At 48.0% G+C, this 57671-nt stretch carries 20 protein-coding genes and 2 pseudogenes (2 of these 22 cut by a window edge); 9 read left to right on the top strand and 13 right to left on the bottom strand.

All coding sequences use genetic code 11. From position 1 onward, the window contains the following. From ACOJUO_RS25350 to ACOJUO_RS25340, 3 genes are all read right to left on the bottom strand, one after another. Positions 1-69, bottom strand: partial view of a hypothetical protein gene (locus ACOJUO_RS25350; protein ID WP_422138573.1) — the 5' end (the start) only. The gene continues 2826 nt to the left of window position 1, outside the view; only the first 69 of its 2895 coding nucleotides appear in the window; it begins with the start codon at positions 67-69; its stop codon lies beyond the left edge, outside the window. 237 nt (positions 70-306) lie between these two features. Then, positions 307-549, bottom strand: coding sequence for a hypothetical protein (locus ACOJUO_RS25345; protein WP_422138572.1), 243 nt, complete (start codon positions 547-549; stop codon positions 307-309). Further along, positions 546-6482 carry a hypothetical protein gene (locus ACOJUO_RS25340; protein ID WP_422138571.1) on the bottom strand — a complete coding sequence of 1979 codons (5937 nt, stop codon included), beginning with the start codon at positions 6480-6482 and terminating at the stop codon, positions 546-548. Before ACOJUO_RS25340 ends, ACOJUO_RS25345 begins: the two co-directional genes overlap by 4 nt. 474 nt (positions 6483-6956) lie before the next feature. Here ACOJUO_RS25340 and ACOJUO_RS25335 point away from each other — a divergent pair, with 474 nt between their 5' ends. From ACOJUO_RS25335 to ACOJUO_RS25315, 5 genes are all read left to right on the top strand, one after another. Next, positions 6957-7082 (top strand): hypothetical protein, encoded by a 126-nt coding sequence (locus ACOJUO_RS25335; protein ID WP_422134652.1) that lies wholly within the window; start codon positions 6957-6959, stop codon positions 7080-7082. Further along, on the top strand, positions 7079-8263 hold the full coding sequence (locus ACOJUO_RS25330; RefSeq protein ID WP_422134651.1) for an AAA family ATPase: 1185 nt from the start codon (positions 7079-7081) through the stop codon (positions 8261-8263). Before ACOJUO_RS25335 ends, ACOJUO_RS25330 begins: the two co-directional genes overlap by 4 nt. After that, on the top strand, positions 8263-8829 hold the full coding sequence (locus tag ACOJUO_RS25325) for a DUF4276 family protein (protein WP_422138570.1): 567 nt from the start codon (positions 8263-8265) through the stop codon (positions 8827-8829). The genes ACOJUO_RS25330 and ACOJUO_RS25325 overlap by 1 nt, the downstream gene beginning before the upstream one ends. Positions 8830-9397: 568 nt before the next feature. Beyond that, on the top strand, positions 9398-9922 hold the full coding sequence (gene abiEi, locus ACOJUO_RS25320; protein ID WP_422134649.1) for a type IV toxin-antitoxin system AbiEi family antitoxin: 525 nt from the start codon (positions 9398-9400) through the stop codon (positions 9920-9922). A gap of 1 nt (position 9923) precedes the next feature. Further along, positions 9924-10814: a nucleotidyl transferase AbiEii/AbiGii toxin family protein gene (locus tag ACOJUO_RS25315; RefSeq protein WP_422138569.1), complete on the top strand. Its 891-nt coding sequence runs from the start codon at positions 9924-9926 to the stop codon at positions 10812-10814. A gap of 130 nt (positions 10815-10944) precedes the next feature. Here the strand turns inward: ACOJUO_RS25315 and ACOJUO_RS25310 are convergent. Continuing rightward, a pseudogene (locus tag ACOJUO_RS25310) lies at positions 10945-11208 on the bottom strand (IS1634 family transposase); the annotation flags it as partial. 163 nt (positions 11209-11371) lie between these two features. Between ACOJUO_RS25310 and ACOJUO_RS25305 the strand changes: the two are divergent. From ACOJUO_RS25305 to ACOJUO_RS25295, 3 genes and pseudogenes are all read left to right on the top strand, one after another. Next, entirely contained in the window at positions 11372-12379 is a 1008-nt protein-coding gene (locus ACOJUO_RS25305) for an AAA family ATPase (protein WP_422134647.1), read from the top strand. Positions 12380-12381: 2 nt separating this feature from the next. Further along, on the top strand, positions 12382-12888 hold the full coding sequence (locus ACOJUO_RS25300; RefSeq protein WP_422134646.1) for a hypothetical protein: 507 nt from the start codon (positions 12382-12384) through the stop codon (positions 12886-12888). Positions 12889-13573: 685 nt separating this feature from the next. Further along, a pseudogene (locus ACOJUO_RS25295) lies at positions 13574-13729 on the top strand (transposase family protein); the annotation flags it as partial. Between the two features lie 13 nt (positions 13730-13742). On the opposite strand, the gene ACOJUO_RS25290 reads toward ACOJUO_RS25295, so the two are convergent. The 5 genes from ACOJUO_RS25290 to ACOJUO_RS25270 all read right to left on the bottom strand — a co-directional run bounded on the left by ACOJUO_RS25290 (position 13743) and on the right by ACOJUO_RS25270 (position 36247). Beyond that, on the bottom strand, positions 13743-14948 hold the full coding sequence (locus tag ACOJUO_RS25290) for a hypothetical protein (protein WP_422138568.1): 1206 nt from the start codon (positions 14946-14948) through the stop codon (positions 13743-13745). Between the two features lie 141 nt (positions 14949-15089). Further along, the gene (locus tag ACOJUO_RS25285) at positions 15090-20759 is read right to left on the bottom strand and encodes a hypothetical protein (protein WP_422138567.1); all 5670 of its coding nucleotides are present in this window, start codon (positions 20757-20759) and stop codon (positions 15090-15092) included. Positions 20760-20856: 97 nt separating this feature from the next. Then, positions 20857-26685 carry a hypothetical protein gene (locus ACOJUO_RS25280; protein WP_422138566.1) on the bottom strand — a complete coding sequence of 1943 codons (5829 nt, stop codon included), beginning with the start codon at positions 26683-26685 and terminating at the stop codon, positions 20857-20859. Beyond that, positions 26682-31577, bottom strand: coding sequence for a hypothetical protein (locus ACOJUO_RS25275; RefSeq protein ID WP_422138565.1), 4896 nt, complete (start codon positions 31575-31577; stop codon positions 26682-26684). The genes ACOJUO_RS25280 and ACOJUO_RS25275 overlap by 4 nt, the downstream gene beginning before the upstream one ends. Positions 31578-31849: 272 nt before the next feature. After that, positions 31850-36247, bottom strand: coding sequence for a hypothetical protein (locus tag ACOJUO_RS25270; protein WP_422138564.1), 4398 nt, complete (start codon positions 36245-36247; stop codon positions 31850-31852). 68 nt (positions 36248-36315) lie between these two features. Here ACOJUO_RS25270 and ACOJUO_RS25265 point away from each other — a divergent pair, with 68 nt between their 5' ends. Further along, entirely contained in the window at positions 36316-36543 is a 228-nt protein-coding gene (locus tag ACOJUO_RS25265) for a hypothetical protein (protein WP_422138563.1), read from the top strand. A 66-nt stretch (positions 36544-36609) separates the two neighbouring features. Here the strand turns inward: ACOJUO_RS25265 and ACOJUO_RS25260 are convergent, their stop codons facing one another. The 4 genes from ACOJUO_RS25260 to ACOJUO_RS25245 all read right to left on the bottom strand — a co-directional run. Further along, positions 36610-42396 carry a hypothetical protein gene (locus tag ACOJUO_RS25260; protein WP_422138562.1) on the bottom strand — a complete coding sequence of 1929 codons (5787 nt, stop codon included), beginning with the start codon at positions 42394-42396 and terminating at the stop codon, positions 36610-36612. 71 nt (positions 42397-42467) lie between these two features. Further along, the gene (locus ACOJUO_RS25255; RefSeq protein ID WP_422138561.1) at positions 42468-48593 is read right to left on the bottom strand and encodes a hypothetical protein; all 6126 of its coding nucleotides are present in this window, start codon (positions 48591-48593) and stop codon (positions 42468-42470) included. Positions 48594-48914: 321 nt separating this feature from the next. Further along, entirely contained in the window at positions 48915-55166 is a 6252-nt protein-coding gene (locus ACOJUO_RS25250) for a hypothetical protein (RefSeq protein WP_422138560.1), read from the bottom strand. Positions 55167-55244: 78 nt separating this feature from the next. Beyond that, a protein-coding gene (locus ACOJUO_RS25245; protein ID WP_422138559.1) for a hypothetical protein crosses the window boundary here: on the bottom strand, positions 55245-57671 show its end. The gene runs 4416 nt beyond the window's last position; only the last 2427 of its 6843 coding nucleotides appear in the window; the start codon falls outside the window, past its right edge — the gene reads right to left on this strand; its stop codon occupies positions 55245-55247.

Genomic DNA, 57671 nt, shown 5'->3' with positions numbered 1-57671 from the left:
ACTAATGATGGAAGAACTGATTGCAACGGCCACTGCAAGACTTAATGCATTGGGGCGGGTATTTGTCATTCTACTACCTTATAGCTGAGTATTTTTATTACTGTGGCAAGTGATTTACACTGCAAGCGAGGGGACGGCTGTTAATCGCTCATGGCTGTTCCGGTAAGCTGTTGAGAGAATTTAGTTCACAGTGGCAAATCCGCTAGCTGTTAAGCGAATTTAATTCACGTGGCAAAGTTCAATGCCAGTGAAATTACAACTCGTTCCTACGCTCTGAGGGTGTCGCAAAACTTCAATAGCTCGTTCTCACGCTCTGAAGTCGTCATTCCCGCGAAGGCGGGAATCCAGCGCCAACGGTGGATCTCTGCCTTCTCGGGGATGACAAGGCCAGGGGGACACCGGGCAGTATGGTTCTGGTGGAGAGTCAGTGTGGATTCCCGCCTTCGCGGGAATGACGAGAGTGAAGCCGGGAATGACGAGAGTGAAGCCGGGAATGACGAGAGTGAAGCCGGGAATGACGAGAATGAAGCCGGCAATGACGGGAGTCAACGCGTTCCCACGCCGGAGAGAGTTTTGCGACACCCACGCTCTGCGTGGGAATGCATACCTCCCCCAACCGGTGCTGCTTTCACGGTTGCGGAAGGTTGCTCAGGCTCTGCAGTCCCCGACTCAAAGAAGGCACCCAGAGTGTAGGAATAAGGAATACTTTGTGTGTGGGAGAAAGACCATTTAGGCACATTTTCCCTGAAGTATTTCTCCCAGCTTTTCTCAGACAGTTCCATGGTGCGATCACGGCGTTCACGGAACTGCAGGTAATTTTCGTGCCGCGTCCAGCCGGGCACCGTGTTGTTTGCTTTAACACGTTTTGCATACTCTTCATCGGTTTCATTGAAGCCTTGAGGCAAAGCAATAGCCTTGGGTTTTGCGCACTTATTTTGCGTTTTTATCGCGCATCTCCAGCGCTTCACGTTGTCAAGACTACGACCCACAGGTCCACCCAGCCACTGAGTGAGCATCTTGTTGTCGTTCATAAAGAAGTCGAAAGTGAGACTCGACGCCAGGGCCAATCCGAAGGTTTGAGCATAGGTGAATCCGGATATAAGGCCGTGGGCGTATGCTCCCACAGTAGCTACCGGACCCAGCACCAGAGCGGCTGCGGCAGAGGCCAGCGTTTTTACTTTTTCGGGTGTTACCCTGTTTAGCAGCGGTACCTGAACCCCTTGTCCGGAACCCATGGATTTCACTATTTCGGGCACCAGACGGGAAAGGCTGCGATAGCTGTGTGGGTTGGCATTGTATTGTCTGGCAAACAGCATAGAGCCGGTTTGCAGCAGAATGACTGAAGAAGCGGCCTTGCCCAGGGGCATGGCCAGTCCGCCCACTTCAGAGATTTCTTCAATGCTGGTGTGGGAGGCATATTGCAGTCTTCGGTCAAGGTCAACGCCGTAATGTTCCAGCCAGTGCTGGAAAGGTGTGAGCATCCGGTGCAGGTAATCACCCCGGTGGGTCAGATCCAGAAGATAGAGGTACCACATGTTTGTCAGGGACAGCCTGGCAGCCTCCAGAGCGGTTCGGGTCACCAATAGAGGTTTGTAGCTGGAGAAGTACCAGGTGACAGCCTGTACCAGAGAGGCTGAAGGTTTGACCCAGTAATCAGTCAGCTGGTGCTCAAGGGCTGCAGCATGTGCCTGCATCAATGTATCATTGAGAGCCATGATCAGGTCTGATTCAGACAGGCCTGCGGCATTGGCATAAGGTGTCAGGGTATTCTGAACATGGGTCAGAAAGGCTGCCGTCCTGTGGCCATTGTCAAAGGCAATATCGTCAAGAACGTAGTTGGCGATAACAGCAGCTGCGTACTCTTTCATACCGGCAACCGACTCTTTCATACCTGCCGGGCCCGTTGCAGTGACGGTGACAGGAGTAAAGGCAATCTGCATAAATTCCTCAGCACCCTTGTCGGACAGCATCAGGATAACGGCATTCAAATGAGGCACATTGACGCCGTGTTTATAGCCAAGGAAGTGCTCAAATTCTTCCACTGTCTGATAACCATCGACACCTCTGACGGCCTTCATGTGGTTCTCAAGTTCAATCTTGCTGATCAGACCTTCACGTACCAGAGCTATGATCCTGTTACTACTGGCATAACGGTTAGCAAAGTATTCCGGGAAGCCTTCCTGGTCCTTTGCTTCATGCTCAACGAAGTGAATGGCTGTTTTGCCCATGCCGCTAATGACTTGGTCGTATTCTTGAGCCCCGTTTTGCAGCTCATCCCGGGCATCGTTCACCAGCCACTGAATTTTTGTCAGGACTATCGGAGGCTGAAATTCTAAAGGCTCAGGGTGAGCCGGAAAGTTATGGAGGGCCGGAAAGGTCTTTTTCAGGCTCCTGAAGACTTTCACAATCCGACTGGCCTGACCAACTGCCAGACCGTCTCCGACCAGTCCCTGCAGGTGAAAAGGCGCAAGTTCATCGTCAAAATTGAACGTCGTGAATTGGAGTTTTGGCTTATCGCTTTTCACTGCTAATTCTGTCAGACCTATGGCGGCTTCGAGCGCTTGTCTCTTGAGAGTGTGTTGCTGCATGAAGTCATGTATACGGGTCAGAACGTTTACCTGTCTGGGCGTAAACTGAAAGGAACCACCATCATTTTCCACGGCTTGCTCTGCAACCTTCAGTTCTTCCTTCATTCTTGCAATGTCTGCTTCCCTGGTTTTAATGTCACCTTCCAGGCGGGCCTGTTCCTGAGTCAGTTGTTGGATTTTGCCGCCGGTACCATCATGCCCGCCCAGTTCTACCTGCTGGTTTCTCAGGGCATTAACCCGTTGTTCACAGCTGTCAGTAAAGTCAGGTTTAAGACCCATGGCTTCTTCAATAGCGTCAAGAGCTGCCTTATGATAATCCGTCAGAACCTCTTGTGCTTTTGAAACGGCATCACTTTTTTGCTTCAGGGCTAAATCCAGGCGAGCTATTTCGTTCTCTTGTAAGGTTTTAGCCTTCTCATCAATATTTTCAGAATGGATCATCTCCTGTTTTTTAAGATCCAGGTGTTCTTGTGCATTCCTCTCTTCATGCCGTGCATAGGTCACTTCCATACTTTTTTTGTGGTGCTCATGCAGGAATTCCGTAATTTGAGTGTACTTTTTCCTGATGAGAGGCAGTTCCCCCAAGGTTTCATCGAATTGATCAGTTTCGTCCCCGCCAGAAGTCTGTGCATAGGCTCTAATGGTAATAGCGCTATCAGCCTCATCCCGTAAATCAAATATAACTGGTTTGCGAGCCAGACCTTTCAGTTTGCGATGAAGCTCTGTAAGCTCACTTTCAGCTTTTTGTAGTACCCGTCTGGCGACGGCTAGCTCACGATCAAGGACGAATCGGGGTTTAGGTCCCAGGCGGGCCATATGCTTGTCAAGCTCATTTTCAATAGCTGTGATATGCTCATTAACGTCAGGCTGGCCCGCATTGAGAAGTTCTTTTTCCAGCTGTCGGAGTTTTGTTTCAATCACACTGTTCTGGTTTTCGATAGAGGCATCTTCTTGATAATCCTCAATGTTAAGTTGATGAGCTATTTCATTGTTCCAGGCTCTTCTGGCAGCTTCATCGTCGTAGAGAGCGTCTGATTTTTCGATTAATTCCTGAATTTTGGTTCTCAGGATATCTTTCTGATCAGACAGGTCGTCATCCATGTCAAATGCTACATCCAGAACTTTTGCCAGTTTGACAGTGAAAGTCTTGCCTCTTTCTTTAACAGCAGAGCTTTTGCTCATGTCGATGTTCAGCTTGTCCTCTATGGCGGCAAGCAAACTTGTCTGTTTTTCTATGGTTTGCTTATCCAGGGACGAATCTTCGACTCTATATTCAAGAATTGCCCGAAGCTTGCTGAGATTGAGATCCCTCTCGTTCAGAGCTGTGCTGTCATCTTTCCAGAGGGTCTGACTTATCTGATCCAGCATAGCTTCTGAGACATCGTCGTCGTAAAGCAGGCTGCAAACCCGGGCAATTCTTGCTGCTTTGTCATTCTCTTCATTGAGTTTGATGTTGAGTATTTTTTCTACGGCTGGCAGCAGATCGGTCCCTTGTTCTCCGGCTGGCATATCCGGGTCAGGGTCTTCCAGTTTATAGTGCAGGTGAGCAAGAAGCCTGTTACGTTTGATATCTTTAGCGTCTGGATGAATTTTTCTTTCATGCATCCAGAGGATCATATCTATCCCATCCAGTATCTCATTCAGTACCTCATTTGAGAGATCAACCTTGTCAAGTATTATAAAAATTCTGGCGAGCCTTTTTTCTATGTCATCTTCTTTACTGACTTTCATATTGGGGGTTTCTTCCAAGGCTGTCAGTATGTCCAGGTCCTCTTGCTCTGTCAGCGGCGTGTCTTCTCTGATTCCTGTTGTTTTATCATTCTTGTCATTGACCTGGAGGTTGAGCTTTTCTTCTGCGACTTCCAGTATGTCCAGGGCCTTTTCTTCTGCCAGTTGTCTGTAGTCTCTGATGTACATCTGTAGGTTGTTTGAAATGTACTGGCGACGAAGATACACATCGTCACCTTGAGTAAGGCCCATCATCTCAAGGGCTTTTTCCACAGCTCTCAGTGTCTCAAGTACTTTCGGAACCGCTACAGAATCTTCCTCAGTCTGTCCTGCTGGTGGCTGGGTTTCGTCCCGGTTTTCAATATCAGGCTCTGTTGCCGGTTCGGCGTTGCGGGCCTTTATGACTTCTGCTCTGACATTAGCAACTTCTTGTTCCAGCTCCGGGATTCGTGCAACTTCCTCCCGAAGTTTCCGTATTTGTTTTTGTTGTTCTTCCATTGCATTAACAAGCTGATCAAGCTCCTTATCAGCCAGCTGCTTGAATTGAAGTGCTATGCGCTTTTGCCTTTCACTGGTAATGGCTTTCTCCGATGTGAGCTTTAACTGATTTCTAACCCGGGTGAGTTCGCTTTCATTTTGCAGCAGCTCTTGCAGCTTGTTTTCCCTCTCAATCAGTTGTCTGGCTATGTCGCTCAAGACTCTGGAAGCAAAAAGTTCTCCGTCGTGAGAAACATTGGTCTCTAATACATAGGCAGCGGGTAAAAGGTTCAGAAAATTTTGAACAAAATGCTGGTTAGTCAGAAGATCTCTAAGTGCGGGTTTGAAGCTGAAGTGTTTTGCGAGTTGATTATGCATCCAGGCTGGCGTAATGAGAGACGCAGCGACTCTGAAGTGTTCTATTGAAAAATTAAATTCATCTGCCTGATCTGCAGTAGCACTGGCCAATGCCTGCTGGAGAGTTTCATAGAATGCAAGCACAAGCGTCGCCACCTGATCTTCCAATGCAAACCTCATCGGTTGAGCTTTGTTTACTGTAATATGGTGCCGCGCAACTAACTTTTCCAGCAGTTCCATCTGCCTGCTTCGAATAACGTACTGGTAGTTTTTGAACTTGTCTTTTTTAATCTGTGTTGATAATTCAGGAACGGGGGTATTAGCATCAGCTTTATCCACGATGTCAAAGAGTCCTTCCACAAAAGCGATATCGGTTGGATTCTGCTTCTGGCCATGGAAAACAATAATCTCTCCCGAAGCCTCAGTCACTTGCAGTTTTGGATAACCTGCAGGTACAGGATAAGTCTGCGTGTCATCCCCAGTGTGTACTATATAGCCGACGGGTTTATGATATGAAAACAGCTTATTCAGTGCTTCCTGTTGCAGATCTTCACCCAGAACATGAACCTGGACATAGGCAGAGATAGCTGCTGCTAAAAGCACTTCATCATTGACAAAGAGCGATTGACCCAGACGTTGCAGTTCAGGAGGCTGATCGCCTGCAGCAATAAGACGCATGAAGGTGCGGCCGTTCACCTCAACTTCTCCTGCTTCAAGGGTGGCAAGGACAGCATAGTCATCAGCTTCGCCCAGGTTTCCTGCTCTTTCATTCGCCCCTTTCAGAACTGACGCCAGATGTTCGGGGCTGGCAACTTTCGTTAACGGTTCTAATATCCGGTCGTCGTCTAACCGAGCGCGCACAGCTGCAATGGTATCCTGATGGGTCATTTTGTCTCTGACCTCAATGACCAGTCGCTGCTCTGCAAGGTTATGGGTGAACTTGAAGATCCCTTCATTACCGACCTTGAGGACTTTGGTGTATTTCCGGGCAACATCATTCTTGTCTGTTTCAAACAGATCAACAGTGGAAACACCTCCGTCGATGCCCGAAAGAACGTCTGTGAATCCTTCAGAGGGAACGTCATAGCCAGCTCTGGCCTCAGTCTGGTCGGGGTAGGTGGTTGTGCAGGATTTGGGTATTGGCTGCAGGTCATCCCCCAAGGTTGGCTGAACCATGACCTCACTATGGGTAAACTCCGCATGTCCAGTGCCGGTAATATCGACAGATTTTGTCTGCAGCCTTCGCTCGGCCAATGCTTGTGAAGCAATAATAGAAGAACTGATTGCAACGGTTACGGCAAGGCTAAATACATTGGGGCGAGTGTTTGTCATTCTATTACCTCAGGGCAGAGTACTTCCACTACCGTATATAGTGATTGCCAAACCGGGCGAGGAAGCGACTTCTAATTAATCATGGCTGTTAATCGCTTGTTTGAGCAGCTTCAGGCTCTTTTACCAGAGAAACCTCTGTGGTCTCAGAAGGAAACGTTAAGCCTGGAACCATCACCGGTGTTTCATGGAGCACTGGTTCATTATTGCTGGTCATTACTTGTCGTGTAATTAATTCACCGGGGATTTCGCACTTGCCTCACTTCTGATCAGTTTCAGGCTGAGCGCCTGAGGCGGTCGTTAGAAAGCTTGATTGAGAGATACCTCTGTTATCATGAACAGAAGCTTTCTTATTATCGCCATGTTGCCACTTGTAGAAGGCTCCAAGAGTGTAGGAGTAAAGAATTCTTTCTGCATGGGAAAATGACCGTTCATGCCTATTTGTGAACTTAACTCGTTCCTGCGCTCTGCGTGGGAATGCATACCTCCCCTGAAAAACTGACTCTACCCGACACCACTCCAACCAAGGCAAACCCGCCAGAAAGTGATACTCTGGAAGGACAACGATCACAACAACAGCCACTGACGGAAGCCGCCGGATGAAGCTTGAGTCCCTGACAATCAAAAACTACAAGGTTTTTCAGCATGTGGAGCTGAAAAACCTGCCCGGCATGTGCGTGTTTGTCGGCGCCAATGGCAGCGGTAAAACCACCCTGTTTGATGTGTTTGGCTTTCTCAGGGATGCCCTGCACGGTAATGTCCGCACCGCCCTACAGAAAAGGGGCGGGTTTCGGGAAGTCGCCACCCGTGGTGGTATTGATCAGCCTATCGAGTTTACCCTGCAGTTCCGCTTGCCCATTGGCGGCGTTGATCGACTGGTGACTTATCTGTTGGAAATTCGACAGGACAGAGGTCGGCCTATTGTTGCCCGGGAGATACTCCGTTATAAGCGGGGCAGTCAGGGTTCACCGTTTCATTTCCTGGATTTCCGGGGAGGTCGCGGTTACGCCATTCTCAATGAAGAAGACTTTAATAAAGCCGATTCAGAGCTGGAACGGGAAGAGCAGACGCTGGATAGTCCGGATATTCTGGCCGTAAAAGGACTCGGGCAATTTCAGCGATTCCGGGCGGCCAATGCCTTTCGCCAGCTTATTGAAAACTGGCATGTCTCCGATTTTCATATCAGTGATGCCCGCCAGGCACGGGACGCTGGCTATGCAGAGCATTTATCGCCCCGAGGGGAAAATGCCGCGCTGGTGGCCCAGTACCTCTATGAGCAACACCCGGATATTTTCCAGCATGTACTGGATAAAATGAAACAGCGGGTGCCGGGAGTTGAAGATGTTCAGGCAGTAGAAACTGACGATGGGCGCATCGTCCTGAAATTTCAGGATGGCAGCTTTAAAGACCCGTTTGTGGCTCGTTATGTCTCCGATGGCACCATCAAGATGTTCGCTTATTTGCTGTTGCTGAACGACCCGTCGCCCCATCCATTGCTCTGTGTCGAGGAGCCGGAAAACCAGCTCTACCCTAGCCTGTTGGTGGAGCTGGCGGAAGAGTTTTGCAGTTATGCCGAACAGGGTGGCCAGGTAATGGTGTCTACCCATTCGCCGAACATGTTGAACAGCATCCAGCTGGACGAGATTTTCTGGTTAAAGAAGAGCAAAGGTGTCACCACCATTGAGCGTGCTGCGGATAATACGCTGATCAAAAGTCTGGTCGAAGGCGGGGATTTACCCGGTGCGCTCTGGAAACAAGGGCTGTTTGACGGAGTAAACCCCTGATGACGCAGTTGGTCTTTTTGCTGGAAGAGCCCTCTGCTCAAGTGTTGCTGAATACATTGTTACCCCGACTGTTACCACCGGAAGTGTCTTTTCGATGTATTCCCCATGAGGGCAAGCAGGATCTGGAAAAGTCCATACCCATCAAGCTGCGCCATTGGAACATCCCCAATAGCTGGTTTGTGGTGGTACGGGATAAAGATCAGGACGACTGTGAACGTCTGAAAGCACGGTTGCAAAAGTTATGCGAAGAAAACCATCGACCGGAGACACTGGTTCGCATTGCGATTCATGAATTGGAAAGCTGGTTTCTTGGGGATCTTGCTGCTGTTGGAACAGCGTTTAATAAGCCCCGACTGGCCGAAAAGCAGAATAGTCGTAAATTCCGCAACCCTGATGTTTTGGTCAATGCTCAGGAAGAGTTGAAAAAACTGATTACCGGTTATCAGAAAGTCTCTGGTGCCCGAGCCATTGCGCCCCACCTTAACCTTGCTAATAATCGGTCGGTCAGTTTTCAGCAGTTTGTCACCGGCGTTCACACGTATCTTGAACGCATCAATACAATGTAAATTGTTGTTTAACCGCCTCTCAACTCGTTCCCACGCTCTGAGGCCGTCGCAAAAGTGCTGCGCTTCGCTGATACTGCGTAAAAAGGTGACTCAAAATGCTCATTTACTCCCCGTAAACTGCGTTTTTTGCCACTTTTTGCCCTGTCTCAGTTTTGTCGTTACTTTTGCAACCCCCTTGCAGAGCGTGGGAACGAGTTGTTGGAGTTTTGCTGCGAACACACCTTGCCATACAGTGTCAGTAAAGCGTGGAGCCATGACCTATCAGGCAGCTTCGAGCCTGGGTCATAACTACTCGTGTTTGAAAAACTCAGGGACAGGAAGAAAGATCGTAGTTGAACTCGTCGATTAGTCGAATTTTATGGATGTCCTTATTTTTTTCCTTTTGGATGTCCTTATTTTTTGGATGTCCTTATTTTTTGTGGATGTCCTTATTTTTTGTGGATGTCCTTATTTTTTCCTTTATTTTTCTTATTTTTATTTACTTTATGGATGTCCTTATTTTTACTTTGACAAAATCAAATGTAGGTCTACAATAAATTACACTATAGGTAACAATGTGTAGACCTTTATGACCAAGAAAGATAGACTGGTTGCCGCACTATCAGAGTCAACCAAAGCGGGAGGTGGTATCAACACAGCGGCAGAGTTAGCCTATATGGTTGGCGAGAGACTCACTCCCGCGTTCACCAAGTTTCTCACTGTTTGTGCAAAAAAAGGCTTGATACGCAGGGTCGCCAAAGGCGTGTTTGAGAGCACGTTGACGCCTCCAGACCCAACGACTGCGATCTATAAGATAGCGAAAAAACTTCGCGCCAATGTCATAAGCTACATAAGCCTTGAGAGTCAACTTAGTCATACTGGGGACATCTCTCAAATACCCATGGGAAGGCTGACGATTGTGACGAAAGGCCGCAGCGGCACCTTCTCAACACCCTATGGCGTCATTGAATTCACTCACTCAAAAAAAACTATCAGAAATATTGCACCAAACCTGTATTTTGATGAATCTGTTGGCATGTACAGAGCACAATCCTCGCAAGCCATCAAAGACCTAAAGAACTGCAAAAGAAATACCCATATGCTGGAGAGCTAATGTGCTAAAGGAACAACTAAAAAGAATCGTGGAAGCAAATCCGGAATATGCAGCCATCACGCCAGTGATCGAGAAGGAAATTCTTCATCACGACATTGTGCACGTGCTGGTTAAGCAAGGGGCTATGCAGTCACTCACCTTCATAGGGGGCACATCACTCAGGATGTGCCATAACAGCTCCCGTTTGTCGGAAGATCTGGACTTTAATGGAGGGCTTGACTTCAAGCCCTCCGACTTTGACGGGCTGGAAACCGAAATCCAACAATTCATCCAGAACAAGTACGAGACCAACGTTTGGGTCAACAAGCCTGACCAAGATGAGCAGGGCGACACGTCGTCGTGGAAAATCAGCATAGAGAAGGAGGCCAACCGGCCTGATCTGCCAAGGCAGAAAATGCACATAGACATCTGCGCCATTCCCTCGTTTGACGCGAAAAAAAGACCCCTGATCAATCACTACAATATTGTGACGCCCACCGAAGGCCTGCTGGTACCGGTCCAGTCTCTCGAAGAGACGTTGGCGGACAAGTTTATTGCTCTGGCCTATCGGGCCAGACACATAAAACCTCGTGATGTCTGGGATATCGTTTGGATAAAACAAAAAGGAATTGATGTCTCTGCAGAGCTAGTCAATAAAAAACTGGAAGCAAGAGAAAAAAACAGGAAAGACTTCATGGAAATGCTCAGCAACCAAGTAACCAAAATATTAAAAGACGATGAGGTACGCATTAATTTCAATACTGAGATAAGTCGCTTTGTTCCTGAAAGCATAAAGCAGAGAACACTCGACAATCCGGAGTATTGGGATTACATCCAGAACGAGATCAAGTCCATGGCTAAGCTTCTTCTTGAGGGCGACGAGCCCCGTAACAAGTTTGACATGAGCCTTTGATATTACTGCTCATTAAAATACTCAATTCTTAATTCTGACAGTCATACCGGCCTTTTGAACATTGCTGGTTCTGTACTTCAACATCAGAAGTGAAACAGGACATCCATATAACCGCCTTTCACCACCCCTATCAGGAATAAATGGACTCGTAAAAAATACCCAAAATTTGAACGATCGTCCACTGCCTTTCCTTCAAGCCAATCACATGTTCCTCCTGATTATTGACCGTTAATACACTAAGCCCCTGGAAACAGAAAAATACCCATCTTGCTGTTGGGTTCTGGCAGGGCTTTTTTTTCTGGTCTGGAAATACACGACTTTGCTTTTTCAGTTCCTGCCTGATTCTGTGCTGGATAGCAGCATAGAGCATCAGGCACAGAGTCATCACCATTAACCCATACCTCCCCTGAAAAACTGACACCACCCGACACCACCCCAACCAAGGCAAACCCACCAGAAAGTGATATGCTCAATGCAGGAAGCGTTCCTGTAGAGGTGGTAGTCTACCTCAGTCTCAGGAGCCATTGCCTCTGCCGCCGCAAAAAGTGGATAACAAAATGATACAGGCGTTTGAGTTTAATAACCTCGGGCCGCTGGAAAAGGGCACCGCAGAAAACCTTGGTCAGATCAACCTGATTATCGGGCCTAACAGCTCTGGCAAAACCTGGCTGATGAAGGCGCTCTACGCCGCCGTGCGCACTCTGGAAGAAACCGGACGGGGCGATGATCGCCGCTCAGCATCCGAGGTATTGAGTGAAAAGCTCTACTGGACGTTTCAACCGGATAAACTTGGGGATATTGTCACCAAAGGGAAAAGCAAAAAACTTTCAGCCTCCGTAACCCTGAAAGACCTGCCGCCGATTACTTTCGGTTTTGGCCCGGACACAACCAAGCAAGTCGATGTAGAAATTTCAGAGCGTCGCAGTGCCAATTCAATTTTTTTGCCTCCCAAGGAAGTGCTGTCGCTGGATAAAATTATTTTCCAGTTGGCCTATCAGGATCGGGTGTTCGGCTTTGATAGCACCTACTCTGATCTGGTTGTCGCCTTGCAGAAACAGATGCCCGCCGACAAATCCAATTCAGCCCTCTCTCAAACCAGCCAGCAGCTTGAGTCAATGTTTGATGGCGATCGTATCGAGTATGATCGCCAGCGCAGTGAATGGTTTTACAAGCATAAAAAAGCTCGCTACTCCATCAATGCCACGGCTGAAGGCGTGAAGAAGATTGGTATTCTGGATACTTTAATCCGCAACGGATTCCTCACAGAAAATTCCATAATCTTTATCGACGAACCTGAGTCAGCATTGCACCCGACAGCCATTACCAAGCTGTTTAATATTATTGATGCCCTTGCCAGACTGGGCGTACAGTTTTTCATCGCCAGCCACTCCTATTTTGTGGTGAAAAAGCTTTACATCATGGCGCAGCGGGAAGAGATGGACATCCCGGTCATGATTTGCAACGATGGGCAGTGGCAGCAAACCTCTCTGAATGAGGGTATGCCGGATAACGAAATCATCAACGAATCCATCCGACTGTTTGAGCAGGAAATAGGGGTAGCCTGATCTTGGAGTTTACAGAATCCGGTTTGTCGTTCCATTTTGAGGATGACCGTTGTTACCGTATTGAGAACGCTCAGGGAGCCATTGGCGTTGGTGAAGGGATAAAAAAGGCCGAGTTTCTTTACATCGACGCTGGTAATAACTTATGGGTGTTGGAAGCAAAGACAACTATCGCCAATGAACGTAAAAGCAAAGAGGCGTTTGATGCTCAGTTGCAAGCAATTTATGAAAAACTCTATAACTCTTTGCAACTCTCTGTTTTGGGGCTGGCCGGACGTTATCAGCCGATCAATAAGGAACTGCCTGCAGAATTTAAAAGCTCTGATTGGTCGGGTTTGACCATTCAGCTTGTACTGGTTATTCCGGGCGTGCCACCGATGTTTTTACCCGGCCTTACTGATAAGCTTAGAAAGAAGTTTTCACCCTGGTTTTTAAAAGTCTGGAATATTAAGGAAGCCAATATTCAAGTTTTAAATCGGGATATCGCTCAAAGAAAAGCCCTCTGCCAATAATATTTCTTTCCATTTTTTCGGGGTGACTTGCCCCGTTCTTCTACGAACTTTCTTATGATGACCGGAGGTCAACTAGAACACCTCTGTTTAGCAAAATCGTCGTAAACCCTCGCCCAATCGAGGGTGTCGCAAAAGCCAAAATTCAAATCCAGTGTAGCGCGCCGCGAGGTTTGAGATTAGCTACGCTTTAATCTGAACACCTTAACAACCACCGTTCCCTTGATTTCTTTTACTTTTAATAAGTCTCAAATCACCCCGCTTGCACATTCATTCGTCTTTAGATATTGCCTTCACCTTAAACCCTTTAAAGAGCTATTAAACGGTGATTATTTATTGAAGTTTCGATACTTAATCGGGTAGCTAATCCAGACCGGGTGAGTTGATGTTCGGCTCGGGTGACGATCCAGTCTCCATTAGTATTGACCTTGATGCCGCTTAACGTTAATCGGGTCTCGGCGGTTATGTCGGTTCGCCCTGCCAATGAAAGGCTGCCGGTACCCTGGCCTCTTTTTAGTGACTTCAGTTTGGCCCTGGCGGCCTCTTTTGCTGCCTCGGGATCAGGGTGGAGTCCTTTGAGTGTGAATATCGGCTTGGCTTCCTGCTGGAAATGGCTATAAGGACATCCACCTATAGAGTAAAGTATACATCCATTGACTTATACAAAAAAGATTTGGATGTTCTTGAAATGAATGCATTTGATTTAATGAATAGGCTATCTGTCATTTACGACGCACGTCAGCAATAGAAAGTAGATCATAAACTTGCTGATATTCTGCTCTTAACCATCTGTGCGGTCATTGCAGGTTGTGAAGAAAATGAAGACTACGGCAATGAAAGACTGCAATTGTCCTACATCAAATCCTAAGATGATGAAAGAATACCCGGTTCCGCATCATTGCATCTTTTAACACCTTATCCCAACTGACTACTTCAGTGTAAAGATTAAGACTATCATGCCAACGGAAGTACCCCTGTCGATCTGGAAGGGGCTTGAAATCTTTTTCTTCTTCCAACCAGGTCTTCACCTTTTTGTTTAAGTCACAGATAACATAGCCATAGAACGGGGTATTGGTGTTAATCTTTATCTCCCTGCCCTGAGGCGTGGTGAACTCGCCATCACGTAGCTTGCGAACATAGCGAATAATTTGCTGCACAGGATCCTCCTTAGAAGATGGGTTGGCAAAATCATCTCGCTGTGGTCTCTTGAACTCGAATATAGTTACAGGATTGCTGGCTTCATTCTCACCTCGAAAAACCATTCGGTGATCAAATGCCAGAATATCTGGCCTGCCTGACTTTCCTTCCAAAGGGATATCAGAGGAGAGGTATTCGGTAAAATTGAGGCGTTCATCAATTAACCAAAGGTTATGATCTTCAAAAGGTGTTTGGTCACTGTCGCCTTTTCTGGGGAAAATAATGTCATGCACTACACCCTCAGAAGAGTACTTACCATCATCACCGGTTTGCAGGCTTTTTTCAAAAATGTCAATAACACTGCGACGCATGGAAATATAATGAGCCAGGTCATTTTTGCTGGTATCAGAGACCATTTGTACAATTTCTGAGGTCTTGTGCTTCAGATCTTCAGTTTTTTCACTTTCCAGGAGGTGTTTTACGGCTCCACGCGTCTTAACTTCTAATCGATATTTTTCGCTTTGAAGTTTTCCCTCGATTTGCTCATCGGTGGCATTGTATGCCAGGTCCGTAACATCAATCTTGCCCATCAAGCTTCGATGCCAGGGTGCTTGTTCTTCTACATAGTTTTTGATCCGCTGGGTTTTTTTCTCTCTCCGAGCCTGGACATCATTGCTCACTGCGCTAATCGCCAGTTCAGCGGCAGACACTTCAATCTCTGACTGGGCAATCCCAAAGTCTAAGTCACTGCCTTTCTTTTCCTTCTGAAAATCAAAACCACCACGCTCCAGGGAAACGTGTTGGTCAAGATACTCACCAGAAACATAGACTTTGATAATAAAGTTTCTGTCTGTTTTTTCCTTACCCACCGCTTTTTGATAGAACTCATCAATAAATTCTGGAATATAGTTGCGTAAAGAGTTCACTGTAACTTCGCGACGATGTGCAACCAGACTGACTTTACTGGTTTTTTCCCTTGGAGAGTAAAGGGACCCACAGGGCCTGAAAGCATGGGAACCAGAGTTTTGCGACACCCTCCATCATGAAGGCACTTCAGCTGAGTAATCTCACTTCTGCTCAGTTTCAGACTGAGAGCCTGAGTCAACAGTCAGAAAGCTTGGTTGAGAGATACCTCTGTTATCATGAACAGGAACTATCTGATCATAACCCTGTCGCCACTTGTAGAAGGCTCCCAGAGTGTAGGAGTAAGGAATACTTTCTGCGTGGGAAAATGACCATTCAGGCACATTTTCCCTGAAGTATTTCTCCCAGCTATTCTCGAATAGCTTCATGGTGTGATCCCGGCGTTCACGGAACTGCAGGTAATTTTCGTGTCGGGTCCAGCCGTGCGTACTGTTGCTTGCTTTAACACGGTTTGCATAGTCTTCATCGGTTTCAGTGAAGCGTTGAGGCGAAGCAACAGCGGTACGTTTCCCATATTCATCGTCTGTTTCGCCCATGCCTATCCAGCGATTAATTTTGTCCAGACTGCGACCCAAAGGTCCACCCAGCCATTGAGTGAGCATCTTGTTGTCGTTCATAAAGAAGTCGAAAGTAAGACTCGACGCCAGCGCGAATGCTAATGTTTGGGTATAGGTAAACCCTGATAAAAGGCTATGGACGTATGCACCGGCAGTGGTTACCGGACCCAGCACCAGACCGGCTGCGGCGGAGGCCAGCGTTTTCACTGTTTGTGGTGTCACCCTGTGCAGCAGCGGTACCTGAATCCCTTGTCGGGAACCCATGGATTTCACTATTTCCGGCACCAGACGGAAAATGCTGCGATACATTTGAGGGTTGGCGTTGTGCTGTCTGGCAAACAACATAGAGCCGGTTCTCAGCAGAATGACTGCAGAAGCGGCCTTGCCCAGTGGCATGGCCAGTCCGCCCAATTCAGAGATTTGTTCAATTCTGCTGTGGTAGGCATATTGGCTGGTTCGGTCAAGATCAGCACCGTAGCCTTGCAACCAGTGCTGGAAAGGTGTGAGCATTCTGTGCAAATAATCGCCCCTGTTGGTCAGGTCCAGAAGATAAAGAAACGACATGTTTGACAGGGACAGCCCGGCAGCCTGCCAGGCGCTACGATCTACCAGAAGCGGTTTGTAGCTGGAGTAGTACCAGGTGACAGCCTGTACCAGAAAGGCTGAAGGTTTGACCCAGTAATCCTTTAGCTGCTGCTCAACCGCTGCGGCATGGGCCTGCATCAATGTGTCATGGATAGCCTTGATCAGTTCTGATTCAGATATTCCAACAGCATTGGCATAAGGTGTCAGGGTATCCTGAACGTTGGCCAGGAATGCTGCTGTTCTACGGCCATTGTCAAAGGCAATATCGTCAAGCACATAATTGGCGATAACAGCAGCTGCGTACTCTTTCATGCCGGCAATCGACTCTTTCATACCTGCCGGGCCATTGGCAGTCAGGGTCTCAGGAGTCAAGACAGCCTGCATGAATTCCTCAGCACCCTTGTCGGATAGCATCTGTACAACCTTCCTGAACTCAGGCACCCTGATGCCGTGTTTATAATCAAGGAAGTGCTCAAATTCATCCACTGTCTGATAACCGTCGACCCCTCTGACGGCTTTCATGTAGTTCTCAAGTTCAACCTTACTGATCAGACCTTCACGCAGCAGAGCTATGATCCTGTTGCCACTGGCAGAACGGGCAGCGAAATATTCCGAGAAGCCTTTCAGGTCCTTTGGTTCATGCTCGACGAAGTGAAGGGCTGTTTTACCCATGCCGTAAATTTCGTCGTCGTATTCTTGTGCTCCGGTTTTTATCTCATTCCTGGCTCTGTGCACCAGAATTTGAACTTCTTCCAGGGCCGTCAGAGAACTCGTTTTCAGGCGCTTGAAGAGTTCAACAAGTCGACTGGCCTGAGCAAACGTCAGTTCGTCACCAATCAGTGCCTGCATGCGAATCGGTGCAAATTCGTTGTCAAAATCGAAACTTGTAAGACAGGGTATTGTGTTACCGCTTTTTACTGCTGATTCTGCCAGAGCAAACGCGGCTTCCAGAGCTTGTTTATTGAGAGCGTGCTGTTGCGCGAATGTCTGGATAGCGTCCCGAACTTCTGCCTGTTTCGGCGTGTACTGGAAGGGACCAGGATTATTTTCGACGGCTTTCCCGGCATTACTCAGGACTTCCTTCATTTTCTCAATGTCTGATTCCCTGGTTCTAATCTCACCTTCCAGACGGGCCTGTTCCCGGACCGTCAGCTTACGTTCAGCTTCTTCTAATACTCGTTTCGCGATGGCCAGCTCACGCTCAAGAACGTATCGGGGTTTAGGTCCCAGGCGCACTATTTGTCTGTCAAGCTCATTCTCAATGAGTGAGATACGTTCATTAACATCAGGCCGACCCCCTCTGAAAGCAGCTTCATTAAGCTGTATGAGTTTTTCTGTGATCAGACTGTTCTGTTCGTCAATAGAGGCATGAACTTCATAGTCTTCAATGTTGAGTTGATGAGCCATTTCATTGTTTCTGAGTCTTTTGACACTTTCATCTTCATAGTTTTCGTTTACCTTATCCATCAGTACAAAAGTTTTGATACATAGATCACGCCTGCGCTGAAACAGGCTGAGATCCTTTTCAAATTCTACCCCCAGATCATTGGCCAGCTTAGTGGTTAAAGCCATGCCTTTTTCCATAGCAGTAAAGCTTTTATAAGGGTCGATTTTTAGCTCTTCTTCTATAGTCATTAGATAAAATGCCTGTTTTACTTCGGCTCGCTTATCCGACTCTTCGACTTTAAAGGTAAGACGCTCACGAATATTGTCGAGTCTGACCCTGGCCACCATCTTCTCCGAAGCTGTGCCGCCATCTTCCCAAAGGACTTTATCCATCTGATCCAGCATGTATTCCGAAATCGCATCGCCAGCAAGTTTTATACGAACCAGGTCTAATCTTGCAGTTTTGTCATCACCTTCATTGATTTTGATGTTGAATAATTCTTCGAAGGTTTCCAGTATCTTCAGGGCCTCTTCCTCCGACCTTTGTCTGGCTTCTTTGATGTGGGTCTGCATAACATCAGAAATCGCCCGGCGTCGGAGATAGGCATCGTCCTCTACAGAGAAGAGATCCATCTTCAGGGCTCTTTCCACGGCTTTGAGTTTCTCAAGTACTTCAGGCATGGCTTTGGGGGGGGCGGGGGTTCTGATGTCATCCAGTTCTTTTTTCAGCTCTACAAGCTCGAAGAGCTTGGCATTGACTGTTGATTCCAGAAGGTCACGGCTTTCTGGTGTGTTGTCTGGACTCAGCTCTTTACCAAGTACCGCTGCCAGAGCATCTTTTCTGGCCCTGGTGTAAGAATTCTCTAAATATTGTTGATTGCTCAATTTCTGAGTTTTCTCAGCCAAAGACTCATGATTCTCGTACATGATGTCTTCGTAACTCTCCATTGTCTTAAGTTTTTGAAGCAGAAATTGTTCTTGGACAGCCATTGTCTTAATTCTTTGGAGCAAGCTTTTTTGCTGAAAGTCAATATCTGCATCGACATCAAAATCCTCAACATTTAAATGTACGGCAAAGGTTTTATATTGGTTTTTTATTGCAGCCACTGTGTTGGTGGCCAGAAGGTGCCGTTGCAACCGATCAAGAATGGCCTGGTGACGTGCTACCAGATCAGCTTCGTTATCTGGTGCCAGATTGAGCTGATTTTCAATGCGCGCCAGTTTCAGGTAGGCTGCGCCATCAGATGGGTCTGGCATTTGTTGCATATGCTGTTGAATGGTCTGATAGCGGGCATCCACATCGTTTTCATCCACCGGGATAATACCGAACTGGCCTTCAATGACGGCCAGTTCTGCAGTCAGAGTTTCCTGACTGGATCTTCCTGCTGCCACCCATTGTTTGATTTCATAAATTTTCATTCTGATGAGCCTGGCTTGTTCTTCTGGTGGCTGGGCATCATCCCAGTTATCAATACCAAGCTCTGCGGCCATTTGAGTGTTAACTGCGTTTGTGGCTTCTGACCTGATATTACGAACTTGTTTTTCCAGCTCCGGGATTCGTTGAACTTGCTGCAGAATTTTCAGTTCCTGATTTTCCAGATCTTCCAGCTCGATTTGAACCTTTGCAAGCTCCTCCTCAACTTCCCGATAGCGCCGCTGTGCTCTCAGTTTTTCCTTCTGACTGACATTCGCTCTCTGGGTTGTGCGCCGTAAGTTGTTATGAAGTTGGACGAGTTCCTCTTCTTCTGCCTGTAGCTCCTCCAGTTTTTCAAGCAGCTGTCTGGTCATATCTCTTATGACTTTGGCAGCAAACTTTTTGTCGTTTCCACGAGAACCGGTCTGCACCTGGTTGATATCGTTGATAACGGGTACAGAATTCTGAATATTCCTAGCAAAATGTGGGTTAATCAGAAGGTTTCTGAGTACAGGTTTGAAACCGAAGTGTTTTACCAGTTGAGTATGCACCCAGGGTGAGGTGATGACCGACGAAGCGACTCTTATGTGTTCCAGTGTGAATTCAAATTCACTGGCAAAAATCGTATGATCGGGAGTCGCACTGGCTAATGCCTGCTGGAGATATTCGTAGTAAACAAGCGCATGCATTGCCGGTTTGTCTTCGTTTGTGAGCGTCGTCGGCAGCTCAGCACCGTGTCGCGCAACAAACTCCTCCAGTATTGCCATCTGCATGCTTCGAATGGCGTACCGGTAGCTTTTGGCCTTATATTTTTTAACCTGTGTTACCAATGCGGCGGCGTGGGTATGACCCTCAACTTCATTCCATAGCTCATAGAGGTTTTCTACATAAACGATTTCATGGGGGTCCAGCTTCTGTCCATGGAAAACAATCATCTTCCCCGGAACTTCTGCGACTTCCAGCTTTGGATAACCCGCAGGCACAGGATAAACCTGCTTGTCATCCACGACATGTACAACGTAGCCGACGGGTTTGCTGTGTGCTAACAGTTTATTAAGAGCCTGCTGTTGTAACTCCTCTCCCAGGACATGAACCTGGATATAGGCAGAGGTGGCAGCTGCCAGGAGAACATCGTCATTGACAAATAGTGATTGACCCAGGCGCCGCAGTTCAGGGGGCTGATCTTTCGAAGCGATATGACGCATGAAGGTGCGCCCGTTCACTGCAACTTTTTCTACTTCAATGGTGGCAAGGGCAACATAGTGATCGCTGGTGCCGAGATTTCCTGTTCTGTCATAGACAGTATTCAGCAAATCATTGAGTCGAAAGGGGTTGGCGATTTTCGTTAAGGGCTCTAAAGATTGGGCGCCGTGAAGTGGCCAGGGAAATCCAGCACGAACCGCCTCAACGGAATCCTGATCGGTCATTCCGGCCCTGACTTCAATGACCAGTTCCTTTCCTTCAAGGTTATGGGTGAACCTGAAGACTCCCTCATCACCTACCTTCAGTACTTTGGTGTATTTCTGAGCCACGTCATTCTCGTCTGTTTCAAACAGATCAACAATGGACATGACGCCATCAACAAAAGAAAGAACTTGTGTAAAGCTTACAGCAGGAAGGACCTGGTTCTCCTTGTCTGCAGCCAGGGCAATGTAGGTGGTTGTACAGGATTTGGGTATTGGCTGCTGGTCAGGGTCTAAAGTTGGCCGAACCATGGCTTCACTATGGGTAAACTCCATATGTCCATTGACCAGAATATTGATAGATTTTGTCCGCAGCTTCCGATCGGCCAGTGTCTGTGTGGCAATGATCGAAGAGCTGATTACAATAGCTACTGCAAGGCTTAATGCCCTGGGGCGAGCATTCGTCATTCCAATACCTCAGAGGTCTGTGGGCTCAGAAGGAGAGGCTTGATTGCGGGGCATTTGTTTTTTCATGAACAGGCGCTTTCTCATTATCGCTCTTTTATCATTGGTAAAAGGCTCCAGGAGTGTAAGAGTATGGAATGCTTTCTGCGTGGGAAAACGACCATTTAGGTACATTTTCCTTAAAGTATTTCTCCCAGCCATTCTCAGACATCTTCATGGTGCGATCACGGCGTTCACGAAACTGTAGGTAATTTTCATGTAGAGTCCAGCCATACATCATGTTGCCTGCTTTAACACGGTTGGCATAGGCCTCATCGGTTTCATTGAAGCGTTGAGGCGTGGCAATAACCGTACGTTTCACATATTCATCCTGCGTTTCACCGATGCCTCGCCAGCGATTAATCCTGTCAAGAGTGCGGCCCATAGGACCACCCAGCCATTGAGTGAGCATCTTGTTGTCGTTCATAAAGAAGTCGAAAGTGAGACTCGACGCCAGGGCGAATCCGAAGGTTTGAGCATAGGTAAAACCGGATAAAAAACCATGGGCGTATGTTCCGAAGGTGGCTACCGGTCCCAGCACAAGACCGACCGTGGCAGAAGCCAGAGTTTTTACTTTTTGTGGTGTCACCTTATGCAGCACAGGTACCTGAACCCCTTTCCCGGAACCCATGGAATTGACTAGTTCGGGCACCAGACGGGAAATGCTGCGATACATCTGCGGGTTGGCGTTGTACTGTCGGGCAAACAACATGGAGCCGGTTTTCAGCAAAATGACGGAGGAAGCGGCTTTACCCAATGGCATGGCCAGCCCACCCACTTCAGAGATTGTTTCAATTTCGCTGTGATAGGCATATTGCCTGGTTCGGTCGAGATCAACACCGTAGTCTTCCAGCCAGTGCTGAAAAGGTATGAGCATTCTGTGCGCGTAATCCCCCCTGTTGGTCAGATCCAGAAGATAGAGGAACGCCATGTTTGACAGGGACAGCGCGGAAGCCTGCCCGGCGGTACGAGTCGCCAGTAGTGGTTTGTAGCTGGAGAAGTACCAGGTGACAGCCTGTACCAGAAAGGCCGAAGGTTTGACCCAGTAATCATTGAGCTGCTGTACGACCGCTGTGGCATGAGCCTGCATCAATGTGTCATGGACAGCTTTGATCAGTTCTGATTCAGAGAGTCCGGCAGCATTGGCGTAAGGTGTCAGGGTATCCTGAACATTGGCCAGAAACGCTGCCGTCCTGCGGCCATTGTCAAAGGCAATATCGTCAAGAACATAGTTGGCGATGACAGCAACTGCGTACTCTTTCATGTTGGCAACAGAAGCTTTTATACCCGCCGCGCCAGCCACCGTCACAGGGTTAAAGGCACTTTCCAGGAATTCATCAATCCCCCTGTCGGACAGCATACGGATGACCTTCCTGAACTTAGGCACCTTGACGCCGTGTTGGTAACCAAGGAAATGTTCAAATTCGTCCACTGTCTGATAACCGTCGGCGCCTTTGACGGCCTTTATGTAGTTCTCAAGTTCAATCTTGCTGATCACGCCTTCACGCAGCAGAGTTATGATCTTGTTACCACTGGCAGAATGGGTAGCGAAGTATTCCGAGAAATCTTTCGGTTTCCCTGGTGCATCTTTGACTAAGTGAATGGCTGTTTTGGCCATGTCGTTAATTTCGTTGTTGTATTGTTGAGACCCGGTTTTCATCTCTTTTCTGGCCCTGTTTGCCAGAGTCTGGACTTCTTCCAGAACATTCAAAGGCCAATCTGCAACAGGTTCGGAAGGGCATTCCGGGAAGTTTGTTTTCAAACTCGTGAAGAATTCCACAATTCGACTGGCCTGACCGAACGTCAGATCATCTCCAGCCAACGCCTGCAAGCGAATTGGCGCAAATTCATCGTCAAAATTGAGCTTTTTAAGGAGGTGTATTTTCTCAGGGTTTTTTGCTGCTAATTCTGCCAGACCCAATGCGGCTTGCAGAGCTTGTTTCTTGAGAGGGTGCTGTTCCATGAAGGTGTGCATATCGGTCAGAACTTTTAACTGCCCCGGCGTGTACTGGCAGTGACTACCCTCATTTTCGAGAGCTTTCTCTTTAGCCCCCAGGGCTTCCTCTGCAGCCACCAGGGCTTCCTTTAACCTCTCAATATCTGCTTGCCTGGTTTCAATCTCCTCTTCCAGGCGGGCCTGTTCCTGAGCCAGTTGTTGGATATAGCCGCCAGTACCATCATCACCGCCCAGCTCTGCCTGCCTGTTTCTCAGGGCATTAACCCGGTATTCATTGGTGTCAGTGGTGTCTGGTTTAAGACCGATGAGTCTTTCCATCGAGCCAAGACAGGCTTCATGAAGATCCGTCAGGTCCTCTTCTGCTTTTGCTACAGCCTTACTTTTCTGCTCCAGGGCTTTATTCAGCTGAACTATTTCTTTCTTGTATACGATTTCAGTCTTCTCATCGGTGTTTTCAAAACGCTTAATTTCCTCTTTCTTAAGTTCCAGATTCTCTCGTGCATTCCTCTCTTCAAGCAGTGCACTGGTCACCTGCCTGTTTTTCTTGTCGTGACGACGCAGGAATTGCCTGACTTGAATGTACTTTGCCTTGGCCAGAGGCAGTTCACCCAATGGTTCAGCAACTTTATCATCTTGGTCTTGATCATTATTATCTGGATTGCTCCGAAAGATAAAAAAGTAATCATCATCTTCCCGAAAACTTTCGACATCTCCTTTCATCTCGAGGTTCGTATTTGTTTTGGCTCCCAGTTGCTCAAGGATTTCATTCCGTGTCGCTTTACTGTACCTCCCCAGGAAATGCATGATGTCCTCAATTCGCCCAGCAGGTCTTTGTTCATCACCTGCAGCCAGGCCAAGGCCGGTCTGCAATTGTTTCATTGCCTTAGTTAAAAGCGTGTCGTCTTCATCGGAGATATGTTGGACGTCAGCACGGTTCCCCGCAAATAACACATTTTTGCCACGAATTTCATTCAGTTTGCGATGAACATCATTCAGCTCGCTTTCAGCTTCTTTTAATGCTTGACTGGCCATGGCCAGATCACGATCAAGGACGAATCGAGGCTTAGGTCCCAGGCGCGCCATTTGCCTGTCAAGCTCTTCATTAATGGCTGCGATACGCTCATGAACGTCGGGCTGATCTACTTTTAAAACGATTTCATGCAGATATTGGAGAGTTTCTTTAATGAGATTGGACTGAACATCCACAGCGGCATCGTCTTTATAGTTCCCAATGCCAAGGCGATGTGCAATCTCGTTATTTCTGGTTCTTATAATACCTTCGTTATCGTAGAGTTCGTCTAGCTGATAAATCAGTGCCTGAATTTTGGCTGCCATAACTTCCTTCTGTTCATTCAGGCTGGCATCTTTTTCAAATTCTATTTCTAGAGCATCGGCCAGTGTAGCAATGAAAGTCTGGCTTGCTTTTTTAGCAGCAACGTTTTTACTTGTGTCGATACCCAGCTCGTCTTCTAGAGTTTCAAGCATCCTTGTCTGTTGATGTGAGGCTCGATGACCGGCGCCTTCGATATAAAAGACAAGACGCTTACCAAGCCTCCGAATTTTATCTTTCCAGTATTCGTTCTCAGGTATGAAGTCTTCTTGCCTGAAGGCATGCTCTATATGATCCAGTTTTTTTTCGGTGATGTCATCGCTGACAAGTTTTGTAAGAATTCTGTGAAGTCGTTTTTCGTTGTGATCGCCTTCATTGACCTCGATCCCGAGGATTCCTTCGGCGTTTTTCAGTAACTCCAGTGCCTCTTCCTCTGTCCGCTGTCTGGCTTTTGTGATGAATGTCTGAATTTCTTCAGAAATGGCCTGACGACGACTGTACTCATCGTCTTCTCTATCGAGGACATCCATGTCCAGGGCTGCTTCCAGAGCACTCAGTTTATGAAGTACTTCAGGCTTTAATTCGGGGGGATTTTCCACACCTGCAAGTCTGTCGACCCCGCGCCTAGTGTCTTCTGACAGTACCTGACGGTCTTCTAACGTGTTGCGTTCACTCAGTGCAAGACTAAGAACCTCCCTCACGGAATCTTTCCTTAATTTGACGAAAGCTTCGTCCTCAGTGACTTGAGCATTCAGGGTCTGAATGCTCTGAATCAGGCGCTCTTGTTGAGCGTCAATATCTGCATTGCTATCAAAATCCTGAATGTTTAAATGTTCGGCAAGAGCTGCAAAGCGGGCTCTGATTTCAGCTGATTTTTCAGTCTCTGTGCTGGTGCTTTGTTGCCTCTCTGTCACCAGTGCCAGTTTCTCCGGGTCGGACAGGTCTGTCTGTTGTTGCCGATACTGTTGAATGGAGTGAGCGTTGGCAACCGCTCTGTGCATGTCGTTAATTTTCTCCAGGAGACGAATGGCTTGCTCATCCGGTGACCAGGTATCATCCCAGTCATCTATGCCAAGCAGTATTGCCATTTCAGAGTTGTAAACACTTCTGGCATCACGGACTAGTTGTTCCGGCTGGTCGTCGACCTCAGTCAGCTGTCGGTCCATGTTGTTGGCGGAACTGACGACAGTGGGTATATAGCTCAGCATCTTCTGAACAGAATGCTGATCAGTCAGAAGATCTCTGAGTACAGGTTTGAAGCTGAAGTATTTTAAGAGTTGGTCCTGCATCCAGGCTGGCGTGATCACTGACGAAGCAGCTTTGATGTGTTCCAGTGTGAACTCAAATTTATGTGTTTGATCCGGAGTCGCACTGCTCAATGCCTGCTGCAGAGATTCATAGTTGGCAAGCGCAAGCGCCGTCAATTTATCTTCCTGTGCAAGCGTCATTTGATCTTTGTTAACTCCGGCTTCGTGCCGTACAACAAACTCTTCCAGTACTGCCAACTGCCTGCTTCGAATGACGTATCGGTAGCTATTGACCTTATGTTCTTGAATCTCTGTTGTTACTTTATGAACGGGGTCATTACCCTCAGCTTCTTTCAGGAGGTTATTGAAGGTTTCTACAAAAGCGATATCGGTCGCGCTCTGTTTCTGACCATGGAAAACAATAACCTCTCCGGGGGCCTCGGTCACTTCGAGTTTTGGATAACCGGCAGGCACAGAGTAAGTCTGCATGTTATCCTCGACGTGTACTATATATCCGACGGGTTTATGGTATGACAGCAGCTTGTTGAGAGCTTCCTGTTGTAACTCTCCTGCCAGTACATGAACCTGTATATAGGCAGAGGTGGCCGCCGCCAGGAGAACCTCATCATTGACAAAGAGCGATTGTCCCAGACGCTCCGGTTCTGGAGGCCGTTCACCCCCCGAGATAAGCCGCATGAAGGTACGCCCACTGACATCAACCTTGTCTACTTCAATAGTGGCAAGGGCAACATAGTGATCACTCGAGCCGAGGTTTCCTGCCCTCTCATCAACGCTTTCCAGCACTGCTAACATCTGTGTGGGTCTGGCGATTTTCGTTAAAGGTTCCAGGGATTTCATGTCAGCCCATTGAGAAAGAACCATCTCAACAGAGTCCTGATCGGTCATTCCGCCTCTGACTTCAATGACCAGTTTCTTTTCTTCAAGGTTATGGCTGAACCTGAAGACTCCCTCATCTCCCACCTTGAGGACTTTGGTGTATTTCTGAGCAACGTCATTCTCGCCGGTTTCAAACAGATCAACACTGGAAACATGACAATCGAAATCAGAAAGAATGTCTGTAAAGCCTCCGGCAGGGCTGACATAGCCCACTCTGAGTCCAGAGAAATCAGGATCAGGGTAGGTAGTTGTAAAGGATTTAGGTATTGGCTGCTGGTTATCATCTAAAGTTGGCCGAACTATGACCTCACTTTGGGTAAACTCCACATGTCGGTCGCCCTGAATATCAACAGATTTTGTCTGCAACCTGCGGTCGGCCAGTGCCTGTGTAGCAATGATGGAAGAATTGATTGCAATCGCCATTGCGAGGCTTAATGCACTGGGGTAAGCATTTGTCATTCTACTACCTCTAACAAAGCATCCAAAGTGTAGGAGTAAGGAATACTTTCTGCATGGGAGAATGACCATTTCGGCACATTTTCCCTGAAGTATTTCTCCCAGCCATTGTCAAACGGCTTCATGGTGCGATCCCGGCGTTCTCGGAACTGCAAATAGTTTTCGTGTCGAGTCCAGCCATGCATCGTGTTGTTTGCTTTAACACGGTTTGCATATTCTTCATCGGTTTCATTGAAGCGTTGAGGCGTGGCAATAGCCGAACGTTTCACATATTCATCGTCGGTTTCGCCGATGCCTCGCCAGCGATTTATCCTGTCAATACTCCGGCCCAGAGGTCCGCCCAGCCATTGAGTGAGCATCTTGTTGTCGTTCATAAAGAAGTCGAAAGTAAGACTCGATGCCAGTGCGAATCCGAATGTTTGAGCATAGGTAAACCCGGATACAAGGCCGTGAACGTATGCTCCGATAGTGGCTACTGGACCGAGCACCAGACCGGCTGTAGCAGAGGCCAGTTGTTTTACTTTTTGCGGTGTCAGCCTGTGCACCAGTGGCACCTGAACCCCTTGCCCGGAACCCATGGATTTCACTGTTTCGGGTACCAGGCGGGAAATGCTGCGATATCTGTAAGGATTGGCGTTGCGCTGTCTGGCAAAGAGCATGGAGCCGGTTCTTAGCAGAATGACTGAGGAAGCGGCTTTAGCCAATGGCATGGCCAGTCCGCCCACTTCAGAGACTTGTTCAACTGCACTGTGGCAGGCATATTGAACGGTTCGGTCAAGATCAACACCATAGCGTTCCAGCCAATGCTGGAAAGGTGTCAATATCCTGTGCGTATAATCGCCCCTGTTGGTCAGATCCAGAAGATAGAGGAACGACATATTCAAGAGGTGCAGTTCGGCAGCCTGCCGGGCACTGTAGGTCACCAGCAGGGGTTTGTAGTTGGAAAAGTACCAGGTCACAGCCTGTATCAGGAAGGCTGAAGGTTTGACCCAGTAATCCTTTAGCTGCTGCTCAACCGCTGCGGCATGAGCCTGCATCAAGTTGTCATGGATAGTCTGGATCAGTTCTGATTCAGATATTCCGGCAGCATTGGCATAAGGTGTCAGGGTATCCTGAACATGAGTCAGGAAAGCTGCCGTCCTGCGGCCATTGTCAAAGGCAATATCGTCAAGAACATAGTTGGCGATGACTGCAGCAGCGTACTCTTTCATGCCGGTAACAGACTCTTTCAGAGCCGTCGGGTCAGCCCCGGTCACAGGAGTAATGGCACTCTCTATGAATTTCTCAACGTCTTTGTCAGACAGCATCCGTAAGGCGGCCTTGAAGTGAGTCAACTGGACGCCGTGTTTGTAGCCAAGGAAGTGTTCAAATTCATCCACTGTCTTATAATTATCGACTCTCCTGATGGCCTTTATGTAGTTCTCAAGTTCAACCTTGCTGATCAGGCCTTCATGCAGCAGAGCCATGATCTTTTTACCGCTGGCAGAATGTCTGGCGAAGTATTCCGTGAAGCTATTCAGGTCACCTGATTTATGATCAACGTAGTGAATGGCGGTTTTGCCCATGTTGTGAATTTCTTCGTCGTATTGTTCAGGCCCTTTCTGTATCTCATTCCTGGCCCTTTGCACCAGCGACCGGATTTTTTCCAGAACATTCTGTGACTGATCCTCCATAAGCTCGGGAGAAGGTTCCGGGAAGCTGGTTTTAAAGCTCCTGAAAATGGCCACAATCCGGCTGGCCTGGGCAAACGTCAGTTCATCGCCGACCAGTCCCTGCAAGCGAACCGGTGCCAATTCATTGTCAAAATCGAAACTCGTAAGGCAGGGTATTGCCTTACCGCTTTTTGCTGCTGATTGTGCCAGACCCATTGCGGCTTCCAGAGCCTGTTTCCTGAGAGAGTGCTGCTGCACGAAGGCGTGCATATCGGCCCGAACTTTTTCCTGTCTTGGCGTGAACTGGAAGGGGCCGCCGTCATTTTCGATGGCTTCCACTGCAGACTTCAGGACTTCTTTCATTCTCTCAACGTCTGCTTTTCTGGCTTCAACTTCAGCTTCCAGGCGGGTCTTTTCCTGAGTCAGTTGCTGGCTCATCTTGCTGCCAGTACCACCATTACCGCCCGCTTGTGTCTGTCTTTTTCCCGGGGCCTTAACCGGTTGTTCACTGCTATCAGTAGTGTCCAGTTCAAGATCCACGGCTTCTTCAATGGTGCTAAGAGTGGGTTGTTGCGAGATACGTCGGAGGTAGGCACGGGTCCCGGTAAATACAAGTTGTTTGATGCGCATAACATCCAGTTTTTGATGAGCAGTTTTCAGCTCATTTTCAGCTTCTTCCAATAAGCGCCTGGCTGTGGCTAACTCACGATCAAGAGCGTATCGGGGTTTAGATCCCAGGCGAGCCATTTGCTTGTCAAGCTCGTCCTCTATAGCCGCAATGCGCTCATTAACATCAAGCTTGCCCGCCCCGAGAACTTCTTTACGCAGCTGTGTGAGTTTTTCTTTAATAAGACTGATCTGGTCGTCAATAGTGGCATGATCCTGATAGTCTTCAATGTTGAGTTGATGGGCTATTTCATTGTTTCTGTCTCTTTTGATACTTTCATTTTCATAGACATCTGAGACTTCATCAGTGAGTGCCCAAACTTTGGCTAATAGAATATGCTTCTTGTCAGAGAGGTTGATATCCTTTTCAAACTCCACCTGCAGATCATTGGCCAGTCTGGCAGTCAGAGTTTTGCCTTTTTCTATAGCGGCATCGCTTTTATAAGGGTAGATCTCCAGCTCATCTTCTACAGACGAAAGATAATAGGTCTGTTGTTCTTTGGCTCGTTGTTCCCATTCTTCGACTTTAAAAGTAAGACGCCCATGAATCGAGTTGAGTCTGACATCCCTTCCTTCCAGATCTTCCGGGGCTGTGCTGAAATCCTCCCAGAGGATTTTGTCCATCTTATCCAGGTCGTCAGCTGAGACATCTCCGCTATCAAGCCTTTTATAAACCCTCTCAAGTCTTGCTGCTTGGTCATCACCTTCATTGATTTCGATGTTGAACATTTTTTCTATGCTTGCCAGTATGTTCAGGGCCTTTTCCTCTGAACGCTCTTTGGCTTCTCTGATGTATTTCTGTATGTCTTCAGAAATGATCTGTTGATGGAGATACTCATCGTCTTCACAACTGAGGCGGTCGTCCTCAAGGGCTCTTACCACGGCTTTCAGTTTATTGAGTACTTCAGGCCTGGCTTTGCGGTGGCCTGGGGTTTGGGTTATTGTTTCTTCCGGCTTTTCAAGCTCATTCCCGTCTTCCCAACAGGGACTTCGTGCTTTCTGTTTTTCCTTATCACCGGCGTCGGCTCTTTCCGTTTCGTGCTGCAACTGACTTTTAAGCTGGGAGAGCCTGGCCTCTGAGATCTGTAGCTGTTCTCGCCTGCTGTCCAGTTTAATATGCTCTTTGGCCATGTCACTCAGGACTTTGGCAGCAAACTGTTCGTCTTCGTAAAAAAAATCGGCCATTAAATGGGAGTAGACAGGTATGGTATTGAGAATATTCTGAACAAAATGCTGGTTAGTCAGAAGATTTCTAAGTGCGGGTTTGAAACTGAAGTGCTCTGAGAGTTGAATCTTCAACCAGGTTGGCGTCATGACTGACGAAGCAATTCTGAAGTGTTCCAGTGCGAACTGAAATCCCTCTGCCTGATCTGAAGTAGCACTGGTCAATGCCTGCTGGAGAGATTCGTAGTAGGCCAGCGTAATCAGTTGACTTTCGTCAAGGTCGGCAGCAGCCAACTGAGCAGCAATCTTTTCCAGCACTGCTATCTGCCTGCTTCGAATGACGTACTGATAGCTTTTGACTTTATGTTTATTAACCCGGGCTGTTGCAGGAGCCGGGTGATTAGCCCCAGTTTGTGCCTGGGGTTTATAGAGGTTTTCTACAAAAGCGACATCATCCGGACTCTGCATCTGACCATGAAAAACAATCACTTCCCCCGGAGCTTCTGTCACTTCCAACTTTGGATAACCGGCAGGCACAGGATAAACCTGTGTGTCATCCTCGACGTGTACAACATATCCGACGGGTTTGCTGTGTGCCAGCAGTTCATTAAGCGCCTCCTGTTGTAAATCCTCCTGCAGGACATGAACCTGAATATAGGCAGAGGTAGCTGCTGCCAGGAGAACATCATCATTGACAAAGAGTGATTGACCCAGACGTTGCAGTTCAGGAGGCTTATTACCTGCGACGAGAGGACGCATGAAGGTACGCCTGTTCACTTCAACTTCTTCTACTTCGATGGTGGCAAGGGGTACGTAGTGATCACTCGCGCCGAGCTTTCCTGCCCTGATACTGGCTGCTTCGAGCACATTAGCCAGTCCTTCGGGTCCGGCAATTTTCGTCAGCGGCTCTAATGGTTCGATGCCAGGAAAACGATCACGCACAGTCTCAAGGGTGTCCTGATCGGTCATTCCGCCTCTGACTTCAATGACCAGTTCTTTTTCGTTAAGGCTATGGGTGAACTTGAAGACTTCCTCATCACCTACCTTCAGGACTTTGGTGTATTTCTGAGCAACATCATTCTCGCCTGTTGCAAACAGGTCGACGCTGGAAACGTCAGCACTGATGGCAGAAAGAATGTTTGTAAAGCCATCAGAAGGAACGATATAGCCCTCTCTGGCTGGCGTCAGATCCGGGTAGGTGGTGGTAAAGGATTTGGGTATTGGCTGCCGGTCTTCAGCTAAAGTTGGCTGAACCCTGACCTCACTCCGGGTAAACTCCACTTGTCCATCTTTCACAATATCGATAGATTTTGTCAGCAGCCTGCGCTCGGCCATTGCCTGTGTAACGATAATGGAAGAGCTGACTGCAAGGGCCACAGCAAGACTGAATGCATTACGGCGGGCATCTGTCATTCTATTACCTCAGAGCTGAGTACCGTGAAAAGCGATTTTCACACCGGGAGAGGTAGCGATTTTTAATCGCTCAAGGCTGTCAATCGCTCAAGGCTGTCAATCCTTCATGGTTGTGGCGGTAAGCTGTTGAGTGAATTTAGTTCACAGTGGCAAATACGTTAAGCTGGTGAGTGAATTTAGCCGATAGCCCATTCTGAAAGAAACCAGTATGTAGTCCCTGATACTGGTTCCATTTGGATAGTTATGAAGGGGGCATCCACTGGTTTCTGATATCAAAGTTCGTCGCGGGTATTCTTGTCATGATCGAACTTCTCAACCTTGTGATCAGTCAGCGCTGCTTTTGGCTCGAAGAAGGCACCCAGCGTGTAAGAGTAAGGAATACTTTCTGAGTGGGAGAATGACCATTTAGGCACATTTTCCCTGAAGTATTTCTCCCAGCCATCGGCAAACAGCTTCATGGTACGATCCCGGCGTTCACGGAACTGCAGGTAATTTTCGTAACGCGTCCAGCCATGCATTCTGTTGCTCGCTTTAACACGATTTGTATAGGCGGCATCGGTTTCATTGAAGTGCTGAGGCGAGGCAATAGCGGTACGTTGCACATATTCATCCTGCGTTTCACCCAGGCCTGTCCAGCGATTCATCTTGTCAAGACTACGACCCAGAGGCCCACCCAGCCATTGACTAAGCATCTTGTTGTCGTTCATAAAAAAGTCGAAAGTCAGACTCGACGCCAGCGTGAGTCCGAAGGTTTGGGCGAAGGTAAACCCGGATACAAGGCCGTGGACGTATGCACCGACAGTGGCTACCGGACCCAGCACCAGACCGGCGGTGGCAGAAGCCAGAGTTTTTACTTTTTGTGGTGTCACTCTGTGTAGCAGCGGAATCTGAACTCCCTGTCCTGAGCCCATGGATTTCACTATTTCAGGCACCAGACGGGAAATACTGCGATACCTATGAGGATTGGCATTGTGCTGTCGGGCAAATAACATGGAGCCGGTTTTCAGCAGAATGACTGAGGCTGCGGCTTTACCCAATGGCATGGCCAGTCCGCCCACTTCAGAGATTTTTTCAATCCTGCCGTGGCAGGCATATTGTCCGGTTCGGTCAAGATCTACACCGTATCGTTCCAACCAGTGCTGGAAAGGTGTGAGCATTCTGTGCAGATAATCACCCCTGTTGGTCAGGTCCAGCAGATAGAGGAATGACATGTTTGCAAGGGACTGCGTGGTAGCCTGCGAGGCGGGATGAGTCACCAGTAGTGGTTTGTAGCTGGAGTAGTACCAGGTCACTGCCTGCAGCAGGAAGGCTGAAGGCTTGAGCCAGTAATCATTGAACTGCTGCTCAACTGCGGCAGCATGAGCCTGCATCAATGTGCCATGGATAGTCTGGATCAGTTCTGATTCAGATATTCCGGCCGCATTGGCGTGAGGTGTCAGGGTATCCTGAAGATGGGTCAGGAAAGCTGCTGTCCTGCGGCCATTGTCAAAGGCAATATCGTCAAGAATGTAGTTGGCAATGACCGCAGCTGCGTACTCCTTCGTGCCGGTAACAGACTCTTTCATACCTGCCGGAGCGGTTGCGGTCACAGGAGTGAGGGCAGTCTGTATGAATTCCTCGATACCTTTTTCTGACAGCATCTGGATAACGGATTTGAACTCAGCCACCCCCATGTCGTGTTTATGGCCAAGGAAGTGCTCAAATTCCTGCTCAATCTCGTAACCGCCGACATCTCTGGCGGCCTTCATGTAGTTTTCAAGTTCAACCTTGCTGATCAGTCCTTCATGGAGCAAAGTGATGATCTTGTTGCCACTGGCAGAACGGGCAGAGAAGTATTCCATGAAGCTTTTCAGATCTTCTGGCTCATGTTCAACGTAATGAATGGCTGCTGAGTTCATGTCCAGAATTTCATCGTCGTATAGCTGTGTGTCTTTTCTGGCATGGCTGAAAGAATCTGTCTGAGCATCAAAATCCTGCATGCCTGAGTGTGCGGCAACCGGTGTTGGGGTAACCGGTGTTGCGACAACCGGTGTTGGGGCAATCGATGTTGGGGCAATCGATGCCGGGATAACAGGTTGACTGATTTCATGAATGTTCTGGTGGCTGAGTCTGGCTTGTTTTTCTGGTGGCTGGGTACCATCCCGGTTATCAATACCAAGCTTTGCCGCCATTTGATTGATGTAATCTTGACTGATTTCTTCTACAGCGACACTAATTACTCTTTTCATAGGTGGGATTCGATCGGTTTGCTCCTGAAGACTCTTTAACCAGTTTCTCCGTTCTGTCATTTCTTTTGCCATCTGAAGGCCCTGTAACCTGATGTGTTGATGAATGGCCTGGCAACGGATTTCCGGGTCCTTTTCGATATCCGGAACCAGACCGAGCTGAACTTCAATGTGAGCCAGCTTCTTATGGATTATCCGATCGGTTAGTTCTTTCTTTTGTTGCAGGTATTGTTTAAAGGACTGAAGGATACGCAGGTCACCTTTATTGACCGAAGTTATATCTCGCTTGCCTTCTGTGGCCGGTGTTTTTGCTTTTACAGCTTCTTCATCAGGCTTAACTTCAAAGACAGCCAGTCTTTTCGGGACTTTCTCGTTGGTTACTTGTATGTCTTGTTGCAGCAGTTGTCGAATGAACTGAAGGTAACCCAGACCGTTTTCATCGATCGAAACAATACTGCACTCGCCTTCAGTGGCTACCGCTTTTGCTTTGACAGCTTCTTCATCAGACTGCCCTGTTACGGTAAATAGTGCGGCAACCAATTGGTTGATTTTAAGCACTTTTTTTTTGATGAGTCGGTCTTGTTCTGTAAATGGCTGGATATCATCCCAGTCGTCAATACCAAGCTCTGCCGCCATTTGAGCGTTGCGAGCTGTTGTCAGGTCAAAACGCATTTGTTGTTTCTGCTCTGGAAATCGTTCAACTTCCGGCTGAAGTTTCTGTAACAGGTTGTTCTGTTGTTGCTGCTCATAACGAAGCTGCATAAGCTCTTCATCAATTCGTTTTTTGAGTTGAGCTATTCTGAGATGTTCTTTTTCACTGGTAGTGGTTTTTTCTATTTTAAACAGCACTTGCCGTCTAAGATGGGTGAGACCGTATTCTTTTAACAGCAATATTTTCTGATTGTTTTCCGTCTCAATTATCTGTCTGGTAGTCTCGCTTCCGACCTTGAAAACAAGCTTTTTTTTAGTCTCAGGAGTATCACCCAGCTCTTGGTTGATACGATTGTAAGCAGGCATCAGGTCATGAATGTCCTGAATAAAGCGCTGGTTATTCAGAAGATTTTCAAGTGCAGGTTTAAAGCTGAAGTTTTTTTCGAGTTGATTAAACATCAAGGCAGTCGTGAAGGCCGACGAAGTGACCCTAATCTGTCCTATTGAGAGGTCGAATTCATCTGCTCTATCTTGCATAGCAACGATCAACGCTTGCTGAAGATATTCATAGTATAAAAGCGTCGTCAGTTGCTGCTTGTATGAAAGCATTGACAGTTGCTTATTGATGGCAAGTGTCGTTTTTCCACCTTTGGCAGGTTCAGGATTGTGCTGTTGAGCTATCCTCTCCAGCAGTGCCATCTGCTTGCTTCGAATGATGTTTTCGTAGCTTTTGACTTTGTCTTTTTTAACTCGTGTTATTGCTTCAGATGGGGGGGAACTGCAGTCATGCCATTGCAACCAGATGTCATATAGAAACTCTACAAAAGCGACATCAGCCGGGTTCTGCTTCTGACCATGGAAAACAATAATCTCTCCCTGAGCCTCAGTCACTTCCAGTTTTGGACAATTCTCAGGCACAGCATAAGCCTGTGTGTCATCCTCGACGTGTATAACGTATCCGACGGGTTTATGGAATGATAACAGATCGTTCAGAGCTTCCTGTTGTAATTCTTTTCCCAGAACATGAACCTGGGTATAGGCAGAGGAAGCTGCTGCTAAAAGTGCTTCATCATTGATAAAGAGCGTTTGACCCAGACGCTGCAGCCCGGGAGGTTGATCGCCGACAGCGACAAGACGCATGAAGGTACGCCCATTCACTTCAACCCGGTCTACTTCAACTGTGGCAAGGGCAACATAGTCATCAACTTCGCCAAGCTTTCCTGCTCTTCCATGGGCCCCCTTCAGCACTGCAGCCAGTTGTTCGGGGCTGGCGATTTTTGTTAACGGATCTAATGGTTGAATGTCACCTGACTGAGTTCGAACAGCCTCAATTGAGCCCTGATCGGTCATTCCGTTTCTGACTTCAATGACCAGTTTCTTTTCTGCAAGGTTGTGGATGAACCTGAAGACCCCCTCATCACCCACCTTCAGGACTTTGGTGTATTTCCGGGCAGCGTCATTCTTGCCTGTTTCAAACTGATCAACGCTGGAAACGCCGCCATCAATGCCGGGAAGAACATCCGTGAAGCACTCATAAGGAAAATGATAGCCCGTTACGGTCTCAGTCTGGTAAGGGTAGATGGTTGTGAAAGATTTGGGTATTGGCTGCCGGTCGTCACCTACCGTTGGCTGAACTATGACCTCGCGCTGGGTAAACTCCACAGGTATTTTGGCATAAATACCGACAGATCTTGTCTGCAGTCGGCGTTCGGCCATTGCCTGTGCAGTAATGATGGAAGAGCTGATTGCAACGGCCACTGCAAGTCTTAACGCATTGGGGCGAACATTTGTCATTCTACTACCTCAGAGCTGCCAAACGCTCATGGCTGTTCTGTTAAACTGTTGAGTGAATTTAGTTCAGGATGGCAAAGTTGGATATTCCCGGTTTCACTCCCGTCATTCCCGGTTTCACTCCCGTCATTCCCGGTTTCACTCCCGTCATTCCCGGTTTCACTCCCGTCATTCCCGCGAAGGCGGGAATCCACACTGACTCACCACCAGAACCATACTGCCTGGTGCCCCTGGCCTCGTCATCCCCGAGAAGGCAGAGATCCACCGTTGGCGCTGGATTCCCGCCTTCGCGGGAATGACGACCTTAGAGCATGAGAACGAGCTGTTGGAGTTTTGCGACACCCGCCTTCGCGGGAATGACGACCTCAGAGTGACTCGAAGAAGACACCCAGAGTGTAGGAGTAAGGAATACTTTCTGTATGAGAGAACGACCATTTAGGTACATTTTCCCTGAAGTATTTCTCCCAGCCATCCGCAAACAGTTTTATGGTGCGATCACGGCGTTCACGAAATTGCAGATAATTTTCGTGTCGCGTCCAGCCATACATCCTGTTGTTTGCTTTAACGCGGCTTGCATACTCTTCATCGGTTTCACTGAAGCCTTGAGGTGATGCAATAGCGGTACGTTTTAAATACGCATTGTCCGTTTCGCCAAGACCCCGCCAGCGATTAATTTTGTCAAGACTGCGTCCAAGAGGTCCAGCCAGCCATTGAGTGAGCATCTTGTTGTCGTTCATAAAAAAGTCGAAAGTGAGACTCGACGCCAGGGCGAATCCGAAGGTTTGGGCATAGGTGAACCCGGATATAAGACCATGGGCGTATGCTCCGACAGTGGCTACCGGACCCAGCACAAGCCCGGCGGTGGCAGAAGCCAGAGTTTTTACTTTTTGTGGTTTGACTCTGTGTAGCAGCGGTACCTGAACCCCTTGTCCGGAACCCATGGATTTCACTATTTCGGGCACCAGACGGGAAATACTGCGATACCTCCGGGGGTTGGCGTTGTGCTGTCTGGCAAACAGCATAGAGCCGGTTTTCAGCAGAATGACTGAGGATGCAGCTTTACCTAATAGCATGGCCAGTCCGCCCACTTCAGAGATTTGTTCAATGCTACTGTGATAGGCATATTGGCCGGTTCGGTCAAGATCAACTCGGTAGCGTTCCAGCCAGTACTGGAAAGGTGTGAGCATTCTGTGCAGATAATCCCCCCTGTTGGTCAGGTCCAGCAAATAGAGGAACGCCATGTTTGAGAGGGACAGCGTGGTAGCCTGCGAGGCGGTATGAGTCGCCAGTAACGGTTTGTAGCTGGAGAAGTACCAGGCGACAGCCTGTACCAGGAAGGCAGAAGGTTTGACCCAGTAATCCTTTAGCTGCTGCTCAACCGCTGCGGCATGGGCCTGCATCAATGCGTTATGGATAACCTTGATCAGGTCTGATTCAGACAGGTCGGCAGCATTGGCATAAGGTGTCAGGGTATCCTGAACATGGCTCAGGAAAGCTGCTGTCCTGCGGCCATTATCAAAGGCAATATCGTCAAGCACGTAGTTGGCGATGACTGCCGCTGCGTACTCTTGCATGCCGACAACCGATTCTTTCATTCCCGCCGGACCGGATGCCATTACGGTCACAGGCATAAAGGCACGCTGCATAAGTGCCTCAGCACCCTCATCGGACAGTTTCCAGACATGGCTCTCGAACTCAGACAATCTGACGCCATGTTGGTAACCAAGAAAGTGTTTAAATTCATCCACTGTCTGATAACCGTCGATTCTTTTGACGGCTTTTATGTAGTTCTCAAGTTCAACCTTGCTGATCAGACCTTCACGCAGCAGAGTGATGATCTTGTTACCAGTGGCAGAATGGCTGGCGAAGTATTCCGAGAAGCCTTTCAGGTCAACCGGTTCATGCTCGACGGAGTGAATACCTGCTGAGCCTGTTCTTTTAATCAGGTCGTCGTATTGTTGAGCCCCTGTTTTTATCTCATTCCGTGCTCTGTGAACCAGATTCTGAATTTCTTCCAGGATATTCACGTGCCGATCTTCTGAAGGCTCTGAGGGGTTTACCGGGAAGTTCCTCTTCAGACTTTTGAAGAATTCCACTACCCGGCTGGCCTGGTCAAACGTCAGATCTTTGCCAACCTCTGCCTGCAAGAGGATGGTTGCAAATTCATCGTCAAAATCGAAACCCTTGAGATATACCAGCCTCTTGCTGTTTGCTGCAAATACTTCCAGGCCTATTGCGACTTCCAGAGCTTGTTTCCTGAGAGGGTGCTGCTGCATGAATGTGTGGATGGCGTCCAGAACTTTTACCTGTTTCGGTGTGTACTGGAAGGGGCCACCGTCATTTTCGACCGCTTTCTCCGCAATCGCCAGGACTACTTTCAGTCTGTCAATGTCTGCTTTCCTGGTTTCAATCTCAGCTTCCAACTGAACCTGAAGGTCAGTGCGGCTCCCTACACACAACTTCTGATCGCGACGAAGAATAGCCAGTTTTAACTTCAGCACACTTTCAACCCATTCTATTTCCTCTCTGGCGCTGGCCACCTCACGATCAAGAACATATCGGGGCTTAGGTCCCAGGCGGGCCATTTGCCTGTCAAGCTCATTCTCAATGACGGCTACACGCTCATAAACGTCAGGCTCACCCGCCTTAAAAACTTCAACATCCAACTGCCGGAGTTTTTCATCAATCAGATCGGCCTGGAAGTCGATAGAGGCATCATCTTCATAGTCTTTAATGTTGAGTTGATGAGCCATTTCATTATTCCAGGCTCTTTTGGCAACTTCATCATCATAGTCTTTGTGAACTTGATTCAGTAATTCACGGATTTTTGCTCTCAGAACAGACTTCTGGCGACGCAGCAGGCTGACATGGTTTTCTGCAAAGGTTACCTCCAGGTCTCTGGCCAGTTTTGCAGTCAATGCCAGACCTCTTTCTTTAGCTGCAACGTTTTGATCAGAGCAGATTTTCAGTTTGCGTTCTGCATCGGTAAGATCAGGATAATAGCCATATCCTTCAATGGCTCGCTTATCGACCTCTTCGACTTTATAGGTAAGACACCTGCGAAGCATATCAAGCCATTTTGGCCGCCTTTGCTTCCCACGAGAAAAGGTAATATGAGCATCAGGGCTTTCAGGTTCGGGATCCTCTTTGAAGTACACAAGCTCAAAGGCCACACGCAGGTTGTCTGTCTGCCAGATATTTTGTAGTTTATCCCGCATGTACTCCGGGATATTATCGTCATTGAGCCTTGCACGAACCCTGGCAAGTCTTGCTGCATTGTCGTCATCTTCATCGATTTCGATGTTAAATACTTCTTCTATGGCTTCCAGCAGGTCCTCAGCTTTTTCCTCTGCCCACTCTCTTGATTTTGTGATGAATTCCTGCATTTCTTCAGAAATAGACTGGCGACGGAGATACACATCGTCGTTTTGATTGGGGTCATGTATCTCCATGGCTTCTTCTACGTCACTCAATATCTTGAGTACTTCAGGCATGGCTCTGGGGTGGCCTGGTGTTCTGATGTCTTCCAGTTGTTCTTCCAGCTCTTTAATTCTGGAGAGCTTGTCTCTTATTGTCGACTCCAGGATGGCGCGGTTGTCCAGTGTGGTGTCTTCCCCAGAGTGTGCTGTTGCAGCAGTTGATGTTGCGGCAACCATCGTTGCGGCAACCGCTGTTGAGCTAACCGGCGCTGTGCTAACCGGCGTTGGGGCAATTGATGTTGTGGTAACCGGTTGCCTGATTTCATGAATTTTCTGGTTGATAAGCCTGGCTTTTTTTTCTGGTGGCCGGGTATTGTCCTGGTCATCAATACCGGGGTCCTCTGTCGTTTGAGCATTGAGAGCTTTTATGGCATCTGCTCTGGCATCATGAGTTTGTTGTTTCGGCGCTGTAATTCGATCGGTTATCTGCTGAAGTTTTTGTAACGGGTTTTTCTGTTCTTCCTGCTCTTGTCGATTCTGATCAGGTTGTTGAATGAGCTTAATCGCCTTCTCGTGAAGGTACTGCAGAATTTCCTGGTGACGGGCTTCCAGGTCGTTTTCGCTTTTCGGAGTCAGACCGAACTCTTCTTCAATTTCAGCCAGCCGAATCTCTTCATCGATGGGGTCTGTATTCCGTTGCAGATGTCGTTGCATATACTGAAAGAGGGCTCCCTGATCGATTTCATCGCTCAGGATAGGACCAAAACGGCCTTTAATGGCTGCATATGTTACTTTTACAGCTTCTTCATAAAACGGTCCTTTTCCAGTAATTGCTGCGACCCCCGTCTGATGGATTTGATCAATTCTTTTTTCGATGCATCTGGCTTGTTCTTCGAGTGGTTGGGTATCATCCCAGTCATCAATACCCAGTTCTACTGCCCTTCGGCTGTTGTAAGTTTTTCTGGCCTCTTCTCTGGCATCACAAAGTTGTTGTTCCAGCTTTGGCGTTCGTTTGATTTCCTGTTGAAGTTTATTTAACTGGTTTTGCAGTTCTCCTATCGCTTTTCGGGTCTCTGCAAGCCCATTCTCAATTCCCTGATTGAGCACAATTGCTAAGGGTTTTTCCGTTTCGGTGGCAGCGTCTTTCTCCGTGGCGTGTTTTAAGTGGACTCTAAGCTGGATCATTTGTCTTTCTTGTGTCTGCTGGGCTTCCAGTTGGCTTTCCACCTCAATCAGCTGTCTGGAAATATCTCTCATGACTTTGGAAGTAAACTTTTCCAAGTCCCCGGGAACATGGGTCTGTGCCTGATCGGTATGACTGCCATCCGGTATCACTTTCAGAATATTCTGAATAAATAACGGGTTAGTCAGAAGATTTCCAAGTGCAGGCTTGAAGCTGAAGTGTTTTTCGAGTTGATTATGAATCCAGGTTGGCGTGACGACCGATGAAGTGACCTCGATGTGTCCTATTGTGAGTTCAAATTCATCCACTCCATCCGAACTAGCACTGGTTAACAATGCCTGCTGGAGATATTCATAGTATGACAGTGTTCTCAGTTCATCTTCGTAAGCAAGCGTCGTTTGTCCACCTCCGTCAGGTTTAGCATTGTGCCCTGCAGCTAACTCTTCCAGCAGTGCCATCTGCCTGCTTCGAATGGTGTACTGGTAGCTTTTGACCTTGTCTTTTTTAACCTTTACTGCTGTTTCAGAGGAGGAGGTGCAGGCAAATCCTTTCGCCCAGGTGTGGTAAAGGCCATCCACAAATGCGATATCGGCCGGATTATGTTTCTGACCATGGAACACAATAGTTTCACCCGGAGCCTCAGTCACTTCCAGTTTCGGATAACCAGCAGGCACCGGATAAACCTTTGTGTCATCCTCAACGTTGACAACATAGCCGACGGGCGGATGATATGAAAACAGATCATTCAGGGCTTCCTGTTGTAAATCTTTCCCCAGAACATGAACCTGGGTATAAGCAGAGGTGGCTGCCGCGAAAAGTGCCTCATCATTGACAAAGAGCGATTGACCCAGGCGCTGCAACCCGGGAGGCTCATCGCCCGCTGCGATAAGACGCATGAAGGTGCGCCCGTTCACTTTCACGTCATCTACTTCAATGGTGGCAAGGGCAACATAATGATTAACTTCGCCAAGGTTTCCTGCTCTTTCATTCGCGCCTCTGAGTAATCCGGTCAGTTGTTGTGGGCTGGCGATTTTTGTTAACGGTTCTAATGGTTGGATATCACCTGATTGCGCACGAACAGCCGCAATTGAATCCAGAAGGGTCATTCCGTTTCTGACTTCAATGACCAGTTTGTCGTCTTCAAGGTTATGGCTGAACCTGAATACCCCCTCATTGCCAACCTTCAGGACTTTGGTGTACTTCAGAGCAGCATAATTTTCGTCTGTTTCAAACTCGTCAACACTGGAAACGCTGCCCTCAATGCCAGAAAGCACATCCGTGAAACCTTCAGAAGGAACCCTATAGCCTGCTCTTGCCCGAGTCAGATCAGGGTAGGTGGTTGTAAAGGATTTGGGTATAGGCTGCTGGTCATTCCCCAAAGTTGGCTTAACTATGATCTCACTCTGGGTAAATTCCACATGTCCAGTGCCCTGAATATCGACAGACCTGACTTGTAACCTGCGATCGGCCACTGCCTGTGTAGCAGCAATGGAAGAGCTGATTGCAATTGCCACTGCAAGTCTTAATGAATTGGGGCGGGCATTTGTCATTCTGCTGCCTCAGAGCTGGGTACTCTTATTACCGTGAAAAGTGATTGCCACAACCGGAGTGAAAGCAGCTTTCAATCAGGGTGGTCTGCCGGGGCGGCAAGTGGAAAGCTTGATTGAGGAGCATTTCTCTTGTCATGACCCTGAACTTTCTGATCATCGCCCTGTTGCTGCTCATAGAAGGCACCCAGAGTGTAGGAGTAAGGAATACTTTCTGCATGAGAAAATGACCATTTAGGCACTTTTTCCCTGAAGTATTTCTCCCAGCCATTCTCAAACAGTTTCATGGTGCGATCACGGCGTTCACGGAACTGCAGATAATTTTCGTGCAGAGTCCAGCCATACATGGTGTTATTTGCCTTGACTCGGCTTGCGTACTCTTCATCGGTTTCAACATAGCGCTGAGGTGTGGCAATGGCCGTACGTTTCACATAATCGTCCTGCGTTTCACCGACGCCTCGCCAGCGATTAATCCTGTCAAGGCTACGACCCAGAGGTCCACCCAGCCATTGAGTGAGCATCTTGTTGTCGTTCATAAAAAAGTCGTAAGTGAGACTCGATGCCAGAGCGAAGCCGAAGGTTTGAGCGTAGGTAAACCCGGATACCAGACCGTGAACGTATGCCCCGACAGTGGCTACCGGACCCAGCACCAGACCGGCTGTGGCAGAGGCCAGAGTTTTCACTTTTTGTGGTGTCACCCTGTTCAGCAGCGGCACCTGAAACCCTTGTCCGGAGCCCATGGATTTCACTATTTCGGGTACCAGACGGGAAAGGCTGCGATACATGAGGGGGTTGGCGTTGTACTGTCTGGCAAACAGCATAGAGCCGGTTCTCAGCAGAATGACTGAGGAAGCGGCCTTGCCCAATGGCATTGTCAGCCCTGCGACTTCAGAGACTTGTTCAATGTCATTGTGTTCGGAATATTGGAAGGTTCGGTCAAGATCAATACCGTAGTGTTGCAACCAGTGCTGGAAAGGTGTCAGCATCCTGTGCAGGTAATCCCCCCTGTTGGTCAGATCCAGAAGATAGAGTAACGACATGTTTGAGAGGGAGAGTAAGTTAGCCTGCCAGGCGTTATGGGCTACCAGTAGTGGTTTGTAGCTCGAGAAGTACCAGGTAAAAGCCTGTACCAGAGCGGCTGAAGGTTTGACCCAGTAATCATTGAGTTGCTGTTCAACCGCTGCAGCATGAGCCTGCTTCAAGGTGCCATGAATAACCCGGATCAGTTCTGATTCAGATATTCCGGCAGCATTGGCGTAAGGTGTCAGGGTGTCCTTAACACTGGTCAGGAAAGCTGCCGTCCTGCGGCCATTGTCAAAAGCAATATCGTCAAGAACATAGTTGGCGATGACTGCAGCAGCGTACTCTGTCATGTCGGCAACCGACGCTTTCATAGCCACCGGGCCAGTTGCTGTCACAGGCGTAAAGGCATCCCGCATGAATTCCCTGGCAGCCGTGTCGGACAGCATCTGGACGGCATCTTTGAAGTGAGGCACATTGACGCCGTGCTTGTAGCCAAGGAAGTGCTCAAATTCTGCCACTGTCTGATAACCATAGGCGCCCCTGATGGCCTTGAAGTAGTTCTCAAGTTCAACCTGACTGATCAGACCTTCACGCAGCAGAGCTATGATCTTGTTGCCGGTGGCAGAATGGGTAGCGAAGTATTCCGAGAAGCTGCTTTTCAGGTCTTCTGGTTCACGCTCGACGAAGTGAATGCTTGCTAAGCCGATGGCGTAAATATCGTCATCGTATTCTGGTGCTCCTGTTTCCATCTCATGCTTGGCCCTGTGTACCAGATTCTGGACTTCTTCCAGAATATTCATAGGCTGATCTTCTGCAGGCTGGGAAGGGGAGGGCAGGTAATCCCTCTTCAGGGCCTTGAAGACTTCCACAATCCGACTGGCTTGTTTAAACGTTAAGTCTCCGACCAGTGTCTGCAAGTGAATGGGCGCCAATTCATCGTCAAAATTGAAATCCGGAAGATGGGGTATTGTCTTATCGTTTATTACTGCCAGACCCATTGCGGCTTGCAGAGCTTGTCGTTTGAGAGGTTGTTGCCACGTGAATGTCTGGATAGCGTCCAGAACTTTTGCCTGCTTCGGCGTGTACTGGAAGGGACCGCCTTGATTTTTGACGGCTTTCCGGGCAGCCTCCAGGGCAGCCTTCGCTCTTTCAATGTCTGCTTTCCTGGTTGCAATTTCATCATTCAGGGAGGCCCTTTTCTGAATCAGTTGCCAGACCTTGCCGCTGATAACGTTTTCATTGCCCAGTTGTAACTGTCTGTTTCTCAGGGCATCAATCCGTTGTTCCAGGGGGGCAGTAGCGTCTGGTTTAAGACCCACGGCTTCTTCGACGGTTTCAAGAGCTGTTTTATGATAATCCGTTAGAGCGACTTCTGCTTTTGATACAGCTTCACTTTTCTGCTTCAGGGCTGAACCTGGATCCATGTCTCCAGAATGGATAATCTCCTGTCTTTTAGCAACCAGACCCTCCTGCGCATTCCCCTCTTCAAGCCGGGCATTGGTCAATTCCATACTTTTCCTGTCGTGCTCATTCAGGAATACTGTGACATCATCGTACTTTTTCCTGATTAAACTCTGTTCATCAAATACCTCATCGATTTCATCGATTGCTTTGTGAATAATCCTGTCTCTATAATTGCTGTCAGAATGAATGGAGGAATAAGCTTGTTTCAGTAAAATGGTGTCATCTGTTGTCTGAGTTTCATGATCTATTCTGGCTTTCACTTTCTGAGCGATTTCATCTCGACTTCCTTTGAAACTCCGCAGGAAATGTTTTACGGTTTTTTTTCGCTCTAACAGGAAGTGCTTGAAGTCCTTTGCTCGCTCTTCAAGGGTTTGCTCATCACTTGTAGTCTGACCCCACTCGACCTGAAGTTGTTTTATTGCCTGATTGAGAGCTTCTTTTTCTTCATCCAAGATTCCTTGGCGGACAACAGGGTTCAAACTAAGCAAAAGCTGTGTGACATCAATAGCATCCCATTTTTGATAAGCAGACCCCAGCTCACTTTTAGCTTTTTCTACTGCTTGCTCGGCTCTGGCTACCGCACGATCAAGAACGTGTCGGGGTTTTGGTCCCAGCCGGGCCATTTGCCTGTCAAGCTCATTCTCAATGGCCGTGATATGCTCATTAACCTCAGCAAAACCTGCCTGGTATACTTTTTGATCCAGCTGTTGCAGTTTTTTACTGATTAGAACGTTTTGGTCTTCTATGGTGGCGTCATCTTTATAGTCGTCAATGTTGAGTTGATGAGCAATTTCATTGTTTCTGTTTCTTCTGACATCCCCATGGACATAGGCTTCGTCAACTTCGTCCATTAATGCCATAATTTTTTCGCTAATTTGATACTTGTTGTAAGTCATGTGAGCATCGTTTTCATATTTCACCCCCAGATCATTGGCCAGCCTGGCAAGGAAGGCTTTACCCTTTTCTATAGCCTCATTTTTTACAACGGAGTCGACCTGCAGTTTCTCTTCTATTGCTATAAGCAGCTTTTTCTGTTGTCTTCTGGCTTGCCTGTCCGGCTCCTGGACATGAAAAGTAAGACGCCGATGAAGCTTCTCGCGTTGCAGATCCCTTTGGTCGGCAGGTGTGATGTCTTCTTTGCAGAGGGTTTGCTCTATGGTATCCAGAGTGGCTTGCGAAACACCATTGTTGTCAAGTTTTGTACAAACCCTTTCAAGTCGGATTGCTTTGTCATCAGCTTCGTTGACATTGATCTTGAGTATTTCTTCTGCGGTTTTCAGAGCAACCAGCGCTTGTTGCTCTGCCCTCTGGCTGGTTTCTGCAATGTATGTCTGAATTTTCTCAGAAATGGCATCACGACGGAGGTACTCACCATCGTTTTCATCAACGTCATTTATCTCAAGGACATTTTCTACGGATCTCAGTGTCTCGAGTACTTCAGGCCTGGCTCTGGGGTGGCCAGGGGTTATGATGTCTTGCAGTTCTGCTTCCAGTTCTGCAAGCCTGTGGAGCTCGAAGTTTACCCTTGATTCCAGTGTCTTCCGGTCTTCTGGCGTGCTGTCTTCACTCAGCTCAATACCAGAAACGGCTACCAGAGCAGCTTTTCTGGCCCTGGTGTAAGAATTCTCTATATCCAATTGATCATTCAATGTCTCAACTATTTGCAGCAGGCTTTTTTGTTGCGCAGCCATTGTCTCGATTTTATCAAGCAGGCATTCCAGCTGAACGTCAATATCTGCATTGCCATCAAAATCCTGAATGTTTAAATGTTCGGCAAGGGTTGCAAAGCGAGCTTTGGTTGCCGCTATTTTTTCGGCTTCAGCCGCCAGACTGGGTTCTACAGTTTCTTGCTGACGCGGTTCTGTTGCGACAACTGCTGCGAAGATGTCATTAATTCTTTCTATGATGCGTCTGGTTTGCTCTTCTAGTGGCAGGGAATCATCCCAGTCACCTATGCCAAGCTTTGCTGCTTTTTCAGAATTGTAAACATTTCTGGCATTATGAAATTGTTGTTCCAGAGCTGGAAGTCGTTTACTTTCCTGCCGAAGTTTCTGTTCCTGGTCTTTCAGGGATGCCAGTTTGAAACGGAGCTTTTCAAGCTCATCATTGATTCGTACCTTGATTTCCAGTGCTTCGAATTTTTCCTTTACTCCAGCAACCTGCGTATCCACTGCATGCTGCAACTCATTGTTGATCTCCAGGATTTTGGCTTCTTTTATATGTAGCTCCTCCATTAAGTTGTACATTTCAGGCAGCTGTCTGGCCATGTCGCTAATGACTTTGGTAGCAAACGGGTCGTCACCTGGAATATCAAGCTGCTCTTTGTTAATCACATTGACAACAGGTATTAACGTCCAAAAAGAGAGATGATCAGCCAGAAGATTTTTAAGTACGGGCTTGAAGCCGAAGTGTTTTTCGAGTTGAAAATGCAACCAGGATGACGTGATGACAGACGAAGCGGCTGTGATCTGTTCTAATGCGAATTCAAATTGAGAGGCACTATCGGGAGTAGCACTGGTTAATGCCTGCTGGAGATATTCATAGTATGCAAGCATCGCCATTGGATACCGGCTAAATTCACCATCGTGATGTTCGTATTTTGCAGCCATCTCCTCCAGCACTGCCATCTGCCTGCTCCGAATGATGTACTGGTAGTATCTGGTTTCATAGCTTTTAACCTGTGCTTTTATTGCATCAGGCAGGTTTTTACCATCAGCTTCTCGCCAGAATTTAAGGAGGGTTTCTATAAAAGCGACATTGGTCGGATACTGTGAATAACTCTTGAACACAATAACCTCCCCCGGCGCTTCTGTTACTTCCAGCTTTGGATAGCCGACAGGTACAGGGTAAGCCCGCGTGTCATCTTCGACGTGCACAACATATCCGACCGGTTTGCTGTGTGCTAACAGTTCATTAAGAGCCTGCTGTTGTATATCCCGTTCCAGTACATGAACCTGAAAATAGGCAGAGGTGGCGGCTGCCAGCAAAACATCATCATTGACAAAGAGTGACTGACCCAGACGCTGCAGATCAGGAGGGGAATCGCCTGCAGCGACAAGACGCATGAAGGTGCGCCCATTCACTGCAACCTTGTCTACTTCAATGGTGGCAAGGGCAACATAATGATCACTTGTGCCGAGTTTTCCTGCCCTGTTTCCGGCAGCTACGAGCACTTCGTCCAGTATGTAGGGTGAGGCAGTTTTTGTTAAGGGTTCCAGTGATTCGAAGCCTTCCATTTGCTCAAGCACAGCGGCAACTGAATCCCGATCGGTCATTCCGGCCCTGACTTCAATGACCAGTTCTTCTTCTTCAAGGTTATGGGTGAACCTGAAGACGCCCTCATCACCCACCTTCAGGGTTCTGGTGTATTTCTGAGCAACGCTATTCTTATCTGTTTCAAACAGATCAACAATGGAAACGCCCTCGTTGATGCCAGGAAGAACGCCTATAAAAGTAGGAAAGATATAGTCGTCACTGAAATGAGACATATCAGGGTAGGTGGTGGTAAAGGATTTAGGTATTGGCTGCTGGTTATCATCAAGAGTTGGTTTAACTATGACATTACTCCGGTAGAGCTGCACTTGTCCATTGTCCTGAATACCGACAAACTTTGTCTGAAGTCTGCGTGTCGCCAGTGCCTGTGTTGCCATGATGGAAGAGCCGATGGCAATGGCCACTGCAAGGGTTAATGCACGGGGGCGGGCATTTGTCATCCGGATACCTCAGCGCTGGGTAGAAAGTTTGATTGAGGGGGCGTTTCTCTCATTACCCTGTCGCCATTCGCAGAAGGCTCCAAGAGTGTAGAAGCAAGGAATACTTTCTGCATGGATGAACGACCATTCAGGCACATTTTCCCTGAAGTATTTCTCTCAGCCATTGGCAAACAGTTTTATAGTTAGGGAACTTCAGATAATTTTCGTGCCGGGTCCAGCCAGCCATTGAGTGAGTATTTTTTTTTACTGTGAAAAGTGCATATCAGGCGAGGAAGCCACTGTTCTGTTACTTGTGCCCATGGCTGTCAATTGTCCATGGCTTCAATTGTCCATGGCTGCTGGTGGAAAGCCTGATTGAGGGGCGTTTCTCTTATCATGATTGTGAAATTTTTGATCATCGCTCTTTTGCGATTCGAAAAAGGCTCCGAGAGTGTAGAAGTAAGGAATACTTTCTGCATGAGAAAACGACCATTTAGGTACATTTTCCCGGAAGTATTTCTCCCAGCCATTCTCAAACAGTTTCACGGTGCGATCACGGCGTTCACGGAACTGCAGATAATTTTCGTGCCGCGTCCAGCCATACATGATGTTGTTGGCTTTAACACGGCTTGCATATTCTTCATCGGTTTCACTGAAGCCCTGAGGCGAAGCAATAGCGGTACGCTGCAAATACTCATTGTACGTTTCACCCAGGCCGCACCAGCGATTAATTTTGTCAAGACTACGTCCAAGAGGTCCACCCAGCCATTGAGTGAGCATCTTGTTGTCGTTCATAAAAAAGTCGAAAGTGAGGCTTGACGCCAATACGAATCCGAAGGTTTGTGCATAGGTGATTCCGGATAAAAGTCTATGAACGTATGCTCCGAAAGTGGCTACCGGACCCAGCACCAGACCAGCTGTGGCCGAGGCCAGAGTCTTTATTTTTTGAGGTGTCGCCCGGTGCAGCAGAGGTACCTGAACCCCTTGCCTGGAACCCATGGATTTTACTATTTCGGGCACCAGACGGGTAATACTGCGATACATATGCGGGTTAGCATGGTCTTGTCTGGTAAACAGTATAGCGCCGGTTGCCTGCAGTATGAGTGAGGATTCGGTCCTGCCAAAGGGCATGGCCAGCCCAAGCATTTCAGAGACTTGTTCAACTCCGCCGTGATAGACATATTGGCCGGTTCGGTCAAGATCAATACCATAGTGTTCCAACCAGTGCTGAAAAGGTATGATCATTCTGTGCATGTAGTCCCCCCTGTTGGTGAGATCCAGAATGTAGATGCACAGAGTTTTTAACAGGGACACTTCGACAGCATCCCAGGTCTTGGTCGATGCCAGCAGTGGTTTGTAGCTGATGTAGTACCAGGTGACAGCCTGTACCAGAGAGGCTGAAGGTTTGACCCAGTAATCCTTTAGCTGAAGCTCAACTGCGGTGGCCTGAGACTTCATCAATCTGTCATGGATAACCTTGATCGGTTCTGATTCCAATATTCCGGCAGCATTGGCGTAAGGTGTCAGGGTATCCTGAATATTGGCCAGAAATGCTGCTGTCCTGCGGCCATTGTCAAAGGCAATATCATCCAGCACGTAGTTGGCGATAACAGCTGTTGCGTACTCCTTCATACCGGCAACAGACTCTTTCATACCTGTCGACCCGGTTGCAGTCACGGTCACGGGAATAAAGGCGCTGTGCATAAACTCTTCAGCGCCTTTTTCGGACAGCGTCCTGACAGCCCTCCAGAAGTGGTGCGTGTCGACGCCGTGTTTGTGGCTCATATAGTAACCAAGTTCGCCTTGTGCCGGATAACCGGGGGCACCTCCCTTGACGGGCTTTATAATTCTGATGATCTTTATGTAGTTCTCAAGTTCAACCTTGCTAATTAAACCTTCACGGAGCAAAGTCATAATCTTGTTACCACTGGCAGAATGGCTGGCGAAGTATTCCGGGAAGCTTTTCAGGTCCCCCGGTTCATGCTCTACGAAGTGAATGGCCGCTTTGCCCATGTCGCTAATGACATCGTCGTATTGTTGGGCCCCTGTTTTTTTCTGATGGATGGCCCAAGACGACAGAGATTCGACATGTTCGATGGCACTCTGAGGTCGAAATGAAATAGGCTTGAGAGTTGATTTCGGGAAGGTCTTCAGGCTCTTTAAAGCTTCCACAATCCGACCGGCTTGTGCAAACGTAATTTTGTCTCCGACCATTCCCTGCATGCGAATCGCTGCAAAATCATCGTCAAAATTGAAAGTCGAAAGCATCACTGTCAACTTACCGCTTTCTCTTGCCGCTTCTTCCAGGCCAATTGCGGCTTCCAGAGCCTGTTTTTTGAGAGGGTGCTGCTGCGTGAATTTACGGATAGTGTCCAAAACTTTTACCTGTTTCGGCGTGTACTGGAAGGGACCAGAGTCACTGTCGACAGCTTGCTCTGCAGCCTTAAGGACTCCTTTTATTCTCTCAATGTCTGCTTTCCTTAATTCAATCTTGCCTTGCAGATCAGCCTGTTCCTGAATCAGGTGTCGGACAGTGCCACCATAACCATCATTTCCTCCATACTCTACCTTTCTGTTTCTCAGGGCATTAAGCCTTTGTTCAAGGGTGTCAGCAGGGGCTGGTTCAAGACCCACGTCTTTTTCAGTGGTTTCAAGAACCGCTTTATGAAAATCCGTCAGAGCGGTTTCTGCTTTTGATACCGCATCACTGGATTGCTCAAGGGCTAAATTCAGCCAGGCCATTTCGTTTTCCCGTTCGGCTTTAGCCTGCTCATCGAAGTCTCCTGGATCGATAACCTCGCATTTTTTACGCTCCAGATACTCTTGTGCATTCTTTGCATCGGCCACTTTCATACTTTTCCTGTCGTGTTCACGCAGGAAGTCTGTGAGCTGAGTGTACCTTTTCCTGTTATAAAGCAGTTGACCCAAGGCTTCATCGTCTTCGTTCTGACCATGAGAATCTGCATAGGATGCGGTGGCAATCAAATAATCAGATGCTTCCTCTAAACCGGGGTCACCTGTTGTCTGGATGTCCAGACCTGATTTGATTCTCAGTTCCCCAAGGATTTCATCTCGTTTTTCTGCACTGCATTCCTGCAGGAAATGCCTGATGTCTTTTAGTCGCTCTTTAGTGGTTTGCTCGTCACTTGCAGCCAGACCCAACTCGATCTGAACTTCTTTCATTCTCTGGTTGAGAGCCAGGTTTTCTGTATCCGGGATATGTTGGAGATCAGCAAGGTTCCCCGCAAATACCAGGTTTTTGCCACGAAGCTTATTCAGTTTGTGATGAAAAGCTGCCAGATCATTTTCAGCTCCTTTAATTTCTCGTTTGGCCAAGGCGACATCACGATCAAGGACGAATCGGGGCTTGGGTCCCAGGCGAGCCATTTGTCTGTCAAGCTCATTCTCGATGGCTGCGATACGCTCATTAACCTCAGGCTGACCCGCTTTGAACACTTCTTTATCCCGATGTTGAGGTGAGATATTTAGCGCGTCTTCCAAAGCGATAAGCTGATTTGCCTGTCGTTTTCTGGCTCGCTGATCCGATTCGTTGATCAATAAGTTGAGACAGTCACGAATATCGGAGAGTAAGGCATCCACTGGCACCGGATCACCCTCCAGATCTGGCCTGTCAGTTGCCATCCGGAGAAGCTGGTCTATGTCAGCCAATTGGTCATTTGAGACATCACCGCCATCAAGTTTTGTACGAACCCTTGCCAGTTTTGCTTCTGTGCTATCACTTTCACTGACTCTGTGACCGATGCCGAGTTTGTCTTCCAGGAGTTGCAATATGATCCAGGCCCCTGACTCTTCCCGCTGTCTGGCCTCAGTGATGTATCGACGTATGTCTTCAGAAATGATCTGACGATTGTAATATATATCTTCCCTTTCATTGATGTGACTCTGCTGCAGAATTCTTTCTGCGGCACGGAGTGTCTCAAGGACTTCAGGCGTGGCTTTGGACTGGCCTGGTGTGATGATGTCTTTCAGTTGCTCTTCCAGTGCTGCATTCCTGAGAAGCGTGGAATGCATTGTTGACCTCAGAGCATTGAGTTCTTCTGTCGTGATGACTTCATTCAGCTCACTCTGGTCTTGGCCAGGGGGCGCTGCCAGAGCAGATTTTTCGGGCCTGGTGTAAGAATTCTCTGAGTCCTGTTGTTTATTGATTGTTTGAGTACTGTGATGCAGGCGTTCTGGTTGGACATTCATTGTCTTGATTTTTTCGAGCAGGCATTCTTGTTGAGTCTCAATATCTGCATCGCTATCAAAATCCTGAATGTCTAAACGTGCGGCAATGGTTGCGAAGCGGGTTTTGATTTCAGCTGCTTTTGCAGTATCTGTTCTGGTGCAATGTTGCTGAAGATGTTGAAACACCTCCGATCCCTGCTGCCGAATGCGCTGCTGAATGGCCCAGTGACGGGCTTCAAGGTCAGCGTCGTTATCCGGGCTCAGACCGAGCTGACCTTCAATGGTAGCCAGTCTGCGCCGGGTTCTCTCATTGGCCAGTGTTGCCTGATGTTGCATATGCTGTTGAATAGACTGAAAGCGGGCATCCAGATTGTTTTCATCGACCGGGGTGATACTGAGCTCGCTTTCAATGGCTGCCAGTTTTGCTTTTACAGTTTCTTTATCAGGCTGTCCACTTGCAGTAAATGTTGCGGCTTTGGCCTGATTGTTTTCATGGATTTTATTTTTGATGAGTCTGGTTTGTTCTTCGGGTGGCTGAGTATCATCCCAGTCAGCCATGCCAAGCTCTATTGCCAGTTCTGTGTTGCGAGCCCTTATGGTTTTTGCTGCAACGTCAAGCACCTCTTGTTTCAGGTATGGAATTCGATCGACTTCCTGCTGAAGCATCTGATTCTGATTTTTCAGATCTTTCAGTTTGGTACAATGCAGTTCAATATTATCCTCAAGTCTCTGTTCGAGCTCCTCTACTCTGAGCTTTATCTCATTATGTTCAATGGCAATAGCCCTTCTTTCAACGGCTTCCGACATTGCGTGAAGTGATTTTTTGTTTTGCTCGTTGAGTTCGGCCGTTTTTGCCAGCTGCTCTTTCAGCGTGTCCAGCTCGGCGAGTTGGGCCTCTTTTGCCCGCCGCTCTTCCGGCGTGTTTTCTAACTCAAGATGCTGACGGGCCATATTACCCATCACTTTTTTAACAAATGTTGTATCTTCTCCAATAGCAAATTGCTGCATCAGTTTGTTGACAAAGTCTGTACCTTTTTGAACGTTGTGAAGAAAATGTCGACTCGTCAGAAGATCCTTGAATGCGGGTTTGAAACTGAAGCGTTTTTCGAGTTGAAACAACATCCAGCCCGGCGCAATAGCCGATGACGCAGCACCGACATGTCCTACTTTGAGTTCAAATTCATCGGTTCCGTATGAAGTAGCAATGGTTAATGCCTGCTGAACAGATTCATAGTACGCAAGCAATACCATTTTATCCTCTTCAAGTTCAGCATCGTGCTGTATAGCTAAATCAGCAGCAAACTTCTCCAGCAGCTCCATCTGCCTGCTTCGAATGACGTATTGGTAGCTTTTGACCTTACCTTTTTTAAACTGTGCAATGTGGTCATTATCATTAAGGTCGAATCCATCCAAGGGGGCATAGAGGCTTTCCACAAAAGTGAGATCGGTCGGATTCTGCTTCTGACCACGGAAAACAATAACCTTTCCCGTAGCCTCAGTCAGTTCCAGTTTTGGATAACCCCAAGGCACAGGATAAGCCTGAGTGTCATCCTCGACAGTGACAACATAGCCAAGAGGCTGATTGTAGTAGAAGAGCTTATCCAGAGCTCGCTGTTGTAAATCTTCTCCGAGAAGATAAACCTGGGTATAGGCAGAGGTGGCTGCTGCGAAAAGCGCCTCATCATTGACAAAGAGCGATTCACCCAAACGCTCCGGTTCAGGAGGCTGATCGCCTGCAGCGATAAGACGCATAAAAGTGCGCCCGTTCACTTCAATCTCACCTACTGTAAGGGCGGCAAGGGTGACATAGTGATCAGCTTCGCCAAGATTTCCCGCTCTTTCATGCGCGCCTTTCAGCACCCCGGCCAGTTGCTCGGGACTGGCGACTTTTGTTAACGGTTCCAATGGTCGGATACCACCTGGTTGAGTGCGAACAGCCTCAATTGAATCCTGACGGGTCATTCCATCTCTGACTTCAATGACCAGTTTGCTGTCTTCAAGGTTATGGGTGAACCTGAATATCCCCTCATTACCCACCTTCAGGATTTTGGTGTACTTCTGAGCAACGTCATTGTCGTCTGTTTCAAACTGATCAACAGTTGAAACGCCACCCTGGATGTCAGAAAGAACGTCTGTGAAGCCTTCGGAAGGAACGTCATAGCCTGCTCTGACTTGAGTCTGATCAGGGTAAGTGGTGGTAAAGGATTTGGCTATTGGCTGCTGGTCATGATCCAAAGTTGGCTTAACCATGACCTCACTCTGGATAAACTCCACATGTTTATTGCCCTGAATATCGACAGATTTTATCTGTAGCCTGCGATCAGCGAGTGCCTCTGTTCCAATAACAGAAGAACTGATTGCAATGGCCACTGCAAGGCTTAATGCATTGGGGCCGACATTTGTCATTCTGCTGCCTCAGAGTAGGGTGCTTTTATTGCTGTGAAAAATATTGCTGTGAAAAATGATTGGACGGACAAGCAGCTTTTAATCAAGACTGTATGCCGCCGAGGTTGCAGGTAAAAAGCCTGATTGAGGGGCATTTCTCTTATCATGATTGTGAAACTTCTGATCATCGCCCTTTTGCGATTGGTAAAAGGCGCCAAGAGTATAGGAGTAAGGGATACTTTCTGCATGGGAAAACGACCATTTAGGTACATTTTCCCGGAAGTATTTCTCCCAGCCATTCTCAAATAGTCTCATGGTGCGATCACGGCGTTCACGGAACTGCAGGTAATTTTCGTGTCGAGTCCAGCCATACATCGTGTTGTTGGCTTTAACACGGCTTGCATATTCTTCATCGGTCTCACTGAAGCCCTGAGGCGAAGCAACAGCGGTGCGTTGCAAATACTCATCGTCTGTTTCACCCAGGCCCCACCAGCGATCAATCCTGTCAAGACTTCGCCCCAGAGGTCCACCCAGCCAATGAGTGAGCATCTTGTTGTCGTTCATGAAGAAATCAAAAGCGAGACTCGACGCCAGAGCGAATCCAAAGGTTTGAGCATAGGTGAACCCAGATAGAAGTCCGTGGGCGTATGATCCGACTGTGGCTACCGGACCTAATACGACACCGGCTGCGGCAGAGGCAAGCGTTTTCACTTTTTGTGGGGTCACCCTGTGCAGCAGCGGTACCTGAACCCCCTGTCCGGAACCCATGGATTTCACTATTTCGGGTACCAGACGGGAAATGCTGCGATACATCCGGGGGTTGGCATGGTGCTGTCTGGCAAACAACATGGAGCCGGTTCTGAGCAGAATGACTGAAGAAGCAGCCTTACCCAGCGGCATTGCAAGCCCGCCCAGTTCAGAGAGTTTTTCAAGTTCAGTGTGCCGGAAATATTGGCCAGTTCGGTCAAGATCAACACGGTAGCGCTCCATCCAGTGCTGGAAAGGTGTCAGCATCCTGTGCGTGTAATCACCCCTGTTGGTCAGGTCCAGGAGATAGAGGAAAGACATGTTTGTGAGCGATAGTACTGCAGCCTGCCAGGCGTCAGCCAACACCAGTAGAGGTTTGTAGCTGGAGTAGTACCAGGTGACAGCCTGTACCAGAAAGGCTGAAGGCTTAACCCAGTAATCCTTTAGCTGGCGCTCAACCGCTGCAGCATGAGCCTGCATCAATGTGTCATGAATAGCCTTGATCAGTTCTGATTCCGATAGTCCGGCAGCATTGGCGTAAGGTGTCAGGGTATCCTGAGTATTGGCCAGAAATGCTGCTGTCCTGCGGCCATTTTCAAAGGCAATATCGTCAAGCACGTAGTTGGCGATGACAGCCGCTGCATAATCTTTCATACCGGCAACAGACTCCTTCATACCTGCCGGGCTAGGGGCAGTCACGGTCACAGGAATAAAGGCACTCTGCATAAACTCCTCAGCACCCTTGTCGGACAGCATCCTGACAACCTTGCAGAAGTGAAGAATGTCGGCACCGTGTCTGCAGGCAATAAAGTGTCCAAATTCACCCTCTACCTCATAACCATCGACACCTCTGACGGCCTTCATAAAGTTCTCAAGTTCAACCTTGCTGATCAAACCTTCACGGAGCAAAGTGATGAGCTTGTTACCACTGGCAGAATGGCTGGCGAAGTATTCCGGGAAGCTTTTCTGGTCCCCTGGTTCATGCGCTACGTAATGAATGGCTGCTGAGCCCATGCCAAAGATTTCATCGTCGTATAGCTGTGTGCCTTTTTTCAACTCCATTCTGGCACTGTCCATCAGACGCTGGACTTCTTCCAGGGCACTTAGAGGCTGATCTTCCAGTGGGGTTGCCGGGGATTGAGTCTTCAGACTCCTGAAGATTTCCACAATCCGTCCGGCCTGATCAAACGTCAGGTCGTCTCCGACCATAGCCCGCAAGCGAATCGGTGCAAATTCACCGTCAAAATTAAAAGTCGCAAGGTAGGGTACTAACTTACCATTCCTTTCTGCAGACTCTGCCAAACCCATTGCGGCTTCCAGAGCCTGCTTCTTGAGAGAGTGCTGCTGCATGAACAGGAGCATAGCTTTGCGGGCTTTTTCCTGCTTCAGTGTAAACTGAGAGGGGCCACCCTCATTCTGGACGGCGTTTTCTGCAGTCTTAAGAGTTTCCTTCATTCTTTCAATGTTTACTTTCCCGGCTTCAATCTTGGCTTCCAGACGAGCCTGTTCCTGAATCAGTTGCTGGATCTTGCCACCAGTACCATCAATCCCGCCCAGTTCTATCTGTTTGTTCATCAGGGCAATAAGCCGTTGTGCTCTGGTGTCAGAAGCACCTGGCTTGAGGCCCAGGGCTTTTTCAGTGACCTCAAGAGCCTCTTCATTCTCCGACAGAATTTTTTTCGCTCTTGAAAAAAATTCACTTTTCTTCCTCGGGGTGGGATTCAGCTGCTCTATTTCGTTCTTATTTCTGGTTTCAGCCTTCTCATCAATGCTTCCAAA

This window comes from Endozoicomonas sp. ALC020 (assembly GCF_049275935.1).
Taxonomy (GTDB): Bacteria; Pseudomonadota; Gammaproteobacteria; order Pseudomonadales; family Endozoicomonadaceae; genus Endozoicomonas_A.
Note: the sequence above shows the minus strand (reverse complement) of the source record. Positions and strands in the feature narration are given on the sequence as shown.

What these genes read in the sequence shown, in the direction of transcription:
- ACOJUO_RS25340 (WP_422138571.1), bottom strand. Translation starts at nt 6,482, where the DNA reads ATGACAAACACTCGCCCCAATGTATTTAGCCTTGCCGTAACCGTTGCA.
- ACOJUO_RS25335 (WP_422134652.1), top strand. Translation starts at nt 6,957, where the DNA reads ATGCATACCTCCCCTGAAAAACTGACTCTACCCGACACCACTCCAACC.
- ACOJUO_RS25330 (WP_422134651.1), top strand. Translation starts at nt 7,079, where the DNA reads ATGAAGCTTGAGTCCCTGACAATCAAAAACTACAAGGTTTTTCAGCAT.
- ACOJUO_RS25325 (WP_422138570.1), top strand. Translation starts at nt 8,263, where the DNA reads ATGACGCAGTTGGTCTTTTTGCTGGAAGAGCCCTCTGCTCAAGTGTTG.
- abiEi (WP_422134649.1), top strand. Translation starts at nt 9,398, where the DNA reads ATGACCAAGAAAGATAGACTGGTTGCCGCACTATCAGAGTCAACCAAA.
- ACOJUO_RS25305 (WP_422134647.1), top strand. Translation starts at nt 11,372, where the DNA reads ATGATACAGGCGTTTGAGTTTAATAACCTCGGGCCGCTGGAAAAGGGC.
- ACOJUO_RS25285 (WP_422138567.1), bottom strand. Translation starts at nt 20,759, where the DNA reads ATGACGAATGCTCGCCCCAGGGCATTAAGCCTTGCAGTAGCTATTGTA.
- ACOJUO_RS25280 (WP_422138566.1), bottom strand. Translation starts at nt 26,685, where the DNA reads ATGACAAATGCTTACCCCAGTGCATTAAGCCTCGCAATGGCGATTGCA.
- ACOJUO_RS25275 (WP_422138565.1), bottom strand. Translation starts at nt 31,577, where the DNA reads ATGACAGATGCCCGCCGTAATGCATTCAGTCTTGCTGTGGCCCTTGCA.
- ACOJUO_RS25270 (WP_422138564.1), bottom strand. Translation starts at nt 36,247, where the DNA reads ATGACAAATGTTCGCCCCAATGCGTTAAGACTTGCAGTGGCCGTTGCA.
- ACOJUO_RS25265 (WP_422138563.1), top strand. Translation starts at nt 36,316, where the DNA reads ATGGCAAAGTTGGATATTCCCGGTTTCACTCCCGTCATTCCCGGTTTC.
- ACOJUO_RS25260 (WP_422138562.1), bottom strand. Translation starts at nt 42,396, where the DNA reads ATGACAAATGCCCGCCCCAATTCATTAAGACTTGCAGTGGCAATTGCA.
- ACOJUO_RS25255 (WP_422138561.1), bottom strand. Translation starts at nt 48,593, where the DNA reads ATGACAAATGCCCGCCCCCGTGCATTAACCCTTGCAGTGGCCATTGCC.
- ACOJUO_RS25250 (WP_422138560.1), bottom strand. Translation starts at nt 55,166, where the DNA reads ATGACAAATGTCGGCCCCAATGCATTAAGCCTTGCAGTGGCCATTGCA.